This window comes from Actinophytocola sp. (assembly GCF_035634895.1).
GTDB lineage: Bacteria > Actinomycetota > Actinomycetes > Mycobacteriales > Pseudonocardiaceae > Actinophytocola.
The window spans coordinates 57672-105321 of the sequence record NZ_DASQCC010000124.1; the positions used below are offsets into that span (position 1 = coordinate 57672).

Consider the following 47650-nt stretch of genomic DNA (forward strand, 5'->3'; position numbering starts at 1 on the left):
GTGCCTGGAAGGCAGCCGACAAGCCGAGGAACTTCACCGTCAACGTGTTGGACCAGGCGCTGCATGGCGCGGACTACTACCTGGTCTACATCACGAGACAGGGCTTCGACCCGCTGACGCAACCACTGCGCTGGTCGGATCTGGAGCTGGTGAAGCAGGTCGGGAAGACGCCGCCGCAGAGCAACACGCTGATTCCGGTGAACGCGGGCAACCGCACCGGCCGCCACATCGTGTACACGATCTGGCAGGCGAGTCACCTGGACCAGTCGTACTACTTCTGTAGCGACGTCAACTTCTAGACCCCCACGGGGGAGAAGTGGCGGCCACTCCCGGAAGGGTGGCCGCCACTTCTGTCGTCATGCCTTCAGGAAGTCCAGCAGCTCGCTGGTGACCTCGTCGGCATGGGTCCACAGTAGACCGTGCGGCGCGTTCTCGATCTCGACGTACTTCGCGGCCGGCAGCAGCTTGTGGAAGCGGCGGCCGGTGGCGTCGATCGGGAGGATGTTGTCGGCGGTGCCGTGCAGGATCAGCGCCGGCACGTCGATCTTCGGGATGTCCGCGCGGAAGTCGGTGACCCACGTGGGCACCGCGGCACTGGAGGCGAACCAGGACGCGGCGGCCGCGACGTTCCAGCTGTTACGCAGCGCCTCCTCGGACAGCCGGGTGCCGAGGTTGTCGTCGGTGTTGTAGAAGTTCTTGTAGAACTCGGTGAAGTAGGCGTACCGGTCGGCCTTCACGGCGGCGGAGATGCCGTCGAAAACCTCCTGTGGCACACCTTCCGGGTTGTCGTCGGTCTTGAGCAGGAACGGCTCCAGCGATGCGAGGAACGCGACCTTCGCCACCCGTGCCGAGCCGTAGGCGCCGACGTACCTGGCGACCTCGCCGGTGCCCATCGAGAAACCGACCAGCACGACGTCGTTCAGGTCCAGCGTGTCCAGGACGACCTTGAGGTCGTGGGCGAACGTGTCGTAGTCGTAGCCGGTCGTCGGCTGGCTCGACCGGCCGAAGCCGCGGCGGTCATAGGTGATGACGCGGTAGCCGGCGGCCAGGAGCGCGGCACTCTGCTTCTCCCAGGAGTGTCCGTCCAGGGGGTAGCCATGGATGAGGACGACCGGCTGACCCTCGCCGTGGTCCTCGTAGTACAGCTCGATATCGGTGGAGTTCTCGGTCCCGACCGTGACGAATGCCATCGCGCTTTCCTTTGCTCGACCCAGGAGAACGGTCGTTCTCTCGTGTCGGTCAACCTGTGGGCGCGAGCTGGCATTCCGGTTGTGAGTCATGACACGGACCGGTGCGTGCGTGGCCGGAGTGGTGGCCACGCACGCACCGAGTACGGATTCCTGGTCAGCCGGCGGCGCAGCTCGTCGTCGCGCCGCTGCCGGTTCCCGTGCCCTGGTAGCCGAACTCGACCGACTGTCCGGGGGCGATGGAGCCGTTGAAGCTGACGTTGGTGAAGTTGACCGCGCCGATGTTCCCGCTACGGTTCGCGTTCCAGCCGCTGGTGATGGTCGCGCCGGTGGGCAGCGTGACGGTCACCGTCCAGCCGTTGACCTGCGCGGACCCCGCGGTGACCCGTACCGTGCCGACGAACCCGTCCTGCCACTGGTTCGTGGTGACGGTCGCGGTGCAGGCGCCGCCCGAGGGCGGCGGGTTCTCCGGCGGCGGGTCGGTGGTGCCGCCGTTGAGCGCGTTCAGCGCGGCGGTGTAGGCGGCCTTCTTGCCGTAGTTGCTGTCGAACAGCAGCGGGGTGCCGCTCGCGCGCCAAGAGTACTTGTCCGGGATGCCCCAGACCGTGATCCCCGTGCAGCGGGAGACCGCGAGGCACGCGTTGAGGACGCGGGTGTAGTTGTTGGCCTGCGTGCTGCCGGACCCCTCGATGTCCAGCTCGGTGATCTGCACGTCGACGCCGAGGCTGGCGAAGCGGGCCAGGTTGGCCTGGTAGTCGCTCGGCACCGGTGACGCCGAGTTGAAGTGCGACTGGAAGCCGACGCAGTCGATCGGCACGCCCCGGCTCTTGAAGTCCTGCACCATCGCGAAGACGCCGTTGCTCTTCGCGTTCTGGCCGTCGGTGTTGTAGTCGTTGTAGCAGAGCTTGGCGGCCGGGTCGGCGGCGCGGGCGGCGCGGAACGCCTCCTCGATGTAGCCGTTGCCGAGCTTCTGCTGGAACGGCGACTCCGACCGGCGGGCGCCGTTCTCGGCGAAGGCCTCGTTGACCACGTCCCAGGCGTAGATCTGGCCCTTGTAGTGGCCCATCACGCCGTTGATGTGGTTGACCATCGCCGAGCGCAGGTTGGTGGCGTCGAGGCCGCTCACCCAGCCGGCGAGCTGGGAGTGCCACACCAGCGTGTGCCCGCGGATCGTCATGCTCCGGCCGCGGGCCTGCGTCGTGATCTGGTCGGCCGGGGAGAAGTTGAACTGGTTGCGGTTGGGCTCGATCGTGTCCCACTTCATCTCGTTCTCCGGCGTGACGCCGTTGAACTCGGTGGTCCACGTGCTCGTGTACTGCGCCTCGCCGAGATGACCGGCCGAGACCGCGGCGCCGAAGTACTTGCCGCGGGCGGCGGCCGCGGCGCCGAGTGTCGTCGCCGCGTCGGCGGTGCCGGCCAGCGCGATCGCGCCGGTGGCCGCCAGCGCACCCGCCGCCGCGACCACCACGACCTTCCTGGCGGTGGTTCGCAGGGACTTGATGACCATGCTGCTCATTCCTCGCTGTACTAGACCAAACCTGAGTTGGATTTCGCGCAACGCTGAGCGATTACTCGATCGCGATCAGCTACAGCCGAGTTTGATTGTCCGTGCGAGGAGGAAGTTGTGTCAACAGTTCGAATTCCGGAACATTTTTGTGAAGTTTCGTGGCTCCGGAAATCGCTGTTCAGGGGTGGGATGGTGATTGTTTCGATTCCGCCACGCCCGAAATTATCGTGAAATTATCGATCAGGTCCCGATGGTCAGTTCGGAGATCGCGATCTTGTCGGTCGGGCCGGACCCGTTGGTCGGGCTGCCGGGCACGCTCGCGAGCACGATCATGTCGACGTGTGCTGTCGTGGTCGGCGCGAACCGGACCACCTGCATGCCCCGCGACGTCGATCCGGTGTCGAAGTCCGCCGTCACGTACGTGCCGTCGTCGAACACGAACCGCGCCGCGGACACCTTGCGGCCCTGGCGGTAGCGGTCGGTCCCGTCGTACGGGTCGGTCTTGGCGAACCCCGGCACGACGCCGATCCAGCTGATCGACGCGGGCTGGTCGAACGTCAACAACAGGCTCGCGCCCACCCCGTCGTGGTCGCACCGCCACGCGGTGTCCGGCTGCCGGTCGACCGCGTTCGCCGCCTCGTAGGTGAACCTGTTGTCGGCCGAGTCGACGCCGGGACCCGAGGTGCACGAGGCGGTCGCGCCGACGATCGCTGCCGGCGCATCGGACGACAGCGGCGGCGACATGCCGGCCGGCAGCCTGGTGCCGGCATACCCACTGACCGGCGTGCCGGGTACGCGGTTGAGGGCCACGAGGACCCCGGTCGTGACGGCCGCCGCCACGATGATCATGACCACCGCCGCGGCCACCAACCCACGGACCACGGCGTGCTGGGATGACATCCGATTTCCTTCCCACGTATTTCGTCCCGACCGCACGTCCGTCGGCGACCGTGGGTGTTTCCGTTACCGGTGCACACCGGGAAATTCCGCGCATGCGGCATTGCCGGACCGTTATCCGAATTCGCTTAACGCCCGCGGCGTGCACCGCGATACCTACGGGCCGCTGACCAGGGCGATTCGGCCGTCAGGGCGTCTGAACGGCGATTTCCTCGCCCAGCCGCACGCCGTCGGCCAACGGAAGTTCGTCGCCACTCCAGAACCGGCCGGGGTCATACCAGTTGGGCCGGCGTCTCCCCGGCAACAATCCCATGGCCTGATAGGTGACCGCGACGACCTCCGCGCAGTAGGCGGTCTCGAGCTTCGCGTCGGAGGTGGGCGTGCGCGGAATGGGCGCGCGGCCGTAGAGCCAGCGCGAGAACAACCGGGCGGTTGACGGGAAGGGCGTGCCGTCGAGGCGGGCGACCGTGCGCAGGATGGCGTCCTCCATCGCCCGGTCGGCCGGGGGCTCCAGCTGGCGCAGCCAGGCCCGCTGCTTGTAGCGGCCGGTCCACAGGTCGACGGCCTCGCGTAGATCGTGCAGCTGCACCCCGCGGTGGCGCTCGCCGGTCCACATGTCCCGCAGCGACCTGCCCAGCTCGGCGTGCCACATGAGTGGTGGCAGGTCCTCGATCACCACCGCCATGCCCACGTGGTTGACCGGGCTGTTCGTGGTGATCCGGATGGTCCGGTCGGCGGCGGTGGTGCCGCGGAACAGCCAGACGTCACCCGTTCTGGTCAGCTCGACTGCCTCGTCCAGTGAAACGGCCACCCCGGTAGCCTAGGCCCGTGCGCTGGTGGAAGATCGTCGGCTTGGCCGGCCTGGCAGGCGTCGCGGCGACCGGAGTGGCGATCGCCCGCGCCGAACGCAGGCGCCGCGCCTACACCCCCGAGGAGATCCGCACCCGCCTGCATCAGCGAGCCGAGGAGGCCGCGGGCAAGTAGCGTGAGTCGCCGTCCCCGGATGTGCAGGGTGGACGACCCGAAGGAGGCGGCCGCGGATGAGTGGAGCGACCCATTCGACGGAGCGGGCGTTCTGGCTGCGTGAGCCTGGACAGGGTGAGATCCGGCCGGCGGAGCTGGGGCGGCCCGGACCGGACGACGTGCTCGTGCGGACGCTGTACTCCGCGGTCAGCCGGGGCACGGAGGCGCTGGTGTTCCGCGGCGGGGTGCCCGCGAGCCAGCACGACGTGATGCGTGCGCCCTTCCAGGAGGGTGACTTCCCCGCTCCGGTGAAGTACGGCTACCTCAACGTCGGCATCGTCGAGAGTGGACCGCCGGACCTGCTCGGCCGCACTGTCTTCTGTCTCTATCCACACCAGACCCGCTACGTCGTCCCGGCCGCCGCCGTGACCCCCGTGCCCGAGACCGTGCCGGCGCGGCGGGCCGTCCTCGCCGGCACGGTCGAGACCGCCGTGAACGCCGTCTGGGACGCCTCGCCGCAGGTCGGGGACAAGATCGCGGTCATCGGGGCCGGGATGGTCGGCGCGTCCGTCGCGCGGATCCTCGCCGGCATCCCCGGCACCCGGGTGCAGCTCGTCGACATCGACCCGGCGCGACAAGGACTCGCCGCCGGGCTCGGGGTGGACTTCGTCCTGCCGCCGGACGCGACGGGCGACTGTGACCTCGTCGTGCACGCCAGTGCGTCCGAGCAGGGCCTGACGCGGGCACTGGAGCTGCTGCGGCCGGAAGGCGTCTGCGTCGAGCTGAGCTGGTACGGCGACCGCCGCGTCAGCGTCCCGTTGGGGGAGTGGTTTCACTCACGTCGGCTCACCATCCGTAGCAGTCAGGTCGGCACCGTGTCACCCGCTCGGCCGAAGAGCTACGGGCAGCGACTGGCGGTCGCCCTGGGCCTGCTCGCCGACGCCGGGTTCGACGCACTGGTCACCGACGAGTGCCGGTTCGACGAGCTACCTGCGGTTTTGCCGAAACTGATCAGTTCTGAACCGTCTTCGCTCTGCCTGCGTGTTACCTACGACAGCGACTGACCCGACCGTAGGAGGCGCAGGGTGTTCACCCTCACCGTCCGCGACCACATGATGGTCGCGCACAGTTTCACCGGAGAGGTGTTCGGCCCGGCGCAGCAGTTGCACGGCGCGACCTTCGTCGTGGACGCCACGTTCGCGCGTCCCGAGTTGGACGCGGACAACCTGGTCGTCGACATCGGACTCGCCACCGGCCAGCTGAAGGACGTGCTGGGCGGGCTGAGCTACCGCAACCTCGACGACCTGCCTGAGTTCAAGGGCGTCAACACCTCTACGGAGTTCCTCGCGAAGTTCGTCGCCGACCGGCTAGCCGATCGCGTCCACAGTGGATCCCTGGGTGAGAGCGCCCGTGGGCTCACCGAGATCACGGTGACGCTCAAGGAGTCCCATGTGGCGTGGGCGAGCTACCGGCGGTCCCTGTGACGCGTGAGCGGAGCCCGCGGAGCGAACCATGGGCGCGGGAAGGCGAGGAACGATGCCACCGAGCCTGTGAGGGGGCATCGTGACCGTCTTCATCCTGCCGGCCGACGTCGACGACGTCACGGTCGCGAGTGGCGGCAACGTGTACGGCAGACGCATGTGCGAGTTACTCGGCCTGGAAAAGGTGACGGTGCCGGGCCGCTGGCCCACGCCGAGCACCAAGGCACGGGTGGCGTTGTCCCAGACACTGGGGGAGATCCCGGACGCGTCGGTAGTACTGATAGACGGACTCGTGGCATGCGGGGTGCCCGAGGTGGTGGTGCCGGCCGCGCGCCGGCTGCGCCTGGTGGTCGTCCTGCACCTCCAGCTCGCGGACGAGATCGGGCTGCCGTCGGAGCGGGCCGCTGGCCTGGACCGGCGCGAGCGTGAGGTGCTCCGCGCGGCCACGGCCGTGATCACCACCAGCGAGTGGTCGACCCGCCGCGTCGTCTCCCACCACGGCCTCGACCCGCGCCGCGTGCGCACCGCGCCGCCCGGCACGGAACCCGCGCCGCTGGCCGCGGGCACCGAGTCCGGCAACCGGCTGCTCTGCCTGGCCTCGGTGACCCCCCGCAAGGGGCAGGACCTGCTGGTCGAGGCGCTCGGGAACCTCTCCGACCTGCCCTGGACGTGCGTGTTCGCGGGATCGCTGCGTAACGACCCGTCGTATGCCCGCCGGATCCAGGGCTCGGTCGACAAGCACGGACTGACCCACAAGATGATCTTCGCCGGGGTGTTGTGGGGCGACGACCTGGAGCAGGCGTTCAACCAGACCGACCTGCTCGTGCTGCCGTCGCGGCGCGAGACGTTCGGCATGGTGGTGACCGAGGCGATCGTCCGCGGCATCCCCGTGCTGGCCACGAACGTCGACGCGCTCCCTTTCACGCTCGGTAGGGACACGAACAGGACGCCGGGGATGCTGGTTCCTCCCGACGACGTGCCCGCGCTCACCGAGGCGCTGCGCCGCTGGCTCACCGACGCCGGCCTGCGCGACCGCCTGCGGGAGGCGGCGAGGGCACGCGAGGTCGAGGACTGGCCGACGGCGGCGAAGCGGCTCGCGGGGGTACTGCGTTGAACGGGAAGCTCTGGAACTGGGTGAAGCTCGCCGCCGGCGTGGCGATCGTCGTCGCGTTGATGTGGAAGCTCGGGACGAATGGTTTCGTCGCCGGATTACGGGTAATCGACGCCCATGACGTGGTCGCCGCGGTGGTTGTCGGGCTCGGTACCACCGTGCTCTGCGCATGGCGGTGGTGCCTGGTCGCGCGCCGTCTCGGGCTGCGTCTGCCGCTCGGGAAGGCTGTCGCCGACTACTATCGGGCACTGTTCCTCAACGCCGTGCTACCGGCCGGTGTGCTCGGGGACGTGCAGCGCGCCGTATCGCACGGCAAGCAGGAGGGCGACGTCGGCGCGGGAGTCCGTGCGGTCGTGCTCGAGCGGACGGCGGGGCAGGCCGTGGTGATGGTGGCGGGAGTGGCCGTGTTGCTGGCCAGCCCGGCACGCGCTGTCGGCCTGGTGCTCGTGGCCGTGCTCGTGGCGGTCGCGCTCGGCTACCTGGCCGCGCGGCGGTGGGTCGGCATCGGCTCACGCTGGCGCCGCACGATCGACGACGTGCGTCACGGCCTGCTGGCCAGGGACGCGTGGCCGAGCATCGCCGCGCTGTCCGCGGCCGCGCTGACGGGGCACATCACGCTGTTCCTGGTCGCCATGAAGGCGGCGGGCGCGTCGCAGTCGCTGGACAAGCTGCTGCCGATCGTGATCGTGGCGCTGCTCGCGATGGGCCTGCCGATCAACATCGGTGGGTGGGGACCCCGCGAGGGCGTCACCGCGTTGATGTTCGCCGCGGCGGGGCTCGGGGCCGCGCAGGGCCTGACCGCCGCGGTGGCGTACGGGCTGCTGGGGCTCGTGGCGAGCCTGCCGGGCGCGCTGACCCTCGTGCCGTGGGCCCGGGTCGCGACGCAGGTCCGCGGTGTCGCGGTGGTGCTCGTCCGGAAACGAGAGAGGGTGGCATGACGCACGTGGCGGATGCGGAGACTTCGCCGGCGACGGTCGAACGGATGGTGGAGACCCGCCTGCCGACGTCGTACGGGGAGTTCCAGGCGGTGGGGTATCTCGACCCGAGATGGGGACACGAACACGTGGCCCTCGTCCACGGCGAGGTCGCGGGGACCACGCCGCTGACGCGGTTGCACTCCGAGTGCCTGACCGGCGACGTGTTCGGCTCGACCCGGTGCGACTGCGGCCCGCAGCTCGACGCCGCGATGCGGGGCGTGGTGACCGCGGGCGCCGGCGTGATCATCTACCTGAAGGGCCACGAGGGGCGGGGCATCGGCCTGCTGGCCAAGCTCGCCGCGATGCGCCTGCAGGAGGACGGCCTGGACACCGTCGAGGCGAACATCGCGCTCGGCCTGCCGGTCGACGCGCGTGACTACGACGTGGCCGCCCAGATCCTCACCGACCTCGGGATCGAGCAGGTGCGGCTGCTGTCGAACAACCCGGAGAAGCTGGACTCGTTGCGCCGAAACGGGATTCGTGTCGTGGAGCGGGTGCCGCTGCTGATCGCCCCCAACGACGACAACCTTCCTTATCTGCTGACCAAACGGGAGCGGCTCGACCACCTGCTGCCGCACCTGGCGTGACGCCCGCGGTGCCTCGGCTCCCTGGTCTTCCGGCTGAGGTCCGCCTCTGACAGCGGCTGTCCTAGTCGAGTGCGGCGATCACGTCGGCGAAGGCGGTGACGAGCTGGGCCAGTGCGGCCTCGCCCTTGCCTGCCGTGGCCAGTGACGGGCTGCCGATCACTCCGGACGTGGTGTAGGCGCTCAGGCCCAGGGTGAGGAAGCGGTCGCGGTCGTCGGCGCGTTCGTCGTGGTCGGCGTAGTCCGGCGGGACGAGCTCCGGATGTGCGTGCAGCAGCAGGGAGGTCTCGAACTCACCGGCGTGCATGTCGGTGTCCGGGCCGGTCTCGACGCCGCCGGCCGCGCGGGCGGCGAGCCAGTCCAGTTCGGTCGGGAACAGCGCCATGCGCTCCCCGCGGGCGCTGGCCTCCTGGACGACGTTGCCGAGCACGTAGTTGCCGCCGTGGCCGTTCACGAGCGCCAGCCGGTGGATGCCCTGCAGTCTCAGCGACTCCGCCACGTCGCGGACGATCGCGTGCAGGGTGGGCGCGGAGATGCTGACGGTGCCAGGCCAGGCGGCGTGCTCGTGTGAGCAGGAGATGGTGACCGGCGGCAGGAGCAGCACCGGGTATGCCGCGGCGACGGCCTCGCCGATCGTCATCGCGATCACGGAGTCCGTCGCCAGCGGCAGGAACGCGCCGTGCTGTTCGAAGCTGCCGACCGGGAGCACGGCCACCGGCTTGTCCCGCGCGCCGGCGGACGTGCTCATCGGCAGCGTCATGTGCCCTGGTGTCCTTCCGGGGTGTCGAATGCGTTCAGGAACTTGTCGCGGAAGGCGTCCATGCCCCACACCGGCGCGGACGGGCTCGGGTTGAGGCCGTCCTGCCAGCCCCAGCTGTCGACGCTGTCGAGCACCGCGGGGTCGCCGGCCACGATGGAGACCGGCACGTCGTGGTCGCGGGTGTCACCGGAGACCGACGGGCCGGGCTGGTGGTCGCCGAGAAACACCATCACCGTGTCCTTGTCGCCGTAGGTGGTCATGTACGAGATCAGCGTGTCGAGCGAGTACCGGATGGACTCGGCGTACGCGGCGCGGACGTTCGCCGCGTCCGACCAGACCTCGGCCTGGGTCTTGCCCTGTGCCGGCATCGGCCCGTAGACCGAGCCGTCGCCGACGGTGTTCCAGTCGATCATACGGGGCAGGTGCGTCCACGGGATGTGGCTCGACACGAGGTCGATCTCCGCCATGACCGGCTTGCGGTCCTTCGCGGCGAGCTCGTGGTGGTAGAGCGCGGACATCGTGTACTGGTCGGGCATCTTGGCGTAGGCGAAGTGCGGTCCCGCGTAGCCGACGTTGTCGCGGTTGTACGCGTGGTCGTAGCCGAAGAACCGGGCCTCGGGCCAGTCCCGGACGATCGAGGGCGCGACGCCGACGGTGCGCCAGCCGGCCCGCCTGAACGCGCCCGTGAGCGTCAGCCTGTCGGTGTCCACGAGGGAGTCGTAGCGCGGCTGGCTGTCGACCCAGAGTCCGGACTGGACGGACGCGTGCGCGAGCCAGCTGATGCCGCCGAACGTGGACGAGGTCATGAACGCGCTGCGTGCCGCGAACCCCTTGGCCTTCAGCGCGTCGGTGCCCTCGTCGAGGACCTTGTCGACGCTGGGCGCCATGTCGGAGCCCTCGACCGCGACCCGGCCGTAGCTCTCGACGAACACGAGGAGCACGTCCTTGCCGCGCAGCCCGTTCAGCAGGTGGTCGCCGGGCGTGTACTTGAACCTGTCGGTGGCGGCCTCCTGCGCGAACACGTCGGGGTCGACGAGGTCGGCGTGGGCCTGGCGGATGTCGTCGAACACCTCGTTGGCCGCGGAGTTCGCGGCCAGCGGCTGGCCCATCACGGCGAGTGCCACCCACACGACGGAGAGCGCCGCCACGCCACGGGTGGCGAACGTGCGGCGGCCGACCGCGACCTTCGTCAGCCGCAGGACCGCCAGCACCATGGCCACGATCAGCCCGAGCGTGAGCACGGCCGCGCCGACGACGGCGCCGACGGAGGCCAGCGAGCCGGCCGTGTCCTGGAGGTACTCGACGGCGGGGCGCAGCGCGGACCAGTCGTACACCGGGTGGAACGGCCGTCCGGTGTAGAGCTGGAAGCCGATGTCGAACAGCTTTGTGAGCGTTAACAGCGCCAGTCCGACGCCGACGAACGTGGCGGCGACCCGCCGCGTCCGGCCCGGGAGCACGAGGACGAGGCCGACGACCATGAGTCCCTCGATGGGGATGCGCGCGAACGCGGCCGGCGACAGCTCGCTCATGCTCGTGGGCACGAGGAGGGCGAACAGCACCAGGGCGCCGGCGAGCGTGGTGAGCACGATGCGGCGGCGCGGCGAGGTGTCCGGCCTGGTCTCCGCGGCGACCACGGGCGCCGCCGCGCGGTCGCGGTGCAGGTAGCGCACATCCCGCGCGAACGACCAGGTGAGCGCCGACAGCGCGAGGGCCACCAGAATCGTGGCCGGGACCGTGGGGAGCATGATGACGGCCGTGAGCACGATCCCCTGCGCGGCGGCGACGGCCTTGCAGGACAGGCGGTCCGGCAGCGGCGCCCGCAGCCACGGCCAGATCTTCCCCGCCGCGACGAACAGGTAACGCATCGCGCCGATCGCCAGCACCCACCAGCCGAGGTGGGTGGCGACGAAGGCGCTCAGCACCAGGATGAGGAACGCGTCGACCTCCATGTCGAACCGCGCCCCGAACCTGGAGACGGTGCCGGTGCGACGGGCGACCTTGCCGTCGATGGCGTCGGTGGCCAGCGCCAGTCCCGCGACGATGACGAGTGGCCACAACGACGCCCGCGAGTTGCCCGGTTCGGCGACGAGAGCGGTGACCGTGCCCGCGAGCACCGCTCTGGTCAGCGTCACCACGTCGGCCGGCCCGAACCGCGCCGTGCCGTACCGGGGCATGGCCTCCGCGAGCACCGCCCACCCGGCGATCGCGAACGCCGTGCCCGCGAGCCAGCCTGGCGGCCCGAGGCCGGCGCTGCCGGCCAGGGTCAGCAGCGTGAGGAGACCGGCCAACGCCAGTGTGGCGATGGTCAGTGTCCGGGTGATCGGTGCGGTCACGGTCCCTCCAAGATCTGTTCCGCCCTCAACAAGATCTGTTTCGTTTCTCAATACGCATCAAGGGTCGGGATGGTTCTGAACCACGTGACGGCTTGAGGAGTGATAATGGTTGATGAGCGACTTCTCACCCGAGTGGCTGGGCCTACGGGAACCAGCGGACGCGGACGCCCGCGCGGACGAGCTGCTGACGACCCTGCGCAGCTCGCTGACCAGCGAGGATCTCCTGGTCCGTGACCTCGGCAGCGGGACGGGGTCGATGGCCAGATGGCTTTCGCCCCGGCTACCGAACGCACGGAAATGGATACTCACCGATCTCGACCCGGCGTTGCTGGCGGTCGCGACGGCGTCGGTCCCGGGTGCCACGTCGGACTTACGGGACATTACGACGCTGAGTGCCGCCGAACTGTCGGGAACGTCACTCGTCACCGGCTCGGCGCTGCTGGACCTCCTGACGACCGAGGAGGTGTCGAACCTGGCGGCGGCGTGCGTGGGGGCGGACTGCCCGGCACTGTTCGCGCTGTCGGTGGAGGGACGCGTCGAGCTGACCCCGGCCGACCCGCTGGACGAGCCGATGACGGCCGGGTTCAACGCCCACCAGCGCCGAACCGTCGCGGGCCGTGCGTTGCTGGGTCCGTCGGCGGTCCCCGCGATGGCGACGGCGTTCACCCGTCTCGGTGCGACGGTCCACAGAAGACCGAGCCCGTGGCACCTCGGCCCGGACCGGCGGCCGCTACTGGCCGAGTGGCTGCGCGGCTGGGTGTCGGCGGCCTGCGAGCAGGACCCGGACCTCCGTCTCGAAGCGGACGGCTACCTCCGGCGCCGGCTGTCCCAGGAGGACCTGCACGCGACTGTCCACCACGAGGACCTGCTGGCGATCCCGTACTGACTCCACGGCCGTCGTGGTCCGACGGCAGGACGAGCTTCCGGCACGGGATCGAGCGGGGTGACATCGCGTCGCCGACCTCGTTCCGCTCGTCCGTTGGTGGCCTGCCACTCGAACGGGCCACGCCGCCGTGCCCACCCCCGGTGCGAGCACGGCGGCGGGCGTCTCAGTCACCCAGCGGGTTCAACAGATCCGCCTTGCCCTCGAAGGCGAACAGCAGCAGATCCGTCATCCGGAACGTCCTGCGGTCCGGCCCGAGCCGGGGCCGCCAGGACGGGGACCGCACGATCGAGGTCCGGCTGCCCTCCATGGCCCGGTGGAACACCTCGGCGACGATCCGGCCGCCGACCGTGCCCAGTCGGCCGTCGTTGAACTCGGCCTCGCGCAGGACATAGAACCACAACGGGGTGTTAGCGCTCACAGCGGCCCGCTGACCGTCGGTCAGCCCGGTCAGCGCGGCGCCCTGGTTGCCGTCGAGGATCTGCGCCTCGGTCAGCGGTGTGGCGCCGAGCAGTGTGGCCAGCTGCTGCCCGGTGCCGAGCCGGACCATGTTGGCGCGGGTCAGGTTGCGGAACGCGAGGTTGCGCTGGAGCGGCGGGATCTCGCTGCCACGGCCGCCGAAGGTGCCGGCCGGCAGCTGCGCGAGCGGGTCGACCATGAGCGAGTCGATCCGCTTGGCGACGTTCCCACCGTTCGCGGGCGCCGCGAGGTCCGGCCGCCCGGCCTCGGTGAAGTCGTAGAGGCGGCGGAAGTCGACGATCCAGTTGGTGGGCAACGTGTCCACGGTGCCGGAGTCCGGGTCGTCGAGCTCCGACAGGCCGGCGCCGGGCTGGAAGTTGCCGGACACGCCGGTGAACGTGAACAGCTGCAGCAGCGTGGCGAGTCCGGCGGGGCCGGTGGTGTTGAAGACGCGGTTCCACTGGTAGGCGCCACGCACCATGCTGTGCCCCAACCGGTACGCCGCGACGGAGAACTCGATCGGCATCGTCGGCGGCTGCCCGGAGTGCCCGTGCCCACGACCGGTCGCCTCGAAGAACCGGCGGCCGTGCGCGAACACGTCGGTGACGATCGCGGGATCGACGACGCGGGGCAGGAAGTCGGTGCGGAGCATCCACTGGTAGTGGCGGACGACCTCGTCGCGGGTGACGGCGAACAGGCGCTGCCCGGTGAGCCCGGTGAGCGCCAGCTCGGCCGCCAGCCGGTTGTGGAAGCGGATGAACGCGAGGTGTGTCTGGGCGACCGCGAGGTTCTCGTCGTTGCGCGGGTCGGGGATGAGCGGCCTGCGGCGGTCCGCATGCGTGCCGGCGGTGCCGCCGGCACGGGGCAGGTCGAACCCTTCGAGCTCGACGTTCACCCGGTCGTCGGGGAAGGTCGCCGCCGAGGTGCGGCCGACCTTCAGCTGCACACCGTCGCGCTGGTAGAAGATCCGGTCGTGGCGGTCGGTGGGGCCGCGGCCGTAGACGGAGTCCAGGTCGAGCGCCGGCGAGCGCCCCTGGAGCAGCTCGTCCAGGGTGACGTCCTCGCCGAGTTGCGCGTCCGTGCGGTCCATGGTCAGGTCGTGGTCGACGAACTGGCCCAGATAGGTGAACCCCGCCGGTACGGACGCGTCCGCCTGGATGCCGGTCACGGTGATGGCCTCGGCGAGCGCGGTCCGGGTGGCCTCGTCGACGAGCGGCCCCTCGGGTCCCAGCCGCGAGAACCGGAACCGCCGCAGCTCCTCGCCGGCGAGCGGCGCCCGCGTGCTGGGCCGACCGTCGCGGTCGAACTCGAGCACCCCCTCGCCGACGACGAAGAAGCTGTCACGTGCGTGTCTGGTCATGTCTTTCCCCCATACCCGAGCCGGCTCCCCAGCCGGCTTCGGGAGCAAGAGAGTCACGGGAAATGCGTGAGATACACCAAAGGGCTGAAGAACACAGACCGAACGGATGCCTGAACGTGCCCACAGGTACGCCCTTTCGGGCAAACGGCGACCTCACCCCCGCCGCGGTACTGGGCGGAGGCTTCTCGCATGCCTACGGCAAAATCGTCAGCGTGCGGATCGGGATGCTTGGACCTTTCGAGGTCCACACGGACGACGGCGTCGCGGCGGACGTGCCCGGTGCCCGCCTGCGGGCGTTGTTGATCGCCCTCGCACTCGAACCCGGCCGGGTGGTCCAGAAGGCGACGCTGGTCGACTGGATCTGGGGTGAGCACCCGCCGGCCGACGCCGCGAACGCCTTGCAGCGCTTGGCTTCCCGGCTGCGCCGGGCGCTACCGGACGGGGTGGTCGACGGACAGGCGGGCGGCTACCGGCTGACGGCGGACCCCGACTCCGTCGACGCCGTCCGGTTCGAGCGCCTTGTCGGCAGGGCGCGTGAGGGCGACGACCAGCAGCGCGTGCGGCTCCTGCGGGAGGCCCTCGGCCTGTGGCGCGGGGCGGCGATGCAGGACGTCGGTCTGCAGGACAGCGGGGCGTTCGACGCGGCACTCACCCGGTTGGCGGGGCTGCGCCTCGCCGCGCTGGAGGATCGGTTCGAGGCCGAGATCCGGCTCGGTCACGGCGCCGCGCTCGTCGCGGAGCTGACCGACCTGGTCGCCGCGCATCCCGTGCGGGAGCGGCTCGTCGCCGCGCTGATGCGTGCCCTCGGCGCGGCCGGTCAGAGCACCGAGGCGCTGCGTGTGTACGAGCGCACGAGGGAGGCCCTGGCGGACGCGCTGGGCGCCGACCCGTCCCCGGAGCTGGCCGAGCTGCACGTGGCGCTGCTGCGGGGTGAGATGGGCAGGCGCGACGAGCGCCGGACGACCAACCTGCGTGCCGAGCTGACCAGCTACCTCGGCAAGGACGCCGATGTGGCCGCCGTGCGCGGGCTCGTCGCCGACCACCGGCTCACCACCCTGATCGGGCCGGGTGGCTCGGGGAAGACCAGGCTGGCCACGGAGACCGCGCGCACGTTGCTCGGTGACCTGCCGGACGGGGCCTGGCTGGTGGAGCTCGCGGCGATCGGCGCGGACGACGACGTGGCGCAGGCGACGCTCGCCGCGCTCGGCCAGCGGGACGCGCTGCTCGGCGGCGCGTCGGACGCGGAGCCGACCGACCGGCTGATCGCCGCGGTCCGCGAGCGGGAGGCGCTGCTGATCCTGGACAACTGCGAGCACGTGATCGAGTCGGCCGCGGCGTTCGCCCATCGGGTGCTGGGGGAGTGCCGGCGGCTGCGGATCCTCGCGACGAGCAGGGAACCGCTCGGCATCACCGGTGAGACGCTGTGGCAGGTCATGCCGCTGGCCCTGCCGGCGCGGGACGCCGCGCCCGGCGAGGTCGAGTCCTCGCCCGCCGTCCTGCTGCTGCGTGACCGGGCGGGCGCGGTGCGCAAGGACCTCACGACCGACGCCGCCACGCTGTCGACCATGGCGCGTGTCTGCCGGGCGGTGGACGGGATGCCGCTGGCGATCGAGCTCGCCGCGGCCCGGTTGCGCACCATGACCCTCGACCAGCTCGCGAACCGGCTCGACGACCTGTTCCGCCTGCTGACCGGCGGCAGCCGTACCGCGCTGCCGCGGCACCGGACGTTGCGCGCGGTGGTCGACTGGAGCTGGGAGCTGCTCACCGACGCCGAACGGACGGTCCTGCGCAGGCTCTCGGTGTTCTCCGGCGGTGCGAGCCTGGACGCGGCCGAGCGGGTCTGCTCGGGCGACGGGGTCGAGGCGGGGCAGGTGCTCGAGGTGCTGACCGCGCTGACCGAGAAGTCGCTGGTGGTCGCCACGGGCGAGGGGGCGCCGCGCTACCGGATGCTCGGCACCATCAAGGAGTACGCCGCCCAGCGGCTCGCCGAGGCGGGGGAGTCGGAGCTGGCGCGCCACGCGCACCTCGCGTACTTCACCGAGCTCGTCGAGGCCGCGGAGCCGCACATCCGCCGCGCCGAGCAGCTGGAGTGGCTGGCCACGGTTGCGGCCGAGCACGACAACATCAGTGCCGCGATGCGCGGTGCGCTCGCGGCGGCGGAGGCGCAGGGCGCGATGCGGCTCGGCGCGTCCGCGGCGTGGTACTGGTGGCTCGGCGGGCACAAGACCGAGGGCGCCGAGCTGATCATGGCGGCCACGGCCGTGCCCGGCGAGGTGGCCGACGAGCTCCGGGTCCTGGTGTACGTGTTCGTCGTGTCGTTCCTGACCTCCGGACTGGGTGACCAGTACCAGGTGCGGGAGTGGATCAACGAGGCCTACGAGATCAGCCGGCGGGTTCGCAGCGGCCATCCCGTGATGCGGTTCATCGGCGCGCTGGAACGCCTGCTGCACGGGCCGGACGCGATCCTCACCGCGTACGAGCCGCTGCTCACCGACGAGGATCCCTGGGTACGCGCCGTTGCCCGCCTGCAGGTCGGCAAGATGCGGATCGTCCTCGGCGACGGCGGGCGGGACGCGGACGCGTACCTCGAGACGGCGCTCGCCGAGTTTCGCGCGATCGGCGAGCGGTGGGGGATGTCGTTCGCCCTGACCGAGCTGGCCGACCGGATCGCGACGCGCGGCGAGTTCGTCGCCGCGTGCGAGCACTACGAGCGGGCGATCGCGGTCGTCACCGAGATCGGCGTCGTCGAGGACGTCGTGACGATGCGGTCACGGCAGGCCCAGCTGTACTGGCTGGCGGGCGACGAGGCGTCGAGCGCGGCCGCCATGGCGGCCGCGCAGGGAGCCGCGGCGCGGGTCGCCTGGCCGATCGCGCTCGCGCGGCTGGCGATGGCGAAGGCGGAGCTCGCGCACTGGAGGGGCGACGTCCGGGAGGCCTCCCGCCAGCTCGGCGTCGCGACGACCACGCTGGACGGCGACGCCGCCGAGCGGGCGAACTACCTTCCGCTGGTACAGAATCTGCTCGGCTACCTCGCCGAGGATCTCGCCGAGGCCCGCGAACACCGTGTCGCGGCCTACCAGGCGATGCCCCAGGACGGGAACGCCCTCATGACCGCGCACATCCTCGTCGGGATCGCGGACCTCGCGCTGCGTCAGGAACAGTTCGAGCAGGCCGCGCGGCTGCTCGCGGCCAGCACGTCCGTGCTCGGCCTGTCGAACCGTGCGCAGCCGGACGTGGCCCGGATCGAGCTGGCCGCACGGCGCCGCCTCGGTGACCCGAGGTTCACCGAGGCGACGCTGGAGGGGGCGCGGGCGAGCTGGCGCGAGCTGGCCGCGGTCACGCTCGCTTGTTGAACCTCGCCCGTGCCCACACGTAGCCGACGACGGCGATCCCGGCGGACCAGGAGACCGCGGCGATCGTGTGGCCGTTCGACGGTGTGCCGTTAAGGAACCCGCGCACGCTCTCGATGATCGGCGTGAAGGGTTGGTACTCCGCGAACTCCCGGACTCCGGGACCCATCTTGTCCGCCGGCACGATCGCGCTGCTGAAGAACGGCAGCATGATCAGCGGCACGGTGGAGAACCCCGCCGACTCCAACGTCTTCGCGGCCAGGCCCAGGGCGATGGTGAGCCAGCTGACCGCGAAGATCGCCAGCAGGAGGACGCCGATCACGGCGAGCCACTGGCCGAAGGTCGCGTTCGGGCTGAACCCCATCAGGAAGGCCACGCCGAGGACGGCCGCCAGCGCCACCACGGTGCGCAGCATCGTGGAGACGACGTGACCGGTCAGCACGGCGCCGCGGGAGACGTCCATGACCTTGAACCGGTTGATGATCCCCTTCGCCATGTCACTGCTCACGGCCATCGCGGTGGCACTCAACCCGTAGGAGATGGTCATCATGATCATGCCCGGTGTCGCGTAGTCGACGTACGCGTCGCCGACGCTGAAGGCGCCGCCGAGCATGTACACGAACATGAACATCATCAGGACCGGCATCAGGATCGCGTTGAACAGCGCGACCGGGTTGCGGACGGTGTGCTTGAGGTTGCGGCGCAACATGATCGCCGAGTCGGTGTTCATCGTGCGGTGACCTCCGTGCTGGCATGACCGGTGAGGGCAAGGAAAACGTCGTCGAGGTCCGGCATGTGCACGGTGAACTCCTCGACATCGACCGCGTACTCGTCGAGCCGGTCCAGCAGGGTGCGCACCGACCGCGCCCCGCCGTCGCTCGGCACCCGCAGTACCAGGCTCTCCGCGTCCGGGGTGGAGCCGGCCAGGACGCGTGCCCCCGCGTCCAGCTGCTCGGCGTCGGCGAACCGGAACCGGACGTGACCGCCGGGAATCCGCTTCTTGAGCTCGCCGGAGGTGCCCTCGGCGACCAGCCGGCCCCGGTCGAGCACCGCGATCCTGTCGGCGAGCTGGTCGGCCTCGTCGAGATACTGGGTGGTGAGGAAGATCGTCGTCCCGCCGGCGACCAGCTCGCGGATGATGTTCCACATCGTGCGGCGGCTGCGCGGGTCCAGTCCCGCCGTCGGCTCGTCGAGGAAGATGATCTCCGGCGTGCTGACCAACGTCATCGCCAGGTCCAGTTTCCTGCGCATACCACCGGAGTAGGTCGACGCCAGCCTGGCCGCCGACTCCGCCAGGTCGAACCGCTCCAGCAGGTCCTCGACGACCTGCTTGGCCGCCGTGCTTCCCAGGTGGTGCAGGTCCGCCATCAGCCGCAGGTTCTCGCGCCCGGTCAGCAGCTCGTCCACCGCCGCGAACTGACCGGTGACCCCGATCGCCGCACGCACCTTCCTGGTCTCGGTCGCGATGTCGTACCCGGCGACGCGTGCCGCGCCCCCGTCGCTGTCCAGCAACGTGGTCAGCACGTTCACCGTCGTGGTCTTGCCGGCCCCGTTCGGACCGAGCAGGGAGAACACGGTCCCCGCACGGACATCCAGGTCGATGCCGTCGAGCACCACCTTGTCCCGGTAGGCCTTCCGCAGCCCCGAAGCCGTGATCGCTGAGCTCGTCATGTGCCCACTGTGCGTGGCCCGCCTGACACGGACCTGCCTTCGCCCTGACACGACCACTGACACGACGTTCCGCCGGTTCACACGCGGGCGCGTACGGCCGGCCGCGACCCCTACGCGAGCTCGGTCGGGTGTCCTGTCTCGTGTTTCGGTCTCGGCGCCTCGGGGTACGGCATGACGACAGGATGAGATGAGGGGGCCGCGATGCGTACGTTCAACGCACAAGGTCTGGTCGCCGCCTCCCTGGCGGTCGTGACCACCGTGCTGATGACCGTGACCCTGGTCCTGGGCGTGGTCGGCGAGGCCGGCGCGACCAAGTGGACCGGGACGATCGGCGCCGCACTGCTGGCGGTGTGGATGGTGGCCATCAACGTGCGCCGCCGTCCCCGGTCCGGCGCGGTCGCGCCGCGGCACTGACGCCGCGTCACTCCTGGGTGACCGTCGTCCCGTTCGCATGCACCGCACGAGTGATCGCGTAGCTCGTTCGTGTCCGCAACTACCGTGTGTGATGATCGCCCGAAGTGCGGACCAAGATCCATATTAGTGATCTCCTAATATATAGGCGAAATAGCGCGGATCACGCTTCCTTATCAGTCGCGGTGTTCACTGTGTGTGCAGGGGTGGGTGTTTTCCGTACCTGTTCATGGCGGTAGGTTTCGCCGTGTCTCGCGGGTCTCGACGAAGGGGCCCGCCCGCCGAGGGCGGAGTGGGTGAGCGAGGCCCACTTCGCCCAAGCCCTCCTGCCAGCGCGCCCTCCCGGGGTGCGCTGTTTGCCGCGCGGAAAGGAAAGTCTCTTGACCGACACGACCCTGACGCGGGTGATCGAGCGGACCCTGGCACGCGTCCCGGCCGCCGGAACCGTCCTGTTGGTGGTCCGCTGGGAACGCGAGACCGGTTGGGCGCACCTGGCCATCGCCGTGCCGGGCGCGGCACGGGCCCGCTTCGTGGGTTTCCACCGGTTCACCGGCGGCGGCGCCGAGACCGTGCTCGCGGAGCTCGCCGCGGCCGGGTTCGTCACCGCCTCGAAGCCGCGCCGCGCCGACGACCTCATGGAGATCAGCGCCGTGCTCGCCCGCCGGGAGGGAGCCACGGATGCGGTTCGATGACCTGCACGTCAACGGGATCGGCTGCGACCTCGGCGCACTGACCCCGGTCGCCGCGCCACTCGCCGCCGGCGAGTTCACCGCGGAGGACGCGACGCGCACCGGGCAGCTGTCCACGGCCGTGGCCGAGCGGTACGGTCCCGAGCTCGCCGTGCGTGCCGGCCGGGAGGCCCTGCGCCAGTGCCACGCCACGACGGGGGAGCAGGTCCAGCCGTCGCTGTGCCTGCACGCCGGGATCTACCACTCCGGCGTCGACTTCTGGCACGCCGCCTCCTACGTCCGCCACCAGCTGGGCATCGCCGCCGGACCGGGCCTGACCGTCGAGCTCGGCGCGATGAGCAACAGCGCGGTCGCCGGCATGGACGTGGCGGCGAGCATGCTGCTGGGCCGTCCCGACCACCACGCGGCGCTCATCACCGCGGGCGATCGGTTCGGCGGCCCGGGATTTCCGCACTGGACCACGGACATCGGCATCGTCTACGGCGACGCGGGCAGTGCGGTGGTGATGTCCCGCCGCCCCGGCATCGCGTGCGTCAGGGCGATCGCGTCGTACGCCGACCCGGCCCTCGAAGGCCTGCAACGCGGTGACGAGCCGTTCCGCGCGGCGAGCGTCGCGGCCGACCGGGCCGTCGACATCCGCGGCCGCAAGCGTCAGTGGCTGGCCCGCCGCGGTGCGACCGAGGTCGACCTGCGCAACAGCGACGCGGTGTCGGCGGTCGTCAAGGTCGCCCTCACGGACGCGGGCGTCGACCTGCCGGACCTGGCGCGGATCTGCGCGCCGCACTACGGCCGCAGGCTCGTGGAGACGCAGATCCTCCGCCCCCTCGGCATCACCGAGGACCGGACGATGACCGAGCTCGGCCTGCGCGTGGGCCACCTGGGCGCGAGCGACCAGCTCGTGGCACTGGACCACCTGCTGCGTGGCGGCGAGGTGACCGACGGCGATCACGTGTTACTGCTGGGCGTCGGCGTGGGGATGACGTGGACGGCCGTGGTGCTGGAGGTCGGCCCCGGCCGGTGAGCACGGCGTCAGCCGAAGGCGGCCAGCGCCAGCGGCTGCCACTTCCGCCACGTGGCCAGGCGTTGCTCGTACTCGGCGGCGACGGGCTCGTAGGACTTGCCGAAGAAGACGTGTGCCGGCGGGTCGTCGGTGTCGGCCAGCGTCAGGATCGCCGCGCGGGTCGCCTTCGGGTCACCCAGGTCCCAGGTGGGCGACAGCTCGGCCCGGACCCCGGCGTAGTCCGGGTGTTCGGCGCTCGTGCGGATGCTGCCGCCGCCGAAGTCCGTCGAGTACGGGCCCGGCTCCAGGCACACGACGTCGATGCCGAAGCCGGCCACCTCCTGGCGCAGGGACTCGGACAGACCCTCCACGGCCCACTTCGACGCGTGGTAGGCGCCGATGCCGGGGAACGCGCGGACGCCGCCCTCGCTGGTGACCTGGATCAGCCGGCCGTGGCCCTGTGCGCGCAGCACCGGCAGCGCGGCCTGTGTCACCCAGAGGGTGCCGAAGAAGTTGGTCTCCAGCTCGGCGCGTACCTCGGCCTCGGTCAGTTCCTCGACCATGCCGAAGTGGCCGTACCCGGCGTTGTTGACGACCACGTCCAGCCGGCCGAAATGCTCGGCCGCCTGCCGCACCGCCGCGAGGACCGCGGTCCTGTCGGTGACGTCCAGGCACAGGGGGAGCACGGCGTCGCCGTGCCGTGCGACCAGGGGCTGGAGCTGGCCGGTGTCGCGGGCGGTGGCGGCGACACGGTCGCCGCGTTCGAGGGCGGCCTCCGCCCACTCGCGACCGAATCCCTTCGACGTACCGGTGATGAACCACGTCGTGGTCATGCTGCGCACCTTCCTAGTTTGATGCATGTCCTCCTAAAAGTAGCACGGGATGCATTAATGGATTGCGTGATACCGTTCGCGCATGGATGAGGGCAGGCGGGAGCGGAAGAAGCGGCAGACCCGTGAACGCGTCCAGGAGGCGGCGTTGGAGCTGTTCACGAAGCACGGCTACCGCACCACGACGATCGCGGCGATCGCCGAGCACGCGGACGTCGCCACCCGCACGGTGACACTGCACTTCCCGACGAAGGAGGACCTGCTCTTCGCCGACGACCCGTTCACGCCCGCGTCCCTCGCCGAACGTCTCGCCGACCGCGCCGCCCCGGCCCTGGACGTGGTCCGCGACTGGATGCGCGACACCATGCACGTCCTGGACCGGCGTGACACGCTCCGCGACCGCGCACCCGGCGAGGTGTGGGCCCGCCGCACCCGCCGAGCCGCCCTCATCGCCGAGGACGAGGACCTCCGCGGCCGTGCCCGAGCCGCCTACCACGACCTGGAACGCCTCATCGCCACCGCTGTCGGCGAGGACCTCGGTCTGCCCGCTGACGCGCTGGCCCCCCGCCTGGCCGCCTACGCCGTCACCGGCGGTCTCCGCGAGCTGTACACCACCGACGAGGTGCGGCACGGCCCTGCGGATCTCCTCGCTCTCGTCGACGAGGTCCTGGCGTTCGCCCACGCCGGCCTGACCCGGTTGGCGGGGCAGGGGAGCGAGCGCCGGTCCGTCCACTGAGGACGGTCACGTGTGGTGGCTCAGACGCGGGCGGTCGAGGCGCGTACCACCAGCTCGGTGGCGAGCTCGACGTGATGGGACTCGAGCTTCTCGCCGTCCGCCAGGCGCAGCGCGGTGCGCAGTGCGACGCCACCCATCTCCCGCAGTGGTTGCCGGACGGTGGTCAGTGGCGGTGAGGACATCTGGGCGAGGAGCGTGTCGTCGAAGCCGACCACGCTGAGGTCCTCCGGGACGCGCAGCCCCCGCGTGCGCGCGGTCTCGATGACCCCCAGCGCGATCTCGTCGTTGCCCGCGCACACCGCCGTCGGCGGCACCGCCAGGTCCAGCACCGCCGCGGCGCCGAGCACACCGGTCTCGTAGGTGAACTCGCCCGTCCGGACATAGGCGTCGGGCACCGCTGCCTTCTGCGCCTCCATCGCGGCCCGGTAGCCGTGCCCGCGTGCCTGGTTCGCGGCGGCGACGGCCGGTCCGCCGAGATAGGCGATGCGCTGGTGGCCCAGTGACAGCAGATGCTGGGTCGCCGCGAAGCCGCCGGCGAAGTTGGTCGACCCGACGCTGGTGACGTCGCTGTGCGGCAGGTGCAGCGGGTCGAGCACGACCAGCGGGAGCCCTGCCCGGTTCAGTGCGTCCACGTCCGCGGGGCTGTACACGCTGGTGATCGCGATGAGCGCCCGGCGTCCCGCCGAGACCAGCTCCCGGGCCCAGCGCGGGCCGCGGTCCGGCTGGCTGACCGCCACGGCGACGCCGAGCTGTCCGGCGGCGTCGACGATCCCGCCCAGCGCCGCCGCCACGTACGGCCTGAGGTCGCCCGCGAACTGCACCTCGATGGTCGAGGGCCCGGCGGTCTCGGCGCGGCGGACGACGGGTGCGATGTACTCGTGCTCCGCCAGCAGGGCCTCCACCCGGGAACGGGTCTCCGGCGCCACGTCACTGCGCCCGTTGACGACCTTCGACACGGTCGCGACGGACACCCCCGCCAGACGCGCGACTGCCGCCAACGTCGTACGTCCGGCGGTGGCCGGGATCGGCTCCCTCGGCTGGCCGGCCGTCATCGACACCTCTTCTCTCGCTCTCGATCCGAAAGTTTCGAAAACTTCCGGATGCGCATTGAGCACGTCTTATCTGCATTGTAGTCAGCTCAATCTTGACACGAATCCGGTAATCTCCCTACGCTGACGCGACACGGTTTTCGAAAGTTTTCGAAACTGCGCCAACGAAGTCTGCGGCTCGAGAACGGAGCATCTGCGTGGCTACACCAATCTCCCGGCGTGCGGTCCTTGGCCTCGCCGCCAGCGTGCCGGTGTCCATGGCACTCTCGGCGTGCGGCACGTCCGGTCCCGGCGGCGGTGGCGGCGCCACGTACTGGTTCCTGTCCGGGCAGCCCCAGCAGGGCATCCGGCAGGGCGCGGTGGACAGGTTCAACAAGGCGAACCCGGACACGCAGATCAAGACGACCACGTTCCAGAACGACCCGTACAAGACGAAGATCAAGACCGCCATCGGCGCCGGCCAGGCCCCCACGATCATCTGGGGCTGGGGTGGCGGCGGGCTGCGCACCTGGGTCGAGGCCGGCCAGGTCGAGGACCTGACCTCGTGGTTCGACCAGAACTCCGCGGTCAAGGACAAGCTGATCCCGTCCTCGTTCGGCCCGGCGACCATCGACGGCAAGATCTACGCGATGCCGTGCGAGACGGTGGAGCCGATCCTCCTGTACTACAACAAGAAGATCTTCGACGACGTGAACGTCGACCCGCCGAAGTCGTGGGACGACATCATGGCGCTGGTGCCCAAGTTCAAGGCGAAGAACATCGCGCCGTTCGCCCTGGCCGGCCAGTCCCGGTGGACGAACATGATGTGGCTGGAGTTCCTGTTCGACCGCATCGGCGGTTCCGAGGTGTTCCAGGCCGCCTTCGAGGGTGAGAAGAACGCCTGGTCCAACCCGGCGGCCATCACCGCGCTGACCAAGCTGCAGGACCTGGTCAGGGCAGGCGGGTTCATCGACGGGTTCTCGTCGATCACCGCGGACTCCAACGCCGACCAGGCGCTGCTCTACACCGGCAAGGCCGCGATGATGGTGCACGGCTCGTGGTCCTACGGCATCCAGCAGGCCGACGGCGGTGACTTCGTCTCCAGCGATGGGCTCGGCTACATGAACTTCCCGCCGGTCGAGGGCGGCGTGGGCGACCCGAGCGACGCCGTCGGCAACCCCGGCCAGTACCTGGCCATCTCCGCGAAGGCCAGCGCCGAGGAGAAGAAGCTCGCCAAGAAGTTCTTCACCGAAGGCGTTCTGGACGACCAGGAGGTGAAGGACTGGATCGGCTCCGGCGCGGTCCCGATCCTGAAGGGCACGCAGAGCCAGCTGGCGAAGGACAAGAACGCCGACTTCGTCACGTTCATCTACGACACCGCCAACAAGGCCAAGGTGTTCGCGCAGTCGTGGGACCAGGCGCTCAGCCCGACGGCCGCGGAGACGTTGCTGGACAACATCGTCAAGCTGTTCCAGCTGTCCATCAACCCGCAGCAGTTCGCCGACAGCCTCAACGCGACCATCGGCAAGTAAGCGGTTCGTTCAAGACGGGGGGCGCGGGGCGGACTTGACTGCCGGGCATGACCGAGTTCACGCCCGCGCTGGGCAGGTTCGCCCCGACCCGTTTCTACGACCGCGTCGTCACCCTGACCCGTGAGCGGCTGTGGCGGGCGCTCGTCGCCGGCCACGTGGCGCCGCGGCCCGACGAGGTGATCCTCGACGTCGGATGCGGCACCGGCTCGCTGACCGTGGTGCTGGGGCGGATGCAGCCGACGGCACAGGTCGTCGGCGTGGACCCCGACCCCGAGATGCTGGCGGTGGCACGGCGCAAGGCCGAGGCCGCCGGCGTGGCGGTGCGGTGGCGGGTCGGCCTGGGTGACGCGTTGACGGAGCCGCCGGGTTCGATGCACACGGTCGTGTCGAGCCTCGTGCTCCACCAGTGCCCGGTCGCGGTGAAGCAGGCGGTGCTCGCGTCGATGTTCGCGGTGCTGCGGCCCGGCGGGCGGCTCGTCATCGCCGACTACGGCTGGCAGCGGACGAGGCTGATGCGCCTGGCCTTCCGGACCGTGCAGCTCGCGGACGGCAGGGCGGACACCCAGCCGAACGCGGACGGGGTGCTGCCCGAGCTGATCTCCGGCGCCGGGTTCCGCGACGTGCGGGAGGTCGAGGTCGTGCCCACGGTCACCGGCTCGATCTCGGTCTACGTCGCGCGGCGGGAGTGACCGCGCAGCACCGGCAACACGGCGGAGGGCGTCAGGCCCATCATGTCCCGCATGCCGCGGGTCAGGTGGGCCTGGTCGGCGAAGCCCGCCGTGACCGCCGCCTCGGCCACCGACGCACCGGCCCGCAGTGCCTCGGCCGCCCGGCGCAGCCGCACCCACATCCGCCAGCGTGCCAGCGGCATGCCGACCTGCTGGCGGGCCAGGGCCCGCAGGCGCTGTGGGGAGAGCCCGACCATCGCGGCCAGGCCCGGCATCGGGACGGCACGGCCGGCCAGCGTGTCCAGTGCCGTGACCAGCCGGGGATCGAGCGTGCCGGACGGGTGCGCGCCGATGTCCTCCGCGCGCAGGCCGCGTAGGTCCGGGGCGGCGCTGATGCCCGTGCCGCACCGCTCGCGCAGCCGGTCGGCGAACACACAGTGCGGCTCGACGAAGTAGGTGAGGACGTCGGCGTTGGCGAGCATCCGGTGCCGCACCATCGGCGCCACCACGAGCGCCGCACCCTCGTGCCGGTTCGCGGCGCCGTCCACCATGGCGACCTCGTCGCCGATCGCGACCTGGTAGGCGGCGTGGCGGTGGAAGGAGCTGTCCGTCACCGGCCCCCGGTACACGGCGTAGCCGTCGCCGACGGCGAAGTGCGGCACCGTCACGGCGTGACGACGATCTTGCCGCGGGCGTGGCCGTCGCGCAGGTACGTGATCGCCGCCGGCACGTCGCCCAGGGGGAAGGTCCGGTCCAGCGCCGGGGTGATCGTGCCTGCGGCGAGCAGCTCGCTCAACCGGTTCAGCGCCGTCGGCCGCGCGATCGAGATCGGGGCCCGCAGGCGTTTCCTCGTGAACGGCCTGCGCACCAGGGCGCCGAACGCGCGGCCCATGCCGAACCAGCGCCCGCCTTCCTCCGAGCCGACGAGCGTCAGCGTCCCGCCCGGCCGGACCAGTCGCAGCAGCTGCGCGAACGGTCGCCCGCCCGCGATGTCCACGACCAGGTCGTACTCGCCGGTCAGCTCCTCCTGCCGGTAGTTGACCACCTCGGTCGCGCCCAGCCCGCGCACCAGCTCCAGCTTCGCCGGGCCGCACACCGCCGTCACCGACGCGCCGAACGCCGCCGCCAGCTGCACCGTGTAGGAGCCCACGCCGCCGCCCGCGCCGATCACCATGACCCGCTGGCCCGCCTCGACACCCTCCAGCGCCTTGAGGGCCGTGCACGCGGACACCGCGACCGTCGCCGCCTGCTCGTGTGTCAGGTTGGCGGGCTTGCGCACCACCGTCCTGGCCGTCGCGTACTCGGCGAACGTCCCCTTGCCGACGCCGAAGACCTCGTCGCCCGGCCGGAGCCCGGTCACCCGCGCGCCCACCGCCTCGACCACCCCGGAGACGTCCATGCCCGGCACCGGAACCCGGGGACGCCGCGGCCCGAACACCAGCCGCCCCAGGTAGGGCAGGCCGGTCACCTGGTGCCACGTGCCCTGGTCGACGCCGGCCGCGTGCACACGCAGCAGCACCTCGTCCGCACCGGGTCGCGGTCTGTCGATGTCCCGCAGCTCGAGTACCTCCGGCGGGCCGTAGCGGTCCTGCACCATCGCCTTCATCGTTCACTCCACCGTTCTGAGGATCTGCTCGACCGCCGCGACGCGGGTGCGTAGCTCGGCCAGGTCCGCGGAGATCCGCTGCTGTGTGTCGAGGGTGTTCTCGGCGAGCTGCTCGTATCGGCTGACGAGCTGCCGCAGGCCGTCCTCCTGCCCGGACACGAGCCTCGCCTTGCGCAGGTCGAGAAAAGTCGAGAGCGCGCCACCGATGAGGATGATCACGATGACCATCACACCGAGGATGATGACTGCGTTCGGCCAGGTCACTTCTGCTCCTTGGGTGCCGATGGGGTGAGGGACTCCGCGGCGTCGGCCAGCGCCGCCGCGGTGAGCCGCACGTCGAAGTCGGTGACCTCGAAGTACTTCATGGCCTTGCCGTCCGCCGACAGCTCGAGGCTGCCCGCCACGAGACCGGCGGCCTCGAGCTTCTGCAGATGCATGTGGAGCAGCGGCCGGCTCACCCCGATCTCGCGAGCCAGCCGGCTCACGTACTGCCGCCCACCGGCCAGCCGGGCGATGATCCGCAGCCGAATCGGGTTGGCCAGAGCGGCCAGCACCTCGACCAGATCGTCGCCAGTCATCTCACACCTACATCTGTCAATTTTTTCTGACAGGTGAAACCATAGTCCGACATCAGACGCCGACGCAAGCCGATGCAAGATGCAACCGTCATTCGGTAACAGGCACGGTCGTCCGCCGATGCAAGGACCATGTTCGAGAACTCCGCTGCGGGCTTGGCGATGGTGACGGGCGAGTCCACGGTCACGGTCACCCGCGAGGAACAGCACCAGGACGTGCTCGCCCGCTACACACCGGCCCCGGGAGGGGAGCGCACCGTCGCCGTCGAGCTCGCGTGGTGCGTGATCGCGAGCGGGAAGTACAAGGGGGAGCGTGCGATCGAGGTCCGCCTCGACGGGCGCCGGGTGGGGGAGCTGACCTACCTGATGTCGCAGCGGTACGCGACGCTGGTCGGGGACGTGCAGGCGCACGGCGGCCGCGCCGGCTGCGCGGCGGCCATCACACGGGACGCCAGGGGACTGCAGCTGACGCTGCTCCTGCCTCGCGACCCCGAGCTGGTGTCGCCGTCGCCCGTGGTCGATCCGCCCACCGTGGCCTTCCCCGTTCCCGCCCCCGCGCGAGCCGCGGTCCCCGTCGCCGCCAAGGCGTCCGGGAGCACGTTCACGAAGCACCGGGCCGCGTGGATCACCGCCGCCGCGGTGTTGGTCGTGCTCGTGTTCGTGTCGGTCATCAACAGCAACAACGACGACACCCCGACCCGGAACATCGCGGCGGACGAGACCACCACGACCACCACCGTCGAACTCCCGACCACCACCCCCACGACTCCCCCTCCTACGACCACCCCCACGACGACGCCACCTCCGCCGCCGCCGACCACCACGGCGGTCGTGCAACCACCGCCGCTGCAGCCGACGATCGAGCAGCCCGCCCCGCCGCCGCCGGTGGAGCCCGCACCGCAGCCGCAGTGCGACCCGAACTACACCGGCTGCGTGCCGATCGCGTCCGACGTCGACTGTGCCGGCGGCTCCGGCAACGGCCCGGCGTACGTGAAGGGTCCTGTCCAGGTGATCGGGAACGACATCTACGAGTTGGACAAGGATCACGACGGAACTGCCTGCGAATGATGGGGATCATTGACGCCCCACGAGCGGTGTCATAACGTCGGTGGTGCGTGAGAGCGCTCTCACCCCTGCTGGCGACCGTAACCCTGCGCGGCCGCCGGAGCGCTCCCTCGGGAGGTCTCGATGCCGAGATCCGTGCTGTCCGCTGCCCTCGTACCGGCTCTCGTCGTCGTGGTGGCCACCAGCCTCGTCGCACCGGCATCGGCCGAACCGCCGCCGTCACCCGAGACGGGTGTCTCGGCGGCCCAACCGCAACCGCCTGCCAAGCCGGACACGACCCCGGCCATCAGAACGGCGGCCGGCCCGAACCCGCTCGCCACCATCTGCAACCGCTACTGCGACGGCCGCGACCCCGCGCTCGCGCCGGGCGACCGCGAACCCGTGGCCGCCAGCCTCTTCGGCCGCCGGTTCTCCCTGCACGTCAACGACACCGACGCGATGGGCTGGGCCGTGGTGACGACCGGCGCCGCCGGCGACCAGGTCTGGCTCGACCGGTCCTTCGACGGCGGCCGCACCTGGGGATCGGGCAGCCGCCTCGGGCTCACCACCACCCCGGCCGGCTCGACCGGCTGGCGCACCCTGATGTTCAACGTGGACGACTGGGCCAACCACGGCGTCGGCGCGTTGCGTGCGTGCGGCAAGGCCGGCGACCGCCCCGACATCGTCTGCACCGCGTGGGCACGCTCGACCTGGAACGCCTGGGACCGGCGCACCGCCGCCGCGACCGGGCTGATGATGTTCTACCGCAACGACACCGGACTGTTCGACACCACCGGCTGGTGGAACTCGGCCAACGCGCTCACCGCGGTCGTCGACGGGATCCGCGTGTCCGGCATGACCAGCTACCAGTACGTGATCGCGAACACCTACGACCGCAACGTGAACGCCGGCATCGGCCAGTTCCGCAACGACTACATCGACGACACCGGTTGGTGGGCGCTGGCGTGGATCGCGGCCTACGACCTCACCGGCGACGGCCGCTACCTCGCGACCGCCCGTGCCGGCGCCGACTACATGCGCTCCTACTGGGACGGCGTGTGCGGCGGCGGCGTGTGGTGGTCGACCGCCAGGGGCTACAAGAACGCGATCACCAACGAGCTGTACATCAAGGTCAACGCCGCGCTGCACAACAGGATCGCGGGCGACACCAGCTACCTCCAGCGAGCGCGCGACGGCTGGTCCTGGTTCGCCGCCTCCGGCATGATCAACGGCTCGAACCTGGTCAACGACGGCCTCACCAGCGGGTGCGCCAACAACGGCCAGGTGGCGTGGAGCTACAACCAGGGCGTGATCCTGAACGCGCTCACCGAGCTCAACCGCGCCACCGGTGACGCCGCGCTGCTGACCCGCGCCCGCCAGTTCGCGAACGCCTCCACCGCCAACGCCGGGCTCAACCCGGGCGGCATCCTGCGTGAGCCGTGCGAACCGAACTGCGGCGCGGACGGCCCGTCGTTCAAGGGCGCGTACGTACGCGGCCTCGGCGTGTTGAACGCGGCGCTGAGCGACCACCCCTACACGACCTATCTTCGCCGCCAGGCCGATTCCGCCTACGCGACGGATCGCACCACGCTCGACCAGTACGGCCTGCGGTGGGCGGGACCGTTCGACCAGGCCGACGCGGCTCGGCAGCAGAGCACGTTGGACCTCCTCAACGCGGCGTGACGTAAATGACCATGGAATAAGACGAGCGTTTTCGTGCGTTGGGACGTACGCTGTTCCAGGGACGGTGTGACAAACCACGCCGGCAGGGGGATTACCTCCGTGCCTGAACGGGCACACCACCATGACAGAGCTTGATACCTGCACCCGCGCCTGCGCGCGGGTGCGCTCATGCGAGTGAGGGCTACAGCATCGGGCGCCGTTCCCGGGCTCGGTCACGCGCGAAACCGCGCTTGACCTGCGAAAACGGCATGCGAATACGAGCGGAACGACCAAAACAAATGCTGCGATTGGAGGCGGCAGACATGAACACGATGGACGATTGGCGGGACCGCGCCGCCTGCCGCGACGCGGACCCCGAACTGTTCTTCCCGGTGTCCGAGATGGGTCCCGGCGCGCGGCAGGTCACCGAGGCGAAGGCGGTGTGCGCACGGTGCCCCGTGCAGGCGCAGTGCCTCGACTACGCGGTCGACGCTGGTCTGGACCACGGTGTCTTCGGTGGCAGGACCGAGCGAGAGCGGCGCGAGCTGGTTCGCCGGCAGCGCGTGGCCTGAGAGAACGAAGCCCTGGACGCGATGCGCGTCCAGGGCTTCGCCGTGTTCAGCGCACCTGGGTGCTGGCCGGCGGCCCGAGGTAGCTCGGCGCGAGCCCGCCGGTGTCGACGACGATCTTCTGCACCACCACGGTCGGGTCGACGGCCCACACCTTGAGCACGTGCTCACCCGGCCGGTCGATCACCTGCGTGGTGGCCGTGCGGTTCACGTTGTCCGACGTGTTGCGCTCCCACTGCCGGTTCATCGCGGTGTCGTCCGCGCCGGTCGCCGTGGTCACGTTCACCCGTTGCGGCGCCTGGCCGTCCAGCGACACCGCGTAGGTGAGCCCGTCGGTGGGATGCACGTTGTTGCGTGGCGACAGGTACACCCACACCGTGACCGGGCCAGTGGTGTTCACGTTCACCGTGTACTCCAGCCGAGCGCCGGCCGGCTCCCGGCGCGGCGCGGTGACCGGCGCCGGCCGCATCCCGGCGCCGTCCCGCCCGATGTCGGGGATCCGCAGCCAGTCGCCCACGACCCGGCTGGCGCCGTCCGCGGGGATCGACACGTAGCCGTTCGCCTCGACGTAGCCCCGCTTCGGCCTGCTCGCGGGACTGTCCACAACGGCCTCGACGACCACCGTCCGGCCCGCGCCCGTGACCGTCAGCGGCACCCGCGTGGTGCCGCGTGGTGCCCGCCGCCAGTCCACCGTGACCTCGACACGTACCTGCTTGTCCACCGTGCCACGGGACTTCGACACGGACACCCACGGCTGCGCCGAGGAGATCCGGTAGTCGAACGGGGTCGTGCCCCGGTTGAACACCTCGACGTACTGTCGTGGCTGGCTCTGGTACGGGCTGAACGTCGGCAGCACCGCCGGTGTCGTCGCGGCGGGCCACCACTGGTCCGAACCATCGATGGCCACGCCCATGTCGGCCGCCGCCGGCACCTGGATCCGTCGCACGGCGGGGAACACCTCGTCCGGCAGTGCCTGGTTGTTCAGCTCCGGCTGCTGCCACGGCGCGTTCGGGCCGTACCTGGCGACGTCGCCGTAGCCGATCTTCGGCTGCGACTGGAAGTTCTTCCACTTCCCGCCGGCCAGCTCGGTGTTGTAGTACGTGCTCAACGCCTGGTCGTCCGCGAACCGCGCGTCGGTCTCGGCCGCGAGGTCGTTCGTGGCCGCCCGGCCCTGCCGCGCGTAGAGGATGTTCGTGAACTCCGCACGCCGCAGGGAGTACAGGTTCGCCGTCGCCTTCGTCGCATAGCCGACGAGTTGGAAGTAGGCGTCCTGATAGGACTCCGGCAGTGCGCGTCCGACCCGTTCGGCGCGCGACGCCAGCCGCTGCCAGTCCGCGGTCACGCGGTCCATCTCGCGGTAGTTCTCCAGGTAGTACGGCGTCATCTGGTCGTCGTAGGTGACCGTCGTGCCCGGACCGCTGGTGATCCGCCGGTTGAGCAGCTCCGGCTTCCGCCGAGCCTGCAGCACCCCGTAGTCGTGCAGGACGCCGGCGATCTCGGCCGCGTGGCGGGCCGGGAAGTTCTCCGCCGCGTACCTCTTCTCCCACCGCGGCACGTCCCGCAGCGGGATGGGCCGCCACGCGTAGTCGAGGAAGAACTGCAGCGGCAGCTCCTCGTTCTTCATGTCGCCGACGTTCACCACCCACAGCCGGTCGATGCCGTAGCCGCGTGCCGCGTCGAGCTGCTCCCACGTGTTGTCCAGGTTGATCGTGTCGGCCCACTTGTAGTTGCGGCCGCCACCGACATAGTCGAAGTGGTAGTACATCCCGTACCCGCCGGCGCGCGGCGGCAGGCTCGGGTCGGGGAGCTTGCGCATGTTGCCCCAGTTGTCGTCGGTGAACACGACCGTCACGTCGTCGGGCGCGCGCAGGCCCTTGTCCCAGTAGCGTTGCACCTCCTTGTAGAGCGTCCACACCTTCGGCACGCCGGACATCCCCTTGTCGGCCAGGATCTGCCGCTCGCTGTCGAGGATCTCCTGCATCAGCTCGATGCCGTCGCCGTCCGGCAGGCCGACGTCGCCGTTGCCACGCATCCCCAGCGTGACCACGCCCTCGAAGCCCTGCTCCTTCATGCGCTCGATGCCGTCGGCCCAGTACGCCTTGATCGCGTCGGCGTTGCGGCGGAAGCTCCACTCGCCCGTGCCGCCGTACGGGTCGTGGCCGGGCGTCACGACATTGCCGGCTCCGTCGCGGACGGCGGGCACGGCGTGGCGGTTCCACTCCTCGATGCCGCGCATCATCGGCGCCTCGTGCGAGGTGCCCATGACCACGCCGTAGAGCGCGGCGGTCGCGTGGTTGGCCGGGTCGTCCTCCGCGAACGCGCGGCCCCACACCGCCGGCCACAGGTAGTTCGCCTTGAGCCGCAGCATGGTCTCGAACACCCGCGAGTAGAAGCGGCTGTTCAGCCCGCCGGGAAACCCCGGAGCAAGCCCTTGCCCGAACTGCGTCGGCGCCCACCGGTCGAGTGCCGGGTTCTCGTCGTTGATGAAGAACCCGCGGTACTTCACCGCCGGCGTGCCCTGGGTGTGCCGGCCGGGCAACACGTACAGCTGGTCCGTGTGCTTCGCCGGCACGTCGTCCCACCAGTACCACGGCGAGACGCCGATGCGCCGGGAGACGTCGTAGGCGCCGTAGATCGTGCCCCGATGGTCGCTGCCGGCGATCACCAGCGCACGCCGGATGCCGGGCAGCGGGTCGCGCACCACCTGCTGCAGCGACGTCTCCCACTTCCCGGCGATGCCGGTGACATCGAGTTTTCCGTGGCGTACCAGGCCATCGATGAGCGGACTCGCACCGATCGTGCCGACGAGAACGGGTTCGCTGCCGCCCGGCACGTCGTTCAACGACGTGGTCGGCCGCACCCCGGTGACGCGCTCGACGTCGTCCCGGAGGTCGCCGACCACCCGGACCACGCCGGGATGGTCACCCGCGCTCACCACGATCGGCGCGGCTCTTCCATTCGCCACCAAAGGAAAGGCGTCGGGCCGGGGGGTGGTGACCACATAGGACTCCTCGGCCGCCGCCACGGCGGCGGGAGCGGCGACGGCGGGGGTGACCGCGGCGGCGAGAAGCGGAAGCACGATGAGGGCGGCGGTCCTTCTCATGTCGATCTCCGTACTATCGCAGGGCGGAGCCGAAACTTTCGGAACAGTTCCGTAACCTGCCTACGATAGCCAGCGCGCCGCGGGGAATCCAGAGTGCTTGCGGTTCAACGGCTTTCGAAACTTTCGTCTCAGGTCTTCTTGCGTGCCTTGAGAACGACGTCGTTCACGTGACCGGTCTCCGCTGGCGCCGGTGACACCCTCGGCCGGATCTCGTTGACCAGCACCGTCCACGTGTCGTCGAGCAGCTCGGCGACCTCGCCCGGGGTGTAGAAGGCGGTCGGGTCGAAGTGGGGGTTGTGGTCGTCCCAGCCGGTGAGGTCGTGGCCGCCGACGAGCAGCGTGCCGCCAGGCGCCACCGCGGCCAGCATGCCGTGGACCGTCTGCTCGGCGGTGTGGGGGAACGCCGGGTATATCGCCGAGACCAGGTCGAACGCGCCGGTCGGCGGGGTGAACGTGCTCAGGTCGGCGTGGGTCCAGCTCACCTTCGCGTCACCCGCGGCGGCCGCCGCCCGTTCGAGCGCGACCCGTGAGATGTCGACCGCGGTCACGAGCCACCCCCGCCCGGCCAGCCAGATGGCGTCGCCGCCCTCGCCGCAGCCGAGGTCGAGCGCCTGGCCGGGCGGCAGGTCGGCGGCCTCCACGGCCAGCATCCCGTTCGGCGCGCCGCTCCAGAGTCTGTCCTTCGTGCGGTAGAGGTCATCCCAGAATTGTTGGTCCATGGGGACACGATCACCCGCGAGGTCCGATGTCGGCAACCTTTGTTGCTGGTTTGGCAACACGTAGGGTTGAGGCATGATCCACGGCGTTCTCTTCGACTTCTCGGGCACCCTGTTCCGCTTCGAGCCGGGTCCGGACTGGCCCTCGGCCACGGTCGGCGAGGCCGCGCGTGCGCGGCTGACCAGCGTGCTGACCGTCCCGACGATGCCGGCCGAGCTCATCCCGCCCGACCTCGTCGACGCGTGGGAGCGCCGCGACCTCGACCCGGACGTGCACCACACCGTCTATATGGGCCTGCTCGCGGCCAGTGGCGTCGAGCTGACGCCCGCCGAGGCCGACGCGGTGTACGAGAGCGTCACGGACCCGCTGGCCTGGCGGCCCTACCCGGACACGGAGCCGGTGCTGCGTGAGCTCCGCGCGGCCGGTGTGCCGGTGGCCGTGGTGAGCAACATCGCGTGGGAGATCCGGAGCGTGTTCCGGCAGCACGGCGTCGCCGACCTGGTCGACGAGTTCGTCCTGTCCTATGTGGAAGGCGTGGTCAAGCCGGACCCCAAGATCTTCGCGATGGCGTGCCAGCGGATCGGGGTCGCGCCGGAGCGGGCGCTGATGGTCGGCGACAGCCCGGAGAACGACGGCGGCGCCGCGGCCATCGGCTGCACGACCGTGATCGTCGACCCGGTGCCGACCCCGGAGCGCCCATCGGCATTGCGCCAGGCAGTGAGCGGTTTGCTACCCGCCGTGGCGGGTTAACGCTAACATTTTGACCGCTGTGCCGTTTATGTCACGGAGGTCGGGATGCGTCACCAGATCGTTCTCGTCGCGCTGGCACTGCTGACCGGGGTGGTGACGCCGCCACCCCGCGCCGTCGCCGAACCCGTGGCCGGCCCGCCGGGTGGTGACGTCTACACCTACCTGGAGAACCCCGAGATGATCGGCGAGGGCCAGGAGCCGCACCACGCGTTCCTGCGCCCGTACGCCGGCACCGCGAGCGCGGCCCGCGGGGCGGAGCGGAGCCCGTACGTGCGCTCGCTCGACGGGGAGTGGCGCATCGCCATGGCCGACCTGCCCGAGCACGTCCCGGCCGGGTTCCAGGCCGACGGCTACGACACCTCGCGCTGGCGGAAGGTGACCGTCCCGCACACGTGGCAGACCGACGGGCTCGACCACCCGATCTTCCGGAACATCGCGACCGAGATCCAGCCGGACGACCCGCCCCACGTGCCGAGGGACGTCAACCCGACGGCCGCCTACACGCGCGACTTCGACGTGCCGGCCGACTGGACCCGGCGCGCGACCTTCCTGCGCTTCGAGGGCGTGACCTCCGGCTACCTCGTGTGGGTCAACGGCCGGTACGTCGGCTACGACCAGGGTGGCTACACGCCGGCCGAGTTCGACATCTCCGCGGCGCTGCGGCCGGGCCACAACCGGCTCGCCGTGCAGGTGCACCGGTGGACGGCCGGCTCCTACCTCGAGGACTACGACCAGTGGCGGTACGCCGGCATCTTCCGCGATGTGAACGTGTACACCACGCCCTCGACCTTCCTCCAGGACGCGACGCTGCGCACCGATCTCGACGCCGCCTACACCGACGCGACCCTCACGGCCGCGGTCGAGCTGGGCCACAAGGCCGGTGGGACGACCGGGCGGCACCGGGTGACGGCGAGCCTGCGTGACCCGCGCGGGCGCGAGGTGGGCCGGACGAGCACGGTCGTCGACGTCACCGGACCCACGACCGCCCAGCTGGCCCTGCCGGTCCGCGACCCCGCGAAGTGGTCGGACGAGACGCCGAACCTCTACACCGTCGTGTTGACGCTCACGGGACCGGACGGCCGCGTCACGCACACCACGAGCGACACCGTCGGGTTCCGGGAGATCGAGATCCGCGACCGGGTCCTGCTGGTCAACGGGAAGCGGGTGCTGTTCAAGGGGGTGAACCGCGCCGAGACCGACCCGGAGCACGGCCGGCACGTGCCACGCGCCGCCCAGCGGCACGACGTGGCGCTGATGAAGCGGCTGAACCTCAACGCCGTGCGGACGTCGCACTACCCGTCCGACCCGTACTTCTACGACCTGGCGGACTCCCGCGGGCTGTGGATCGACGACGAGGTCGACATCGAGACCCACGACCACGAGAACTGCGCGGTGTGGTGCGAGGCCAACCAGCCCGAGTGGCGGGCCGCGTTCCTCGACCGGCTCGTCGCCATGGTGGAGCGGGACAAGAACCACCCGAGCGTGTTCATGTGGGACACCGGCAACGAGGCGGGCCTCGGCGCGCACCACTTCGCGATGGCGGACTGGTTGGCCGCCAACGAGCCGACGCGGCCGAAGTACCACCAGTCCAACAACCCGGACGGTGACGCGCCGTACGCCGACGTGTGGGGGCCGCGCTACCCGTCGCCGGAGAGGTTCGCGCAGCAGGCGGAAACCACGACCAAGCCGCTGATCTTCGGCGAGTACGCCCACGCCATGGGCAACAGCCTCGGCAACTTCCGTGAGTTCTGGGACATCATCCGCGCGCACCCGCAGACACAGGGCGGGTTCATCTGGGACTGGGCCGAGCAGAGCATCAGCCAGCCCCTGCGGATCGTGCCGGACACGTCCGGCAACGGCATCTCCGCGCACCTGTCGGGCGCACCGTCGCTTGTGGACGGACACCGGGGCAAAGGTCTTCACCTGTCCGGCCTGGATGACTTCGTCGAGGTCTACCGGGACCGCAGGCTCGACCTGACCGGCACGGCCGTGACGCTCGACGCGTGGGTGAAGCCGGCGGCGTGGAGCGGCGACTTCCGCATCGTCGGCAAGGGCGACCACCAGTACACGCTGAAGATGAAGACGGCCGACACACTGGAGTTCTTCATCCACAGTGGCACCTGGCGGTTCGTGCAGGCGAAGGTGCCGGCGGACTTCTACGGCAACTGGCACCGGGTGAGCGGCACCTACGACGGTTCGATGCTGCGGCTGTACATCGACGGACGCGAGGTCGGGAACCTGGCGTTCAGCGGCCGGATCGACTCGTCGTCCGCCGACGTCGAGATCGGTCGCGACTTCGAGACGTCGTGGAACGACCCGAGCTCCATCGGCCGGATGGCGCACGGGGTGGTCGACGACGTGCGCATCTACGACCGAGCGTTGACGGCCGCCGAGCTGTCCGGCGACACGCCGGCCGGCAATGCCTTGCTGGCACTGGACTTCGACCGCATCCAGGAGCGGGGGAGCTACCTCGCGTACGGCTCCAGCCTGTCCGGGCTGGACGGTCTGGTCGGCTCGGACCGCTACGCGCAGCCGGAGACGGCGCAGCTCGCGTGGGCGCAGCAGCCGCTGCGGTTCTCCTACGCCGCCGGGACTCTCACGGTCGGCAACGAGCGGCAGTTCGCCGGCACCGACGGTCTCCGGCTGCGCTGGCGGGTGACCGAGGGGTCGAAGGTCGTGGCGAGCGGCGAACAACCGCTGCGGGTGGCGGCCGGATCGACCGGCACCGTACCGGTTCCCGTGCCGGCCAACCCCCGCGACCGGGAACGGTTCCTGACCGTCGAAGCGGTGACCGCGGCCGGCGACGCGACCCTGCCGCGCGGGCAGGTGCTGGCGCACGACCAGTTCTTCCTGGACGGCACCCGCGTGCCCGGCCTCGACGCGGCACCGCGGCGCGCGGTCACCACGACCGAGACCGACGCGGCGGTGGTCGCCTCGGTGGGCGAGACCCGGTACACGGTGGACAAGAAGTCCGGCGCGCTGTCCTCGATCGTCGTGCGGGGCAGGGAGTTGCTCACCCGCGGTCCTGAGCTGGACGCGTGGCGCGCGCCCATCAGCAACGAGACCTTCGCGTGGGGCCGCGCCGAGGGCGAGGACTGGCGGCGGGTCGGCCTCGACCGGTTGGCGACCACGGTCACCGGTGTGACGGTCACCCCCGCGCCCTCCGGTGTCCAGGTCGCGGTGACGTCCCGCGTGGCGGCGCCGGACGTGGGCGGCGCGTGGTTCGACCAGACGATGACGTACACGGTCGACGGCACGGGCACCGTCCAACTGGGACACAGGGTGACTCCGCAGGGCGACGTGCGCACGCTCACCTACCTGCCCAGGATCGGCGTGCGGCTGGCGGTGCCGTCGTCCTACGACCGGTTCGCCTGGTACGGCAGGAAGGTGGAGAGCTACGTCGACCGGCGTGAGGGCTCGTCGATCGGCGTGTACTCCTCGAGTGTCGAGGACCAGTACACGCCCTACTACCGGCCGCAGGACCACGGCAACCACACCGACGCGCGGTGGGCGCTGCTGACCGACGGCCGCACCGGCGGCCTCCTGGTCGCCGGCGCCAGGGATGTGAGCGTCACCCGGTACGACGACCTCGACCGGGCGGCGTACCCGTTCCAGCTGCGCCCGAACGACGGCTGGCACACGCTGCATGCCTCGTACGCGGTCACGGGCGTCGGCGACACGCCGAACCCGGTGCGGGAGCACTACCAGGTCCAGCAGAACCAGACGTACGAGTACACGCTCACACTGCGCCCACTGACCGCGGCGGAGGCGCGGGCCGGACTGCCGGCAGGGGCGTAGGGGCTAGTCTGCCGCCGCGGCACGGAGGGCGTCGACGACGTGACCGGCCGGACCGGTGAGTGGTCGGGGGAGTCGCGCCAGCACCAGGCGACGCGGCTCCCCGCCGACCTGTCTGACGCTCACACCGGTTGGTACGACCGCTGCCAGGACAGCGGGAACCGTGGTGATCCCCGCACCCGCCGCGACGAGGGCGAGCTTCGCGAGCCAGTCCCGTGCGGTGTGCGCGATGACCGGCCGCTCGTCCAGTCCGGGCCAGACCCCCATCTCGCCCGCGGAGGAACTGGCGATCCACCGCTGACCACGGAGGTCCTCGACGGACACGGACCGCGCCGCGGCGAGCGGATGCCCGGCCGGCACCGCGACACACAGGTCCCGCTCGGTGAGCGTCGACACCCGCAGCGGCGGCGACACGGTGTCGAACGGCCGGAACGGCGGAACCGCGGCCAGGAGCGCGAGGTCGAGGGTGCCGGCCCGCAGCGCACGGACGAGCGACGGCGTGCTGCCCTCCCGGCTCGTGACGGTGATCGCCGGATGGCTACGGCGAAGCGCGGCAAGCGCACGTGGCACGAGCGCACCGCCGGCACTGGCGAACCACCCGAGCCGGACGACGCCACCCTCGTCGGGCAGCCCGGCCAGCTCACGTTCCGCCGCGGACACCTCGCTGAGCACGTTGACGGCCCGGCGCAACACCACCTGTCCGGCGGCGGTGAGGCGCACGCCGTCCCGGCGGCGTTCGAGCAGGACGGCGCCGACCACTTGCTCGAGCGTCGCGATCTGGCGTGAGACGGCCGACTGGGTGTACCCGAGCGCGCCCGCCGCGGCGGTGAGCGTGCCCCGCTCGGCCACCTCGCGAAGCACACGCAACCCGGTGATGGAGAGGTCCATGAGGTTTACGCATACCATGGTTGCGGAACTTTCGTTGGCCGCATGATCGCGATGTTCCTACCGTGGTGGCATGACACGTACAGCCCTTGTCACCGGGGCAAACCAGGGCATCGGGTACGCACTGATCGAGGAGTTGGCCGCCCGCCTGGCCCCGTCGGACCGCGTCCTGCTGACCGGCAGGGACGCCGACCGGGTAGCGGCGGCGGCGGACCGAGCCCGTGCGCGCGCCACGAGCCAGGTCGAGGGCCGAGTGCTGGACGTCAGCGACCCGGAAGCCATCGCGTCGCTGGCCGGCGAACTGGGACACACCGACATCGTGATCTCGAACGCCATCGCCCCGCTGGTACCGGACCGCCCCCAGGCCGAACAGGCGGACGAGTTCCTGGCGGTGTCGAACGGCGCCACACACGCCGTACTGCGCTCGTTCGCCCCGACCCTGCCTCCCGGCGGGAGGCTGCTGATCGTGGCGAGCGGCCTGGGCACACTGGGCTACCTGGATCCCCGGCTACACCCCCTGTTCGACGAGGTGACCCTGGCCGAGGTGGAGACAGCGGTCGACGACTGGCGAAGGTCCATCCACGACGGCACCGCCCGGGAGAAGGGCTGGCCGGCGTGGTTGAACGTGCCGTCCAAGGTGGCACAGGTGGCGGCCGTCCGCGCGGCGGCGACGAGGCGACGTGCGGAGGACCTGGCCAACGGCAGGCTGATCGCCGCGGTCTGCCCGGGCCTGGTCGACACGAGAGCGTCCCGCCCGTGGTTCGACGACTTCAGCCGGGCGAAGACCCCGGCGGAGTCGGCAAAGCCGATCGTGGACCTGGTCCTGAACCCCCTGGACCCGGCGATGTACGGAGAACTGGTGCAGTTCGGCAAGGTCCTACCGTGGCGGAACGGCGAACCGATGGACCGCGAGGTCAGCTGATCAGGCCGTGCGGTCGTGCTCAGCGGCCTCCCGCGCGATGTCGATGCGCGACCGCACGTTCAGCTTGGCCAGGATGTGCGAGACGTGGGTGCCAACGGTCCGCGGGGAGAGCACCAACTGCTCGGCGATCTGCCGGTTGGACATACCCTCGGCCACCATCCCGGCGATCTTCGTCTCGGTCGGCGTGAGACTCGCCCACCCTTCCTGCACCTGCCGATGCTTGACCCGAGGCCCCCGCCGGATGCCGTGCTGACGAAGCTGGGCCCGCAGATGGGCGAGATCCCAGTTGGCACCGAGCCGGTCGTAGAGCTCGTCGGCCCGCGTGAAGGCGGACCGGGCGGCATCCCGGTCCCCACGAGTGGCAAACCTGATGGCGGCGGCCTCGAGCGCCTTGGCCCGCAGGAGGGGACGCCCAGCGTCGCGGTACCGATCGGCGGCCTGCTGCAACAGGAAGGGATCCCGTTCCAGCAGCCCGCGACAGTAAGCAGCGGTCCCAAGCCGATGCGGCACCTGCGACCGCCGAGCGAGAATCGCCGCCTGCTCGGCGACGTCGGCCGCCGCATCACCTGTCCCGGTGTGCGAGGCGAGCCGAGCGACCTCGGGCAGCAGGTCCTCGAGCTCGTCGAGCTCCTCGGCATCTCCAGCGACCCGGGCGGTGAGCACGGCCAACGCCTGATCCGACTGGTCAGCCACCTCATGGTCGAGGCTGAGAGCCAAGGTCAGCGACGACACCACCCGGTTGCCGATCTGCTCCGCGCTGGGCGCCGCCAGACTCAGGTGCCGTCGCGCGGTAGCCGGATCGCCCCGGTGAAACGCGATGACCGCGGCGATCCCACGGTCGCAGCAGGTGGCGCCGGGATCCTTGAAGTCGTCGGGCAGGGCATCGATCTCGGCCTGTGCGTCATCCCACCGTCCGACCTCGAACAGTAACTCTCCCAACGTGGTCTGCGCCTGGGCCAACCGAACGAGGCTGCCGCTGCGGTCGGCGAGCTGCCGAACCTTGAGGGCGGTGCCCAACGCCTCGTCGTACCGATCGAGGTCCCCGAGCGCGACGGCCTTGTTGATCTGCAACAGCAAGCGTAGGTCGGTGAGAGTGGGGTCGTCTCCGATCACATCCAGAGCACGGTCGAAGAGGGGCAGCGCCATCGCGACGTCGCCACGCATGATCGAAACCACGGTCAGGACGTGCAGCGACCACCCGAGGGCCCAGTTGTCGCCGGCCTCCTCCGCGGTCGCCAACGCCTTGGCGGCCACGTTGCCGGCTACCGACACCTCCCCGAGATCCCGGTGGGCCCGCGCGGTGAGCACGAGCAGCCGGGCCCGCTGCTGCGCGGAGATACCCGCTATCCCGTACGCGCGCTCCAACGCTTCCAAGGCCTCGTCGGATCGGCCGAGCATCGCCCGAGACTGCGAGACCGTCCAATGAAGATCGACAAGTAGGTCCGGATCGGCGACCATGCTCATGGCCCGGCTCGCGACCTGTACCGCTTCATCACCCTCGCCCGCGCGGTACAGCGCCTCCGCCAACCGGCACACGAGCACGGCCCCCCGGGGGGTGTTCGCCGGCGACCGGTCGGACGCCTTGCGCAGGAGCTGGATGGCATCCTTCGGTGCTTGGGCGATCAGCGACGGTGCGGCGTCGACAGTCCAGTTCAGCAGCGCGTCGTCCAGCGGGTCCGCGTTCGGAACGCTGATGGCGTGGAGTAACTGACGGGCGACCCGGGGCGTGGGGACGCCCGCCGCGGCGAGGGCCTTGGCCGCGTCGCCGTGCCACGCCGGCCGTAGCGGACCGGCGATGTCGTCGTAGAGCGCGCTTCGGATCAACGGATGCCGGAACGCGAGCTTGTCGCCGAGGTCCTTCAACACACCAGCGGTGCGTGCCTCGTCGATGGCCGGTACCAGTTCGGCGACCCTCCGGTGGAGGACTATCGCGAGGTCCGCGACCAGGAACTCCCCGCCCAGCAAGGCCGCCGCCTGCAACACCTTTCGGACCTCGGTCGGGAGGAAGTCGAGCCGGTCGGTGATCGCGGCGACGAGCGAGTCGGGTACCGGACCGCTCACCACCTCGACCGCGCCGGACTCGCTCACGGTCAGCCGCTGGGCTCGAACCAGCGCGTCCAGCAGCTCGGTCAGGTACAGCGGGTTGCCCCCCGCCTCTTCTGCGAGCCGCATCAGGTTCTCGCCGGGCTGGCCCTCCGAGATCGTCGCCACCAGATCGGTCACTGCCTGCTCTGCCAGACCGTCGAGGCGAAGCAGGCCGTCCGCGCCGACCACGCGCCGCACCGCGAGCAGCTCGTCGCGTTGCGGAACGGGACGAACGATGCCGATCAGCAGCAACGGGGAGCGGTCCAGTGACCGCGCCAACCACTCCCACACACTGATCGTCGAGAGGTCACCCCACTGGAGGTCGTCGACGACCACCACCGTCGGGTTCGCGCTGGACAGCTTGGTCATGAGGGCGAGCATCTGCTCCGCGGCGGCCACGGCGGGATCCACCGAGCTGGGGAGCTCACCGCGCAGCAGCCGCTGGATGGTGTCAAGACGTGGTTCGCCGGACCACCTGGACAGCAAGGCCTCCAGGAGCGGCTGCAGGGGGAGCGTCCGGCCGAGCTCGTCACACTCGGCCCAGAAGGTCGCGAAGTTCCGTTGCTCCGCCGCGGCGACCGTCGCGCGCGCGAGGGAGGACTTGCCGATGCCAGGCTCACCTTCGATCAGCACCGCGTGGCCGGTGCCGGATGCGAGGTCGTCGAGCCATCCAAGTAGTCGGGACAACTCGGCCTCGCGGCCGACTAGCGCGTGAGCGTCACTCGGCATGGCTTCGACAGTATTGCTTATCGCCGCATGGAACAACGGTTGGCGGGAAGGTTACGCCAACCGAGGCCGTGGTCATTCCGTTGCTCGTTTGTTAACTCTCGGTTATTAGGAATTACTTGAGCTATTTTAGAACCGTATGCGATCATTTGTTGGACGGTATAGTTTGGGCCCAACTACTCTCCACACTCGCTGCGATGGTGTACCACTATTCGCGCGATCTTCTCTTCTATCCAACAACCCGGTTGAGGAATATTGGGAGGCAAAGTGAATGTCGCGCGGATAGTGGTCGCCCTCGTGGCGTCGGTGGTCATGGTGGTCGGAGTGGCCGGTACCGCGGCCGCAGACCCTCCCGAGATGACTCACAACACCATAGTGCCGGAGATGACCCACAACTGACAAGTGCCCGAAGGGATGCAATTGTCAGCACTTCCTGGTCAGTTGACTCCGAGATAGAACCCGGTCGCAGGGCGCCGTCGAGGTGGTACCAGCATCTCGACCGCGCCCTGCTGCCCGGTGTACAGCTCTGTCCTGCAATGCGTAGCCCAGATTGACGAGCCGGCCGCCGAGCCGGCATTCGTCGGCTACTGCGATTTGTTCTCTTCGTTGGGCGTCCGTGTCCAGCATGCGTAGCACGAACCGGGCGATCTGATTGTTGATGCTCGACATTTCTGCTACAAGCACCAGCTCGTCGTGCCAGTCCTCCGCGGCCACCACATTCACCCCAAAGCGATTCGCTCTTCAGTCTTTTCTGACAATAGCCAGTCTGCGCCGGGGGCGACGTAGGAGACATCGGTCAACTGACGGATGTGGGAAGGGCAGTTGCCGGGACGATCACTACCCCGATCGGGTGACGAAACTGTGATCAACATGCGCCTGCTCGTGCATATGCATTGGCACGGACCTTGACGACCATGTGATGGTGCACGCTCCGTCACAGAATCAATGGGTGTGGCACATCCAATGGCGGAGCGGTCCGCGCCACCGGAGCCGCTGGTGCCCTCTGCCGGCTGGATCTTCCGGCACTCGCCGCCGCCCCGGGAGACGGGCTCACCGCCGTCGTCGTCGGGCCTCGCGTACTGGGAAGTCGGCCCTGCTCAGGGCCATCGAGCTGACCTACGAACGGGCTGGTAGCAGGCCCGTCGGGGTCCATCGGGGCACCGACCTCGCGGGCGTCGCCGAGACCGTTCCACTGCTCGTGGACGATGCTGACCGGCTCGATTCCGCGACCCTTGCGGTGCTGCGGACGCGGGCTGGAAACCCCGGGCCGCGCACGGTGGTCACTTACCGTCTGTGGCCGCGGCACGGTGGGCTGTCGGCACTCGGGCGCGGCTCTCCCGGCACCACTCGCCGTCGTGCTTGGGTACCTCGACAAGGAGGCGGTGGCAGCGGTCGTCGGGCGGCGTGGCAAATGCCAGCCTTCTGCCACCCTGGCTGCCCTCGTGTTCGAGCAAGTCCGGCGGCTTGCCGATGTTCGTCGGTCTTGTCACTCAGGCACTACTCGACACCGGCCGCCTCGACCCCGAACACCCCGAGCGGTTCCGGCGCCCAGCCGGATTTCGGTCTCGCCGGGTCTCGCCGAGCGGCTTCGTTATCTTCTTGAGCCCCGCGAACCGGCTATTTACCAACTGATCGAGGCACTTGACGCCGGCGTATTGGCAGAGCTCCCGGCACCGACCCCGCCGGGCTCACTGACACCGTCGAGGCCGCCCGCGCTGCCGGTCTGCTCACCGACAGTGGCGAGCTGATCGTCTTCGTCCGCAACCTCATGACGGTCCTCCGCACCCGCGACATGCAGCGCCGCCACGCCGAGATCTCGCTCAGCCACGGCGGTCCGGTGCTCGACGCCGGCCGTCGCCTCGCCGACGCCCATGCGACGGCGCCCGCGCCTCCGAGGTGCTCGCGGCCGACAAGGCTCTGCGCACCTCCCCTCAGCTCGCCGGTGAGTTCTTCGACCCCGCCGTTCGCGCAGGTGGCAGGCCTGTCACCTGCCCGGCACAACCAGGACGCCGGCGATTCGGCCCGCGCGTCGCGGCCGGCCGACGAGACCCTGTCCATCGCGGACACGCCCCTGCCGACCGGTGGCGCGATATCGGTGACCGCGGTCGTGCTCGCCCAGCGTGGGTTCGCCGGCCGCGCCGCCGAGCTGTCCCGGGCGACGCCGACGCTCTTCTGGCCGTGCCGGCGTTCCTCGCGACCGGCGATCCCGCAACGCCCACGCGGTGCTCGACACGGCCCCGCCCAGTACCGACGACACCCCCACCCTCACCGCCCCTGCCATTCGCCTGCTCGCCAACGGTCCGCTGGCGACGATTGACGGGGACCTGCCGGCAGCGCTCTCCGACCCTGACGCGGTTCGCGGGACTTCTCGAGCCCGCCGGGGAAGCCGTGCTCCTCCCGCACAGCCCCGCCGAGGTCGCGGCAATTGTCGCGACACAGTGCGGAGAGGCGGCGCTCGCCGACGCGACGCTGGGCAGGTGGCCGCCAAGGTCGGCGGCGAAGACCGTCGAGAACCACGCGGTACGCGTGACGACCCGGCTCGGCGTCGACGGCCACGACGAGCTGTTCAACCGCCTACGCGGACTGCTGTGGACCGGGGCAGCAACCACGGCGTGGCCAGCAGGCACACCCCGGCGAGCCCGAGCGCGGTCCGGGTGCCCGTGACCGACGCCAACAACCCCCACAGCACCGTCAGTGCGGCGATGCTGGCCCGGACGGTGACCGACCACGCCGTCAGTGTTCTCACCACCCGGTCCGCCGGTGTGTGCTCGAGCCGGAACGTGGCGGACAACGG

General features: G+C 70.3%; 41 protein-coding genes and 1 pseudogene (1 of these 42 running past the window's edge). 21 read left to right on the forward strand and 21 right to left on the reverse strand.

Annotated features, from left to right (window positions below):
- Positions 1-299, forward strand: the 3' end of a protein-coding gene (locus VET29_RS17975) for a lytic polysaccharide monooxygenase auxiliary activity family 9 protein (protein ID WP_414636530.1). 334 nt of this gene lie to the left of the window's left edge; the window shows 299 of its 633 coding nt (coding positions 335-633); its start codon lies off the left edge, out of view; it ends in the stop codon at positions 297-299.
- A gap of 57 nt (positions 300-356) precedes the next feature.
- On the opposite strand, the gene VET29_RS17980 is transcribed toward VET29_RS17975, so the two are convergent.
- The 4 genes from VET29_RS17980 to VET29_RS17995 all read right to left on the reverse strand — a co-directional run bounded on the left by VET29_RS17980 (position 357) and on the right by VET29_RS17995 (position 4402).
- Entirely contained in the window at positions 357-1190 is an 834-nt protein-coding gene (locus tag VET29_RS17980; protein ID WP_324921670.1) for an alpha/beta hydrolase, read from the reverse strand.
- 154 nt (positions 1191-1344) lie between these two features.
- Complete coding sequence (locus VET29_RS17985) at positions 1345-2694, reverse strand: endo-1,4-beta-xylanase (RefSeq protein ID WP_324921672.1); 1350 nt, start codon at positions 2692-2694, stop codon at positions 1345-1347.
- A 240-nt stretch (positions 2695-2934) separates the two neighbouring features.
- Positions 2935-3594 (reverse strand): NADase-type glycan-binding domain-containing protein, encoded by a 660-nt coding sequence (locus VET29_RS17990; protein ID WP_324921674.1) that lies wholly within the window; start codon positions 3592-3594, stop codon positions 2935-2937.
- Positions 3595-3778: 184 nt separating this feature from the next.
- Positions 3779-4402 (reverse strand): hypothetical protein, encoded by a 624-nt coding sequence (locus VET29_RS17995; RefSeq protein WP_324921676.1) that lies wholly within the window; start codon positions 4400-4402, stop codon positions 3779-3781.
- 17 nt (positions 4403-4419) lie between these two features.
- Here VET29_RS17995 and VET29_RS18000 point away from each other — a divergent pair, with 17 nt between their 5' ends.
- The 6 genes from VET29_RS18000 (at position 4420) to ribA (ending at position 8710) form a co-directional block, all read left to right on the forward strand.
- Positions 4420-4575 (forward strand): hypothetical protein, encoded by a 156-nt coding sequence (locus tag VET29_RS18000; RefSeq protein ID WP_324921678.1) that lies wholly within the window; start codon positions 4420-4422, stop codon positions 4573-4575.
- A gap of 56 nt (positions 4576-4631) precedes the next feature.
- The gene (locus tag VET29_RS18005) at positions 4632-5618 is read left to right on the forward strand and encodes a zinc-binding alcohol dehydrogenase (RefSeq protein ID WP_324921680.1); all 987 of its coding nucleotides are present in this window, start codon (positions 4632-4634) and stop codon (positions 5616-5618) included.
- A 21-nt stretch (positions 5619-5639) separates the two neighbouring features.
- Positions 5640-6038, forward strand: a complete 399-nt coding sequence (locus VET29_RS18010; protein ID WP_324921682.1) for a 6-carboxytetrahydropterin synthase — start codon at positions 5640-5642, stop codon at positions 6036-6038.
- A gap of 79 nt (positions 6039-6117) precedes the next feature.
- Positions 6118-7149: a glycosyltransferase family 4 protein gene (locus VET29_RS18015; RefSeq protein ID WP_324921684.1), complete on the forward strand. Its 1032-nt coding sequence runs from the start codon at positions 6118-6120 to the stop codon at positions 7147-7149.
- Positions 7146-8084: a lysylphosphatidylglycerol synthase transmembrane domain-containing protein gene (locus VET29_RS18020; RefSeq protein ID WP_324921685.1), complete on the forward strand. Its 939-nt coding sequence runs from the start codon at positions 7146-7148 to the stop codon at positions 8082-8084. Before VET29_RS18015 ends, VET29_RS18020 begins: the two co-directional genes overlap by 4 nt.
- The gene (ribA, locus tag VET29_RS18025) at positions 8081-8710 is read left to right on the forward strand and encodes a GTP cyclohydrolase II (protein ID WP_324921686.1); all 630 of its coding nucleotides are present in this window, start codon (positions 8081-8083) and stop codon (positions 8708-8710) included. The genes VET29_RS18020 and ribA overlap by 4 nt, the downstream gene beginning before the upstream one ends.
- Positions 8711-8771: 61 nt before the next feature.
- Here the strand turns inward: ribA and VET29_RS18030 are convergent, their stop codons facing one another.
- The gene (locus VET29_RS18030) at positions 8772-9467 is read right to left on the reverse strand and encodes a creatininase family protein (RefSeq protein WP_324921687.1); all 696 of its coding nucleotides are present in this window, start codon (positions 9465-9467) and stop codon (positions 8772-8774) included.
- Positions 9464-11800 (reverse strand): CDP-alcohol phosphatidyltransferase family protein, encoded by a 2337-nt coding sequence (locus tag VET29_RS18035; RefSeq protein WP_324921689.1) that lies wholly within the window; start codon positions 11798-11800, stop codon positions 9464-9466. Before VET29_RS18035 ends, VET29_RS18030 begins: the two co-directional genes overlap by 4 nt.
- Before the next feature lie 112 nt (positions 11801-11912).
- Here VET29_RS18035 and VET29_RS18040 point away from each other — a divergent pair, with 112 nt between their 5' ends.
- Positions 11913-12686 carry a class I SAM-dependent methyltransferase gene (locus VET29_RS18040; RefSeq protein WP_324921691.1) on the forward strand — a complete coding sequence of 258 codons (774 nt, stop codon included), beginning with the start codon at positions 11913-11915 and terminating at the stop codon, positions 12684-12686.
- 163 nt (positions 12687-12849) lie between these two features.
- Here VET29_RS18040 and VET29_RS18045 read toward each other — a convergent pair whose 3' ends face one another.
- Positions 12850-14502 (reverse strand): heme peroxidase family protein, encoded by a 1653-nt coding sequence (locus VET29_RS18045; RefSeq protein WP_324921693.1) that lies wholly within the window; start codon positions 14500-14502, stop codon positions 12850-12852.
- Positions 14503-14714: 212 nt separating this feature from the next.
- Between VET29_RS18045 and VET29_RS18050 the strand changes: the two genes are divergently transcribed.
- Positions 14715-17855, forward strand: coding sequence for a BTAD domain-containing putative transcriptional regulator (locus VET29_RS18050; protein WP_324921695.1), 3141 nt, complete (start codon positions 14715-14717; stop codon positions 17853-17855).
- Here VET29_RS18050 and VET29_RS18055 read toward each other — a convergent pair.
- Positions 17839-18582, reverse strand: coding sequence for an ABC transporter permease (locus tag VET29_RS18055; RefSeq protein WP_324921697.1), 744 nt, complete (start codon positions 18580-18582; stop codon positions 17839-17841). The two genes, VET29_RS18050 and VET29_RS18055, sit on opposite strands and share 17 nt — an antisense overlap.
- Positions 18579-19523: an ATP-binding cassette domain-containing protein gene (locus VET29_RS18060; RefSeq protein ID WP_324921699.1), complete on the reverse strand. Its 945-nt coding sequence runs from the start codon at positions 19521-19523 to the stop codon at positions 18579-18581. The genes VET29_RS18055 and VET29_RS18060 overlap by 4 nt, the downstream gene beginning before the upstream one ends.
- A gap of 201 nt (positions 19524-19724) precedes the next feature.
- Between VET29_RS18060 and VET29_RS18065 the strand changes: the two genes are divergently transcribed.
- The 3 genes from VET29_RS18065 (at position 19725) to VET29_RS18075 (ending at position 21644) form a co-directional block, all read left to right on the forward strand.
- Positions 19725-19937, forward strand: coding sequence for a hypothetical protein (locus VET29_RS18065; protein WP_324921701.1), 213 nt, complete (start codon positions 19725-19727; stop codon positions 19935-19937).
- 377 nt (positions 19938-20314) lie between these two features.
- Positions 20315-20626, forward strand: coding sequence for a hypothetical protein (locus tag VET29_RS18070; RefSeq protein WP_324921703.1), 312 nt, complete (start codon positions 20315-20317; stop codon positions 20624-20626).
- On the forward strand, positions 20613-21644 hold the full coding sequence (locus VET29_RS18075; protein ID WP_324921705.1) for a 3-oxoacyl-[acyl-carrier-protein] synthase III C-terminal domain-containing protein: 1032 nt from the start codon (positions 20613-20615) through the stop codon (positions 21642-21644). Before VET29_RS18070 ends, VET29_RS18075 begins: the two co-directional genes overlap by 14 nt.
- An 8-nt stretch (positions 21645-21652) precedes the next feature.
- Here the strand turns inward: VET29_RS18075 and VET29_RS18080 are convergent, their stop codons facing one another.
- On the reverse strand, positions 21653-22456 hold the full coding sequence (locus tag VET29_RS18080; RefSeq protein WP_324921707.1) for an SDR family NAD(P)-dependent oxidoreductase: 804 nt from the start codon (positions 22454-22456) through the stop codon (positions 21653-21655).
- An 82-nt stretch (positions 22457-22538) separates the two neighbouring features.
- On the opposite strand from VET29_RS18080, the gene VET29_RS18085 reads away from it, so the two are divergent.
- Positions 22539-23189 carry a TetR/AcrR family transcriptional regulator gene (locus tag VET29_RS18085; RefSeq protein ID WP_324921709.1) on the forward strand — a complete coding sequence of 217 codons (651 nt, stop codon included), beginning with the start codon at positions 22539-22541 and terminating at the stop codon, positions 23187-23189.
- Positions 23190-23209: 20 nt separating this feature from the next.
- Here VET29_RS18085 and VET29_RS18090 read toward each other — a convergent pair whose 3' ends face one another.
- Entirely contained in the window at positions 23210-24241 is a 1032-nt protein-coding gene (locus tag VET29_RS18090; RefSeq protein ID WP_324921711.1) for a LacI family DNA-binding transcriptional regulator, read from the reverse strand.
- A 194-nt stretch (positions 24242-24435) separates the two neighbouring features.
- On the opposite strand from VET29_RS18090, the gene VET29_RS18095 reads away from it, so the two are divergent.
- Complete coding sequence (locus VET29_RS18095) at positions 24436-25749, forward strand: extracellular solute-binding protein (protein ID WP_324921713.1); 1314 nt, start codon at positions 24436-24438, stop codon at positions 25747-25749.
- A 47-nt stretch (positions 25750-25796) separates the two neighbouring features.
- The gene (locus tag VET29_RS18100) at positions 25797-26438 is read left to right on the forward strand and encodes a class I SAM-dependent methyltransferase (protein WP_324921716.1); all 642 of its coding nucleotides are present in this window, start codon (positions 25797-25799) and stop codon (positions 26436-26438) included.
- Here the strand turns inward: VET29_RS18100 and VET29_RS18105 are convergent.
- The 4 genes from VET29_RS18105 to VET29_RS18120 are packed head-to-tail and all read right to left on the reverse strand — an operon-like array spanning position 26417 to position 28601.
- Positions 26417-27085, reverse strand: a complete 669-nt coding sequence (locus VET29_RS18105; protein ID WP_324921718.1) for a helix-turn-helix domain-containing protein — start codon at positions 27083-27085, stop codon at positions 26417-26419. The two genes, VET29_RS18100 and VET29_RS18105, sit on opposite strands and share 22 nt — an antisense overlap.
- Complete coding sequence (locus VET29_RS18110; protein ID WP_324921720.1) at positions 27082-28023, reverse strand: NAD(P)-dependent alcohol dehydrogenase; 942 nt, start codon at positions 28021-28023, stop codon at positions 27082-27084. The genes VET29_RS18105 and VET29_RS18110 overlap by 4 nt, the downstream gene beginning before the upstream one ends.
- Before the next feature lie 3 nt (positions 28024-28026).
- Positions 28027-28287, reverse strand: coding sequence for a hypothetical protein (locus VET29_RS18115; protein WP_324921722.1), 261 nt, complete (start codon positions 28285-28287; stop codon positions 28027-28029).
- Entirely contained in the window at positions 28284-28601 is a 318-nt protein-coding gene (locus tag VET29_RS18120) for a winged helix-turn-helix domain-containing protein (RefSeq protein WP_324921724.1), read from the reverse strand. The genes VET29_RS18115 and VET29_RS18120 overlap by 4 nt, the downstream gene beginning before the upstream one ends.
- A gap of 153 nt (positions 28602-28754) precedes the next feature.
- On the opposite strand from VET29_RS18120, the gene VET29_RS18125 reads away from it, so the two are divergent.
- From VET29_RS18125 to VET29_RS18135, 3 genes are all read left to right on the forward strand, one after another.
- Positions 28755-29666 (forward strand): hypothetical protein, encoded by a 912-nt coding sequence (locus VET29_RS18125; protein ID WP_324921726.1) that lies wholly within the window; start codon positions 28755-28757, stop codon positions 29664-29666.
- A 120-nt stretch (positions 29667-29786) separates the two neighbouring features.
- Entirely contained in the window at positions 29787-31325 is a 1539-nt protein-coding gene (locus VET29_RS18130; RefSeq protein ID WP_324921728.1) for a glycoside hydrolase family 76 protein, read from the forward strand.
- A gap of 302 nt (positions 31326-31627) precedes the next feature.
- Entirely contained in the window at positions 31628-31876 is a 249-nt protein-coding gene (locus tag VET29_RS18135) for a WhiB family transcriptional regulator (RefSeq protein ID WP_414636526.1), read from the forward strand.
- A gap of 46 nt (positions 31877-31922) precedes the next feature.
- Here the strand turns inward: VET29_RS18135 and VET29_RS18140 are convergent, their stop codons facing one another.
- Together VET29_RS18140 and VET29_RS18145 are read right to left on the reverse strand one after the other, a co-directional pair.
- The gene (locus tag VET29_RS18140) at positions 31923-34976 is read right to left on the reverse strand and encodes a glycosyl hydrolase 115 family protein (protein WP_324921730.1); all 3054 of its coding nucleotides are present in this window, start codon (positions 34974-34976) and stop codon (positions 31923-31925) included.
- Between the two features lie 128 nt (positions 34977-35104).
- Positions 35105-35695, reverse strand: a complete 591-nt coding sequence (locus tag VET29_RS18145; protein ID WP_324921733.1) for a class I SAM-dependent methyltransferase — start codon at positions 35693-35695, stop codon at positions 35105-35107.
- Between the two features lie 73 nt (positions 35696-35768).
- On the opposite strand from VET29_RS18145, the gene VET29_RS18150 reads away from it, so the two are divergent.
- On the forward strand, positions 35769-36443 hold the full coding sequence (locus tag VET29_RS18150; RefSeq protein ID WP_324921735.1) for an HAD family hydrolase: 675 nt from the start codon (positions 35769-35771) through the stop codon (positions 36441-36443).
- 45 nt (positions 36444-36488) lie between these two features.
- A complete protein-coding gene (locus VET29_RS18155) occupies positions 36489-40241 on the forward strand; it encodes a glycoside hydrolase family 2 TIM barrel-domain containing protein (protein WP_324921737.1) in 3753 nt (1250 codons plus the stop codon).
- Between the two features lie 3 nt (positions 40242-40244).
- On the opposite strand, the gene VET29_RS18160 is transcribed toward VET29_RS18155, so the two are convergent.
- Positions 40245-41126, reverse strand: a complete 882-nt coding sequence (locus VET29_RS18160; RefSeq protein WP_414636527.1) for a LysR family transcriptional regulator — start codon at positions 41124-41126, stop codon at positions 40245-40247.
- 70 nt (positions 41127-41196) lie between these two features.
- Here VET29_RS18160 and VET29_RS18165 point away from each other — a divergent pair, with 70 nt between their 5' ends.
- Positions 41197-42045, forward strand: coding sequence for an SDR family NAD(P)-dependent oxidoreductase (locus tag VET29_RS18165; protein WP_324921740.1), 849 nt, complete (start codon positions 41197-41199; stop codon positions 42043-42045).
- On the opposite strand, the gene VET29_RS18170 is transcribed toward VET29_RS18165, so the two are convergent.
- The 3 genes and pseudogenes from VET29_RS18170 to VET29_RS18180 form a co-directional block, all read right to left on the reverse strand.
- On the reverse strand, positions 42046-44859 hold the full coding sequence (locus VET29_RS18170; protein ID WP_324921742.1) for a helix-turn-helix transcriptional regulator: 2814 nt from the start codon (positions 44857-44859) through the stop codon (positions 42046-42048). It abuts the gene before it with no gap.
- A gap of 1618 nt (positions 44860-46477) precedes the next feature.
- Positions 46478-46729 (reverse strand): hypothetical protein, encoded by a 252-nt coding sequence (locus VET29_RS18175; RefSeq protein WP_324921744.1) that lies wholly within the window; start codon positions 46727-46729, stop codon positions 46478-46480.
- A 693-nt stretch (positions 46730-47422) separates the two neighbouring features.
- Positions 47423-47650: pseudogene (locus VET29_RS18180) on the reverse strand (MFS transporter); the annotation flags it as partial.

Bases quoted from the DNA above. Each gene is read 5' to 3' on its own strand.
- VET29_RS18110 (WP_324921720.1), bottom strand. From the start codon at position 28,023: ATGAAGGCGATGGTGCAGGACCGCTACGGCCCGCCGGAGGTACTCGAG.
- VET29_RS18135 (WP_414636526.1), top strand. From the start codon at position 31,628: ATGAACACGATGGACGATTGGCGGGACCGCGCCGCCTGCCGCGACGCG.
- VET29_RS18160 (WP_414636527.1), bottom strand. From the start codon at position 41,126: ATGGACCTCTCCATCACCGGGTTGCGTGTGCTTCGCGAGGTGGCCGAG.
- VET29_RS18040 (WP_324921691.1), top strand. From the start codon at position 11,913: ATGAGCGACTTCTCACCCGAGTGGCTGGGCCTACGGGAACCAGCGGAC.
- VET29_RS18090 (WP_324921711.1), bottom strand. From the start codon at position 24,241: ATGACGGCCGGCCAGCCGAGGGAGCCGATCCCGGCCACCGCCGGACGT.
- ribA (WP_324921686.1), top strand. From the start codon at position 8,081: ATGACGCACGTGGCGGATGCGGAGACTTCGCCGGCGACGGTCGAACGG.
- VET29_RS18165 (WP_324921740.1), top strand. From the start codon at position 41,197: ATGACACGTACAGCCCTTGTCACCGGGGCAAACCAGGGCATCGGGTAC.
- VET29_RS17990 (WP_324921674.1), bottom strand. From the start codon at position 3,594: ATGTCATCCCAGCACGCCGTGGTCCGTGGGTTGGTGGCCGCGGCGGTG.
- VET29_RS18055 (WP_324921697.1), bottom strand. From the start codon at position 18,582: ATGAACACCGACTCGGCGATCATGTTGCGCCGCAACCTCAAGCACACC.
- VET29_RS18175 (WP_324921744.1), bottom strand. From the start codon at position 46,729: ATGGGCGTCGGCGAGGCGACGGCCGGCGTCGAGCACCGGACCGCCGTG.
- VET29_RS18145 (WP_324921733.1), bottom strand. From the start codon at position 35,695: ATGGACCAACAATTCTGGGATGACCTCTACCGCACGAAGGACAGACTC.
- VET29_RS18080 (WP_324921707.1), bottom strand. From the start codon at position 22,456: ATGACCACGACGTGGTTCATCACCGGTACGTCGAAGGGATTCGGTCGC.
- VET29_RS18140 (WP_324921730.1), bottom strand. From the start codon at position 34,976: ATGAGAAGGACCGCCGCCCTCATCGTGCTTCCGCTTCTCGCCGCCGCG.
- VET29_RS18075 (WP_324921705.1), top strand. From the start codon at position 20,613: ATGCGGTTCGATGACCTGCACGTCAACGGGATCGGCTGCGACCTCGGC.
- VET29_RS18150 (WP_324921735.1), top strand. From the start codon at position 35,769: ATGATCCACGGCGTTCTCTTCGACTTCTCGGGCACCCTGTTCCGCTTC.
- VET29_RS18120 (WP_324921724.1), bottom strand. From the start codon at position 28,601: ATGACTGGCGACGATCTGGTCGAGGTGCTGGCCGCTCTGGCCAACCCG.
- VET29_RS18005 (WP_324921680.1), top strand. From the start codon at position 4,632: ATGAGTGGAGCGACCCATTCGACGGAGCGGGCGTTCTGGCTGCGTGAG.
- VET29_RS17985 (WP_324921672.1), bottom strand. From the start codon at position 2,694: ATGGTCATCAAGTCCCTGCGAACCACCGCCAGGAAGGTCGTGGTGGTC.
- VET29_RS18045 (WP_324921693.1), bottom strand. From the start codon at position 14,502: ATGACCAGACACGCACGTGACAGCTTCTTCGTCGTCGGCGAGGGGGTG.
- VET29_RS18170 (WP_324921742.1), bottom strand. From the start codon at position 44,859: ATGCCGAGTGACGCTCACGCGCTAGTCGGCCGCGAGGCCGAGTTGTCC.
- VET29_RS18155 (WP_324921737.1), top strand. From the start codon at position 36,489: ATGCGTCACCAGATCGTTCTCGTCGCGCTGGCACTGCTGACCGGGGTG.
- VET29_RS18100 (WP_324921716.1), top strand. From the start codon at position 25,797: ATGACCGAGTTCACGCCCGCGCTGGGCAGGTTCGCCCCGACCCGTTTC.
- VET29_RS18030 (WP_324921687.1), bottom strand. From the start codon at position 9,467: ATGACGCTGCCGATGAGCACGTCCGCCGGCGCGCGGGACAAGCCGGTG.
- VET29_RS17980 (WP_324921670.1), bottom strand. From the start codon at position 1,190: ATGGCATTCGTCACGGTCGGGACCGAGAACTCCACCGATATCGAGCTG.
- VET29_RS18060 (WP_324921699.1), bottom strand. From the start codon at position 19,523: ATGACGAGCTCAGCGATCACGGCTTCGGGGCTGCGGAAGGCCTACCGG.
- VET29_RS18085 (WP_324921709.1), top strand. From the start codon at position 22,539: ATGGATGAGGGCAGGCGGGAGCGGAAGAAGCGGCAGACCCGTGAACGC.
- VET29_RS18065 (WP_324921701.1), top strand. From the start codon at position 19,725: ATGCGTACGTTCAACGCACAAGGTCTGGTCGCCGCCTCCCTGGCGGTC.
- VET29_RS18130 (WP_324921728.1), top strand. From the start codon at position 29,787: ATGCCGAGATCCGTGCTGTCCGCTGCCCTCGTACCGGCTCTCGTCGTC.